At 68.9% G+C, this 56,236-nt stretch carries 53 protein-coding genes; 22 read left to right on the plus strand and 31 right to left on the minus strand.

Going from position 1 to position 56,236, the window contains the following annotated elements; translation table 11 throughout:
* The 3 genes from RTO53_RS03950 to RTO53_RS03960 form a co-directional block, all read right to left on the minus strand.
* A partial coding sequence (locus tag RTO53_RS03950) for a rhodanese-like domain-containing protein (RefSeq protein ID WP_312236577.1) occupies nt 1-417 on the minus strand: 417 nt, incomplete at its 3' end.
* A gap of 79 nt (nt 418-496) precedes the next feature.
* Entirely contained in the window at nt 497-937 is a 441-nt protein-coding gene (locus RTO53_RS03955) for a hypothetical protein (protein ID WP_312236578.1), read from the minus strand.
* Between the two features lie 30 nt (nt 938-967).
* On the minus strand, nt 968-1,438 hold the full coding sequence (locus RTO53_RS03960; protein WP_312236579.1) for a YiiD C-terminal domain-containing protein: 471 nt from the start codon (nt 1,436-1,438) through the stop codon (nt 968-970).
* A 43-nt stretch (nt 1,439-1,481) separates the two neighbouring features.
* On the opposite strand from RTO53_RS03960, the gene RTO53_RS03965 reads away from it, so the two are divergent.
* From RTO53_RS03965 to RTO53_RS03980, 4 genes are all read left to right on the plus strand, one after another.
* On the plus strand, nt 1,482-2,258 hold the full coding sequence (locus tag RTO53_RS03965) for a uroporphyrinogen-III synthase (RefSeq protein WP_312236580.1): 777 nt from the start codon (nt 1,482-1,484) through the stop codon (nt 2,256-2,258).
* Between the two features lie 108 nt (nt 2,259-2,366).
* A complete protein-coding gene (locus RTO53_RS03970) occupies nt 2,367-3,350 on the plus strand; it encodes a hypothetical protein (RefSeq protein ID WP_312236581.1) in 984 nt (327 codons plus the stop codon).
* Nucleotides 3,347-4,696, plus strand: coding sequence for a heme biosynthesis HemY N-terminal domain-containing protein (locus tag RTO53_RS03975; RefSeq protein ID WP_312236582.1), 1,350 nt, complete (start codon nt 3,347-3,349; stop codon nt 4,694-4,696). Before RTO53_RS03970 ends, RTO53_RS03975 begins: the two co-directional genes overlap by 4 nt.
* A gap of 115 nt (nt 4,697-4,811) precedes the next feature.
* Nucleotides 4,812-5,207, plus strand: coding sequence for a DUF805 domain-containing protein (locus tag RTO53_RS03980; RefSeq protein WP_312236583.1), 396 nt, complete (start codon nt 4,812-4,814; stop codon nt 5,205-5,207).
* 79 nt (nt 5,208-5,286) lie between these two features.
* On the opposite strand, the gene RTO53_RS03985 is transcribed toward RTO53_RS03980, so the two are convergent.
* A complete protein-coding gene (locus tag RTO53_RS03985) occupies nt 5,287-6,582 on the minus strand; it encodes an acetyl-CoA C-acetyltransferase (protein WP_312236584.1) in 1,296 nt (431 codons plus the stop codon).
* A gap of 92 nt (nt 6,583-6,674) precedes the next feature.
* On the opposite strand from RTO53_RS03985, the gene RTO53_RS03990 reads away from it, so the two are divergent.
* Complete coding sequence (locus RTO53_RS03990; RefSeq protein WP_312236585.1) at nt 6,675-7,562, plus strand: hypothetical protein; 888 nt, start codon at nt 6,675-6,677, stop codon at nt 7,560-7,562.
* Nucleotides 7,563-7,653: 91 nt separating this feature from the next.
* On the opposite strand, the gene RTO53_RS03995 is transcribed toward RTO53_RS03990, so the two are convergent.
* The 11 genes from RTO53_RS03995 to glnA form a co-directional block, all read right to left on the minus strand.
* A complete protein-coding gene (locus RTO53_RS03995) occupies nt 7,654-8,289 on the minus strand; it encodes a superoxide dismutase family protein (protein ID WP_312236586.1) in 636 nt (211 codons plus the stop codon).
* Between the two features lie 53 nt (nt 8,290-8,342).
* Nucleotides 8,343-8,912, minus strand: coding sequence for a superoxide dismutase family protein (locus RTO53_RS04000; RefSeq protein ID WP_312236587.1), 570 nt, complete (start codon nt 8,910-8,912; stop codon nt 8,343-8,345).
* Between the two features lie 92 nt (nt 8,913-9,004).
* Nucleotides 9,005-10,456 carry a nitrogen regulation protein NR(I) gene (gene ntrC / locus RTO53_RS04005; RefSeq protein ID WP_312236588.1) on the minus strand — a complete coding sequence of 484 codons (1,452 nt, stop codon included), beginning with the start codon at nt 10,454-10,456 and terminating at the stop codon, nt 9,005-9,007.
* Entirely contained in the window at nt 10,446-11,519 is a 1,074-nt protein-coding gene (locus RTO53_RS04010) for an ATP-binding protein (protein ID WP_312236589.1), read from the minus strand. Before RTO53_RS04010 ends, ntrC begins: the two co-directional genes overlap by 11 nt.
* A 241-nt stretch (nt 11,520-11,760) precedes the next feature.
* A complete protein-coding gene (locus RTO53_RS04015) occupies nt 11,761-12,243 on the minus strand; it encodes a hypothetical protein (RefSeq protein WP_312236590.1) in 483 nt (160 codons plus the stop codon).
* An 8-nt stretch (nt 12,244-12,251) separates the two neighbouring features.
* Nucleotides 12,252-12,725, minus strand: a complete 474-nt coding sequence (locus RTO53_RS04020) for an Imm53 family immunity protein (protein ID WP_312236591.1) — start codon at nt 12,723-12,725, stop codon at nt 12,252-12,254.
* A gap of 41 nt (nt 12,726-12,766) precedes the next feature.
* Nucleotides 12,767-13,933 (minus strand): MltA domain-containing protein, encoded by a 1,167-nt coding sequence (locus tag RTO53_RS04025; protein WP_312236592.1) that lies wholly within the window; start codon nt 13,931-13,933, stop codon nt 12,767-12,769.
* Nucleotides 13,934-14,030: 97 nt separating this feature from the next.
* Nucleotides 14,031-14,777, minus strand: a complete 747-nt coding sequence (locus tag RTO53_RS04030) for an N-acetylmuramoyl-L-alanine amidase (RefSeq protein WP_312236593.1) — start codon at nt 14,775-14,777, stop codon at nt 14,031-14,033.
* Between the two features lie 203 nt (nt 14,778-14,980).
* Entirely contained in the window at nt 14,981-16,411 is a 1,431-nt protein-coding gene (gene amt / locus RTO53_RS04035) for an ammonium transporter (RefSeq protein WP_312236594.1), read from the minus strand.
* An 18-nt stretch (nt 16,412-16,429) separates the two neighbouring features.
* Nucleotides 16,430-16,768: a P-II family nitrogen regulator gene (locus RTO53_RS04040; RefSeq protein WP_312236595.1), complete on the minus strand. Its 339-nt coding sequence runs from the start codon at nt 16,766-16,768 to the stop codon at nt 16,430-16,432.
* Between the two features lie 349 nt (nt 16,769-17,117).
* Nucleotides 17,118-18,527, minus strand: a complete 1,410-nt coding sequence (glnA, locus tag RTO53_RS04045) for a type I glutamate--ammonia ligase (RefSeq protein ID WP_123731037.1) — start codon at nt 18,525-18,527, stop codon at nt 17,118-17,120.
* Between the two features lie 223 nt (nt 18,528-18,750).
* Between glnA and RTO53_RS04050 the strand changes: the two genes are divergently transcribed.
* Together RTO53_RS04050 and RTO53_RS04055 are read left to right on the plus strand one after the other, a co-directional pair.
* Nucleotides 18,751-19,545 carry an undecaprenyl-diphosphate phosphatase gene (locus RTO53_RS04050; RefSeq protein ID WP_312236596.1) on the plus strand — a complete coding sequence of 265 codons (795 nt, stop codon included), beginning with the start codon at nt 18,751-18,753 and terminating at the stop codon, nt 19,543-19,545.
* Between the two features lie 71 nt (nt 19,546-19,616).
* The gene (locus tag RTO53_RS04055; protein ID WP_312236597.1) at nt 19,617-20,450 is read left to right on the plus strand and encodes an META and DUF4377 domain-containing protein; all 834 of its coding nucleotides are present in this window, start codon (nt 19,617-19,619) and stop codon (nt 20,448-20,450) included.
* A gap of 275 nt (nt 20,451-20,725) precedes the next feature.
* Here the strand turns inward: RTO53_RS04055 and RTO53_RS04060 are convergent, their stop codons facing one another.
* The 9 genes from RTO53_RS04060 to RTO53_RS04100 all read right to left on the minus strand — a co-directional run bounded on the left by RTO53_RS04060 (nt 20,726) and on the right by RTO53_RS04100 (nt 29,782).
* On the minus strand, nt 20,726-21,337 hold the full coding sequence (locus tag RTO53_RS04060; protein ID WP_312236598.1) for a YbhB/YbcL family Raf kinase inhibitor-like protein: 612 nt from the start codon (nt 21,335-21,337) through the stop codon (nt 20,726-20,728).
* Nucleotides 21,338-21,347: 10 nt separating this feature from the next.
* Nucleotides 21,348-23,417, minus strand: a complete 2,070-nt coding sequence (locus RTO53_RS04065) for a tetratricopeptide repeat protein (RefSeq protein ID WP_312236599.1) — start codon at nt 23,415-23,417, stop codon at nt 21,348-21,350.
* Between the two features lie 82 nt (nt 23,418-23,499).
* Nucleotides 23,500-24,489 carry an alpha/beta fold hydrolase gene (locus RTO53_RS04070; protein WP_312236625.1) on the minus strand — a complete coding sequence of 330 codons (990 nt, stop codon included), beginning with the start codon at nt 24,487-24,489 and terminating at the stop codon, nt 23,500-23,502.
* A 56-nt stretch (nt 24,490-24,545) separates the two neighbouring features.
* Nucleotides 24,546-25,337: a lysophospholipid acyltransferase family protein gene (locus RTO53_RS04075; protein WP_312236600.1), complete on the minus strand. Its 792-nt coding sequence runs from the start codon at nt 25,335-25,337 to the stop codon at nt 24,546-24,548.
* A 181-nt stretch (nt 25,338-25,518) separates the two neighbouring features.
* A complete protein-coding gene (locus RTO53_RS04080; RefSeq protein ID WP_312236601.1) occupies nt 25,519-25,956 on the minus strand; it encodes a hotdog fold thioesterase in 438 nt (145 codons plus the stop codon).
* Nucleotides 25,957-25,982: 26 nt separating this feature from the next.
* A complete protein-coding gene (locus RTO53_RS04085) occupies nt 25,983-28,064 on the minus strand; it encodes a phospholipase D family protein (protein ID WP_312236602.1) in 2,082 nt (693 codons plus the stop codon).
* Nucleotides 28,061-28,651 carry a YceI family protein gene (locus tag RTO53_RS04090; protein WP_312236603.1) on the minus strand — a complete coding sequence of 197 codons (591 nt, stop codon included), beginning with the start codon at nt 28,649-28,651 and terminating at the stop codon, nt 28,061-28,063. Before RTO53_RS04090 ends, RTO53_RS04085 begins: the two co-directional genes overlap by 4 nt.
* A 4-nt stretch (nt 28,652-28,655) precedes the next feature.
* Nucleotides 28,656-29,132 carry a histidine phosphatase family protein gene (locus tag RTO53_RS04095; RefSeq protein ID WP_256776759.1) on the minus strand — a complete coding sequence of 159 codons (477 nt, stop codon included), beginning with the start codon at nt 29,130-29,132 and terminating at the stop codon, nt 28,656-28,658.
* A 17-nt stretch (nt 29,133-29,149) separates the two neighbouring features.
* The gene (locus tag RTO53_RS04100) at nt 29,150-29,782 is read right to left on the minus strand and encodes a ParA family protein (RefSeq protein WP_312236604.1); all 633 of its coding nucleotides are present in this window, start codon (nt 29,780-29,782) and stop codon (nt 29,150-29,152) included.
* Nucleotides 29,783-29,912: 130 nt separating this feature from the next.
* On the opposite strand from RTO53_RS04100, the gene RTO53_RS04105 reads away from it, so the two are divergent.
* Nucleotides 29,913-31,397 carry an AAA family ATPase gene (locus tag RTO53_RS04105; protein ID WP_312236605.1) on the plus strand — a complete coding sequence of 495 codons (1,485 nt, stop codon included), beginning with the start codon at nt 29,913-29,915 and terminating at the stop codon, nt 31,395-31,397.
* 137 nt (nt 31,398-31,534) lie between these two features.
* Here RTO53_RS04105 and RTO53_RS04110 read toward each other — a convergent pair whose 3' ends face one another.
* Complete coding sequence (locus RTO53_RS04110) at nt 31,535-32,185, minus strand: tetratricopeptide repeat protein (protein ID WP_312236606.1); 651 nt, start codon at nt 32,183-32,185, stop codon at nt 31,535-31,537.
* 161 nt (nt 32,186-32,346) lie between these two features.
* Nucleotides 32,347-32,967 (minus strand): DUF938 domain-containing protein, encoded by a 621-nt coding sequence (locus RTO53_RS04115; protein ID WP_312236607.1) that lies wholly within the window; start codon nt 32,965-32,967, stop codon nt 32,347-32,349.
* A 142-nt stretch (nt 32,968-33,109) separates the two neighbouring features.
* Here RTO53_RS04115 and RTO53_RS04120 point away from each other — a divergent pair, with 142 nt between their 5' ends.
* The 9 genes from RTO53_RS04120 to RTO53_RS04160 all read left to right on the plus strand — a co-directional run bounded on the left by RTO53_RS04120 (nt 33,110) and on the right by RTO53_RS04160 (nt 45,559).
* Entirely contained in the window at nt 33,110-34,738 is a 1,629-nt protein-coding gene (locus RTO53_RS04120; RefSeq protein ID WP_312236608.1) for a TldD/PmbA family protein, read from the plus strand.
* Between the two features lie 57 nt (nt 34,739-34,795).
* Nucleotides 34,796-36,430 (plus strand): TldD/PmbA family protein, encoded by a 1,635-nt coding sequence (locus RTO53_RS04125; RefSeq protein ID WP_312236609.1) that lies wholly within the window; start codon nt 34,796-34,798, stop codon nt 36,428-36,430.
* 20 nt (nt 36,431-36,450) lie between these two features.
* The gene (locus RTO53_RS04130; protein WP_312236610.1) at nt 36,451-37,785 is read left to right on the plus strand and encodes a TldD/PmbA family protein; all 1,335 of its coding nucleotides are present in this window, start codon (nt 36,451-36,453) and stop codon (nt 37,783-37,785) included.
* Nucleotides 37,786-37,792: 7 nt separating this feature from the next.
* Nucleotides 37,793-38,494 (plus strand): DUF4159 domain-containing protein, encoded by a 702-nt coding sequence (locus tag RTO53_RS04135; protein WP_312236611.1) that lies wholly within the window; start codon nt 37,793-37,795, stop codon nt 38,492-38,494.
* Nucleotides 38,495-38,555: 61 nt separating this feature from the next.
* On the plus strand, nt 38,556-39,539 hold the full coding sequence (locus tag RTO53_RS04140) for a MoxR family ATPase (protein WP_312236612.1): 984 nt from the start codon (nt 38,556-38,558) through the stop codon (nt 39,537-39,539).
* A gap of 8 nt (nt 39,540-39,547) precedes the next feature.
* Nucleotides 39,548-40,444 (plus strand): DUF58 domain-containing protein, encoded by an 897-nt coding sequence (locus tag RTO53_RS04145; RefSeq protein WP_312236613.1) that lies wholly within the window; start codon nt 39,548-39,550, stop codon nt 40,442-40,444.
* Between the two features lie 2 nt (nt 40,445-40,446).
* Entirely contained in the window at nt 40,447-41,568 is a 1,122-nt protein-coding gene (locus RTO53_RS04150; RefSeq protein ID WP_312236626.1) for a BatA domain-containing protein, read from the plus strand.
* Nucleotides 41,565-43,727 carry a hypothetical protein gene (locus tag RTO53_RS04155; protein WP_312236614.1) on the plus strand — a complete coding sequence of 721 codons (2,163 nt, stop codon included), beginning with the start codon at nt 41,565-41,567 and terminating at the stop codon, nt 43,725-43,727. The genes RTO53_RS04150 and RTO53_RS04155 overlap by 4 nt, the downstream gene beginning before the upstream one ends.
* Nucleotides 43,724-45,559, plus strand: a complete 1,836-nt coding sequence (locus RTO53_RS04160; protein WP_312236615.1) for a hypothetical protein — start codon at nt 43,724-43,726, stop codon at nt 45,557-45,559. Before RTO53_RS04155 ends, RTO53_RS04160 begins: the two co-directional genes overlap by 4 nt.
* Nucleotides 45,560-45,580: 21 nt before the next feature.
* Here the strand turns inward: RTO53_RS04160 and RTO53_RS04165 are convergent, their stop codons facing one another.
* Both RTO53_RS04165 and RTO53_RS04170 read right to left on the minus strand, forming a co-directional pair.
* Nucleotides 45,581-46,057 (minus strand): hypothetical protein, encoded by a 477-nt coding sequence (locus RTO53_RS04165; protein ID WP_312236616.1) that lies wholly within the window; start codon nt 46,055-46,057, stop codon nt 45,581-45,583.
* Between the two features lie 86 nt (nt 46,058-46,143).
* Nucleotides 46,144-46,830 carry a hypothetical protein gene (locus RTO53_RS04170; RefSeq protein WP_312236617.1) on the minus strand — a complete coding sequence of 229 codons (687 nt, stop codon included), beginning with the start codon at nt 46,828-46,830 and terminating at the stop codon, nt 46,144-46,146.
* 96 nt (nt 46,831-46,926) lie between these two features.
* On the opposite strand from RTO53_RS04170, the gene RTO53_RS04175 reads away from it, so the two are divergent.
* The 4 genes from RTO53_RS04175 to RTO53_RS04190 all read left to right on the plus strand — a co-directional run bounded on the left by RTO53_RS04175 (nt 46,927) and on the right by RTO53_RS04190 (nt 51,341).
* Nucleotides 46,927-47,226, plus strand: a complete 300-nt coding sequence (locus tag RTO53_RS04175) for a hypothetical protein (protein ID WP_312236618.1) — start codon at nt 46,927-46,929, stop codon at nt 47,224-47,226.
* A 103-nt stretch (nt 47,227-47,329) separates the two neighbouring features.
* Complete coding sequence (locus tag RTO53_RS04180; RefSeq protein WP_312236619.1) at nt 47,330-49,810, plus strand: DEAD/DEAH box helicase; 2,481 nt, start codon at nt 47,330-47,332, stop codon at nt 49,808-49,810.
* The gene (locus RTO53_RS04185) at nt 49,807-50,928 is read left to right on the plus strand and encodes a ribonuclease H-like domain-containing protein (RefSeq protein WP_312236620.1); all 1,122 of its coding nucleotides are present in this window, start codon (nt 49,807-49,809) and stop codon (nt 50,926-50,928) included. The genes RTO53_RS04180 and RTO53_RS04185 overlap by 4 nt, the downstream gene beginning before the upstream one ends.
* A gap of 92 nt (nt 50,929-51,020) precedes the next feature.
* The gene (locus tag RTO53_RS04190; protein ID WP_312236621.1) at nt 51,021-51,341 is read left to right on the plus strand and encodes an I78 family peptidase inhibitor; all 321 of its coding nucleotides are present in this window, start codon (nt 51,021-51,023) and stop codon (nt 51,339-51,341) included.
* A gap of 48 nt (nt 51,342-51,389) precedes the next feature.
* On the opposite strand, the gene RTO53_RS04195 is transcribed toward RTO53_RS04190, so the two are convergent.
* Entirely contained in the window at nt 51,390-53,216 is a 1,827-nt protein-coding gene (locus RTO53_RS04195) for a M56 family metallopeptidase (protein ID WP_312236622.1), read from the minus strand.
* 3 nt (nt 53,217-53,219) lie between these two features.
* Entirely contained in the window at nt 53,220-53,606 is a 387-nt protein-coding gene (locus RTO53_RS04200; RefSeq protein ID WP_038691382.1) for a BlaI/MecI/CopY family transcriptional regulator, read from the minus strand.
* A gap of 201 nt (nt 53,607-53,807) precedes the next feature.
* On the opposite strand from RTO53_RS04200, the gene RTO53_RS04205 reads away from it, so the two are divergent.
* Nucleotides 53,808-54,950: a serine hydrolase domain-containing protein gene (locus RTO53_RS04205; protein WP_312236623.1), complete on the plus strand. Its 1,143-nt coding sequence runs from the start codon at nt 53,808-53,810 to the stop codon at nt 54,948-54,950.
* On the opposite strand, the gene RTO53_RS04210 is transcribed toward RTO53_RS04205, so the two are convergent.
* A complete protein-coding gene (locus tag RTO53_RS04210; RefSeq protein WP_312236624.1) occupies nt 54,907-56,016 on the minus strand; it encodes an SDR family oxidoreductase in 1,110 nt (369 codons plus the stop codon). The genes RTO53_RS04205 and RTO53_RS04210 overlap by 44 nt on opposite strands.
* Nucleotides 56,017-56,236 lie beyond the last annotated feature (220 nt).

Consider the following 56,236-nt stretch of genomic DNA (forward strand, 5'->3'; position numbering starts at 1 on the left):
CGGCAACTCGGCCTGCTGCCAGGCGGGGATGCCCCCATCGAGCACGTTGACCTGTTCGAAACCGGCTTTCTTCAGCGCCTTGGCGGCGGTTTCCGAGGCGGTGCCGCTGCGGCACACCAGCACGACCGGGCTCTGTTTGGCGTTGACCACCAGCTTGTGCTCCGGGCCGAACTGGGCCGGCTGCACGTTGCGGCTGCCGGCGATGTGGCCCTTTTCGAAATCGCTGCTGGAAGACAGATCGACCACGACGGCGCCACCGGCATTCATCAGGTGGGTCAGCTCGGCGGGCTTGAGCGATTTGAAGCCACGGAACAGGCGGCGGACTTCAGTGACGATGATGGCCACGGTCAGGCCGACCAGGGCCATCGACAACATCGGGTTTCGGCCGGCAAATGCCAGCAACTCTTCGTAATTCACTAAGATCACGGGTCGATAAGCGGGCGCCGATTGTCGCACATGCGGGCGAATCGGCGTCCAGCCCCCGCCGGGGCGGGGTTCAGCGGTCCTGGTCCTGCCAGAGGTCGGGCAGCCCGTTGGCCTGCAGCCAGCGCTTGCCCTCGGCATCCCAGCGCCAGATTTCCTTGACCCGCACCACGCGCTCGGACTGGGTATTGAGGTTGATCACCCGGGCTTCGGCGTTGCGGCCGACCCGGCCATCGGGCAGCGGCAGGTTGTCGCCGGCGCGATAACTGGAGATCTTCACCTGCTCGAAGCGGCGCAGTTCCAGATCGGTCAGCGGGTGCAGACGGGCGTATTCCGGATCCAGGTACGGCAGCGCGTCCTCGACCGTGCCCCAGCGCAGGGTGGAGTCGTACTTGACCTGGGTTTCTTCCAGTTCCTTGCGCTGTTTCTTGGTGGTTTTCTGCCCGGCCGCCAGCGCGGTCACACTGGTCAGTGCGAACACGGCCAGCAGCAGGATCTGAAAGGTGCGACGCATGCGAATTCCCCAATCGGCAAGGCGCCCATCCTACCGCCTTGCGAAGGCCACGAAGCGACCGGTGAGTTCAGCGGCCGGTTTGCCACCGCTGCCGGGCTGGCGCGCGATCAGGCCGATGCGGGCCTTGCCGCGCTGGGCGAAGGTGGCCAGGAAGCCGGCCCAATCGTCGTCGTCGGCGGCCTGCGCCTGCGCGTGCAGGTCTTCATAGACCGGGGCCAGGTAGCGCACGTGGCTGTCGGCCACGTACACGTCCGCATCGAAACCGGCCAGACGCAGGCGCAACGTCACCAGCGCCCACCCGGACAGGGTCAACGCCGAGGCCAGGCTGCCGCCGAACGCATTGCCCTTGTCGTTGACGTTGGCCGCCAGCGGCGCGCGCAGGTCGAGCAGGCCATCGGCATAGGATTGGACGCGGATCTGCATGGCCGCCACCGGCGGCATGCGGTCCAGGACATGCTGCAGCTCGGCCAGCTGCGCGGACAGGGAGAGGGGAATGGACATCGACACGACAACGCTACGCCAAAGGGCTCGCATAATGCCCGCAATGAACCGTGATGCACATGTGCCGGAATGGACCCTGATTTCACTGCGACCGCGCGGCCAGCACGCGCCGTTGCGGCGGGCCGCGCAGGCGGCGGGCGCGCAGGTGGTGGCGTTGTCGCCGTGGGCGCTGCGGGTTCGTGACGACAGCGCCAGCCGCGCACAGCTGTCGCGCGCGCTGAATGCGCAGCGGGTGGTGTTCAGCAGCCCGGCGGCGGTGCACGCGGCAGCGCGCCTGCAGCGGCTCGATGGCGCCCATGCCGGCACCTGGCTGGCGGTCGGTGCCGGCACCGCCGCGGCATTGCGCGCGCACGGCGTCGGCACGGTACTGGCACCCGCACGGATGGACAGCGAAGGCCTCCTGGCCCTGCCCGAGCTGGCCGACCTGCGCGGGCTGGAGGCCGGGCTGGTCACCGCTCCCGGCGGGCGCGGGATCATCGCCGCCACCCTGGTCGAGCGCGGGGCCCGGCTGCAGCGCGCCGATGTCTACCAGCGCGTGCCGCTGGCGCTGCCGCCGCGCACGTTGCAACGGCTGCGCCGCAGTGCCACGCCCTGGGTACTGGCGCTGAGCAGCGGAGACGCCCTGACCCTGCTGCTGGCGCGGCTGCCGCACGATCTGCAGCCCCGGGTGCGCGAGGCGATCGTGGTGGCCGCCAGCGCGCGCCTGGCCGAACAGGCCAGCGACGCCGGGTTCATGCGCGTCCAGCTCGCGCAGGGGCCCCTACCACGTCAGCTGGCGCAGGCTGCACACGCTGCGATCATGACTTGCGCAAGTTCCTGAACAGGCAACGTTGGCGGCCTTGCGGCGCGCGCGGGCGGCGGGTGATGCTGTGCACCACGTCGCTCGCCAGCTTGTGGACACCCCGGCGCGACCGACAAGGATGCCCGCATGAATGACGACGTTTCGCCCCCTCCCGCTTCCCGCTCCCTGCGCTGGATGGCACCGCTCGCGGTGGTGCTGGTGATCGGTGCGGGCGTGGCGTGGGGCTGGACCCGTTGGCAGGCCGAACAGGCGCGGGTACTGCAGCGCGAAGCCTATGCCGACCTGCAGTTGCGGGGACTGGTGGACAGCGTGGAAGCCCTGCGCCGCGACCAGCGTTCGACCTCGCAACGGGTGCAGGATGCAGCCGCCACCAACCGCGTGCTGCGCGATGAAATGCTGGGCCTGAGCCAGCGCAGCGCGCTGCTCGAGGACAACCTGGCCAAGCTTGCCGACAGCACCCGTCACGGCGCGCAGGCACTGCAGCTGGAAGAGACCGAACTGCTGCTCAGCCAGGCCGCGCAGCGTCTTGCCTATGCCGACGACGTGGACGGGGCCAAGCGCCTGTACGCACTGGCGGCCGGCACGCTGGCCGACGTGCAGGGCAATGAATACCTCAACCTGCGCCAGGCGCTGATGCAGGAACGCAACGCGGTGGATGCGCTGGGCCCGGGCGCACGCGTGGCGACCGGCCGGCAGCTGGCGGCGTTTGCCAAGGCGCTGGAGCAGGTGCCCGAGCAGGTCGACGCCGGTGCCGGCCCCCAGGCGGGCGCGCCGTGGTGGCACCAGATGCTGGCACCGTTCGTGACCATCACCCCCACCCGCACCCAGGGCCCGCTGACCGACGCAGAGCGCGTGGCCGGCTGGGATGCGCTGCAACTGGAACTGACCCTGGCGCGCGCGGCGGTCGAACGCGGCGACCAGGCCGGCTTCACCCAGGCCGTGGACCGCGTGGCGCTGTGGCTGCCGCGGCTGTGGCCGGATTCACCCGCCCTGCGCGAACGTCGTGCTGAACTGCAGCAACTGCGCATGCGCGTGCTGCAGCCCGCGTTGCCCGAACTGGGCAGCACCCTGCAGCAACTGCGCTCGATGCGCGATGGAGATGATCGATGAAACCCTTCCAATCTTTGGTGGTGCTGTTGCTGGCCGTGGCGCTGGGCGTGATCGCCTCGCAGTTCCTCGGCACCGAGCAGCTTCGCCAGTTCGGCGAAGTGATCTACCGCTACGGCGGCAACGACTACCGTTCGACGGTGCCGCAGGTGGCCCTGATGGCGCTGGTCGGGCTGCTGGTGCTGTGGCTGCTGTGGAGCCTGCTGGCCTCGCCGTTCCGCGCCTGGGGCCGCTACCGCCGCAAGCAGGGGCGCGCACGCCTGATCGACGGCATCCAGGCCCACGAACAGGGTCAGTGGCAGCGCGCAGAAAAGCTGCTGGAAACCGCCGCCGAAGACAAGGACGTGGCCGCCGTGGCGATGGTCACCGCGGTGCGCAGCGCGCAGGCGCGCGATGACCAGGCCGCCGTGAACCAATACCTGCAGCGGTTGGGCACCGAGGATGCCACCCTGCATGCCCTGCTGCAGGCCGAGCGTCTGCTGGCGCAGGAACGCCCGGTGGATGCGATCAACCTGCTGGACACCGCGACGATCCAGCCGCTGCCGCCGCGCGGCCTGTGGCTGCGCACCGAAGCGCTGGCCCGCGCCGAACGCGCCCACGAGGCTTACGGCCAGCTGGGCGCGCTGCGCAAGCAGAAGGTCCTGCCGGACGAGGCGGTGGCCGAACTGGAAACCCGCCTGGCGGCGCAGTCGCTGCTGGAAGCGGGCGACGTCAATGCATTGGCCGCACAGTGGGAAGCCACCCCCAAGGCACTGCGCAGCGATCCGGACGTGGTCTCGGCCTATGCGCTGCGCGCGGTGGCACTGGACTGGGACGAGCCGGCGCTGCTCAATCTGGAGCAGGCGCTGGATACGCGCTGGGACGAATCGCTGGTGACCCTGTACGGACAGATGCCGGTGGACAAGCTGGCCACGCGCCAGGCCAACCTGCAGCGCTGGCTGGGCAACCAGCCGGCGAGCCCGGCGCTGCTGCTGGCACTGGGCCGCATCGCCACGCGTCAGCGCCAGCACAGCCTGGCCGAGGATTACCTGCACCGCGCGATCGCGGCGGGTGCCGGGCCGGCGGCGTGGGAAGCCTTGGGCCAGTTGTTCGTCGATCGAGGCGAGCCGGCGTTGGCGTCGCAGTGCTTCGCCAACGCGCTGCGCCAGCAGCGTGGCGATGACAGCATCGCGCTGGCCCGCGCCAATGCCGCGGTGGCACCGCTGGAACCGGTGGTGCCGGAGCGGGCGACGGTGGAGGAGCAGTCGTTGATGTCCCAGCCGTTGCCGGGCCAGCGGATCGACCCGGTGCTTACCCCGCCGGTCGTGCGCGATGAGCGCGACGAATCCGGCAATCCGCGCCTGCCCTGAGGCCTCGTGGAACGGGCGCTACCCGGCGCCCGTCTCCGTTTTTCGACGGCGCATGGCGTTTTACCCTGCATATCGCCTACCCTTCCCGCCCCATCCATGGAAGGAAGTACCGATCATGCTCAGCCTGGCACTGCGCCCGTTCCGTCGCTACGCCGCGTTCGGTGGCCGCGCCTCACGCCGCGAATACTGGTTGTTCATCGCTATCCAGCTGCTGGTGAGCCTGGTGTTCATGGCCGCGGCCTCCTATCTCGCGCACCATCGCCCCCCGATCCAGCACCCCGGTGTCGTCCTGCCGGAGAATGTCATGGGGGGTGTGTGGCTTGGCTACATGGTGCTGACCGCGCTCCCGTACCTCTCCGTCACCGCGCGCCGGTTGCACGACATCGGCCAGTCGGGCTGGTGGACGCTGATGTTGCTGGTACCGGTGATCGGCCCGGCGTATGTGCTGCTGCAGGTCGTCCAGCGCGGCCAGGCCAGCGACAATGCGTACGGGCCGGTTCCCGCACGCTGAAACGCGCCCGGCGAAACAATCCACGAAAATGCAAAAGGCCGCCCTTGGGCGGCCTTTCCTGTTTGCGCATCCGGCGTGATCAGCGTTCGACGATCGCCACCACGCCCATGCCGCCGGCGGTGCAGATCGAGACCAGCGCGCGGCCACCGCCGCGTTCGGCCAGCTGCTTGGCCGCCGTGGCGATCACGCGGGCACCGGTGGCGGCGAACGGGTGGCCGGTGGCCAGCGACGACCCCAGCGGGTTGATCTTGGCCGGGTCGATACGGCCCAGCGGCGCATCCAGGCCGAGGCGGTTGCGGCAGTAGTCTTCGCTTTCCCACGCGCGCAGCGTGCACAGCACCTGCGCAGCGAAGGCTTCGTGGATTTCGTAGATGTCGAAATCCTGCAGGGTCAGGCCGTTGCGCTTGAGCATCTCCGGCACGGCAATGGTCGGGGCCATCAACAGGCCTTCGCCATGCACGAAATCGACCGCGGCCACCTGCGAATCGCGCAGGTAGGCCAGCGGTTCGTGGCCGTGCGCACGCGCCCATTCTTCGCTGGCCAGCAGCACCGCCGAGGCACCGTCGGTGAGCGGGGTGGAGTTGGCGGCAGTGAGGGTGCCGCGACCGGAGACTTTGTCGAAGGCCGGTTTCAGCGTGGCCAGCTTTTCCAGCGAGGTATCCGGGCGCAGGATGTTGTCGCGCTCGACACCCCGGAACGGGGCGATCAGATCGTTGAAGAAGCCGCGCTCATAGGCTGCGGCCAGCTTCTTGTGCGACGACACCGCCCACTCGTCCTGCGAGTCGCGCGAGATGTTCCATTCCTTGGCCATGTCCTCGCAGTGGTCGCCCATGCTCTTGCCGGTACGCGGCTCGGCCACGCCGGGGAACTCCGGCTTGAGCTCGCTGAGCTTGAAGCCGCGGGTCAGCGCCTTCAGCTTGTCGCCGGTGGACTTGGCACGGTTGGCCGCCAACAGGCGTGCGCGCAGCTTCTTGCCGTATACGATCGGCACGTCGGAGGTGGTGTCCGAGCCGCCGCCGATGCCCGATTCGATCTGGCCCAGCGCGATCTTGTTGGCCACCGCGATGATGGTGTCCAGCGAGGTGCCGCAGGCGCGCTGCATGGTGATGCCGGGGGTGAGCGGGGACAGGCCCGAGGACAGCGTGGCTTCGCGGCCCAGGTTCCAGTCGCTGGAGTGCTTGATCACCGCCCCCATCGCCACTTCGCCGAGCTGCTGCCCGTGCAGGCCAAAACGTTCGACCAGCGCGCCGAGCGTGCGTACCGACATGCCGAGGTTGCCGACGTCCGAATAGGCCGTGTTCTGGCGGCAGAACGGGATGCGGACGCCACCGAGGATGGCGACGGGACGGGCGTTGGGCATGGAGATACCTGGCATGGGAGGGGTGTCTGCAACATGGCCTGCACGAAGGAGCAGGCATAATGGGGGCAAGTGTAGCTGCCGCCCTGTGATGGGCCAACCGTGAAACCATGAGCAAACCCGACCCCGGCATGAATGCCCTTGGCGTCCTGGCATTGGAACTGGCCGGCGGCGACGTGCCGCGCCATGCCGCGCTGTCCTCCGAACAGGCCGGTGAACTGGCCGAACGCGTGGGCCGCGACCTGGCCAGACTGGTCCCCGGCGTGAGCGGGCTGGACTTCGTGTTCGCCGGCGCGCATTTCGACCCGGCTGAAGTGTTGCGTCCCGGCTGGCCGGTGCACCGCCGCCTGGAAGAACTGCAGATGCGCGCGCCCGGCCGCAGCCAGGGCCCGCGCATGCTGGCCTTCGGCGCCGGTGCCGACGGCGACGTGCCGCTGCCGTTCCAGGCCGATGCCGGGCTGACCGGCGGTGGTCTGCGCGTGGTGCCGTTCCTGCTGACCGGTACCGAAGTGGCGCAGACCCAGGCCGTTGCCGAAGCGCTGGAAGAAGTGCTGCTGGCCCAGGGCATGGCCCAGGCCGACACCGCCCTGCAGGCGCAGACTGCCTTCGGTGCGCAGATCGAGCACGCGCGCTATTTCACGGTGAATGACCTGGCCGCGATGATGTCGATGCAGTACGACAACCAGGGCCTGGCGGTGTTGTGGCCGCTGATCGAGACCGCGCTGATGGCGCCGCATGTCGAGGAATGGCTGGATGCACCGCCCGAGCCGCTGCTGCGATACGCCGATGGCGAAGTGCGTATGGCGTTGTTCGACCCGGCCGGCTGGTGTGCGTTCTACAACCACGGCACCGGCGACTGCGATCGTCTGCAGGGCATCTACGACCAATACCTGATCCGCCAGCGGCAGATGGCCGCGGTGCTCGAATCGCACGGCCTGCCGGTGTTGTTCGTGCATTGCGAGGCCGGGCAGGATGCGCGGGCGTTGATGCGGGGGTGAGGCGAAGGGCAGCCACGCATGGCGTGGCTCTACCATGACCCAAAAAAACGCCGGCGTTCGCCGGCGTTTTTTTCTTCATGCATCGCGTCGGTTACGGCGCGGCTTTGATCACCGCGCACGCCAGGCGCGCACCGGCGTTGCCGGTCGGCTGGGTCTTGTAGTCGTCCGCGTCGGCGTGGACGATCAGGCCACGGCCGACGATGTCGAAATCATCGCCCTTGCCCACGTTGACGTTGGTGGACACGTCGGCGTCGACGATGGCGTTGCCCTGCGCATCGGCCTTGATGTTGGGGATGTCGCCGCCGTGGTGCGGGGTGGTTGCAACGTTGCCGTGGTCTTCCTTGGCCGGGTTGAAGTGGCCACCGGCGCTGGCGCCGTCCGGCGCGCTGCAGTCGCCCTTCTCGTGGATGTGGAAGCCGTGCTCGCTGTTGGGCTTCAGGCCGCTGACCTGGCCCTTCACGTGGACCTTGCCGTCGACGACGCTGAAGGTCACGTTGCCCTTGACGTCATTGCCCTTGGTCGGGGCAAGCTCGGCTACCGCGCCGTGGTTGGCGTGGGCTTCGCTGGTCATGGCCGGCGGTGCATCGGTGGTGGCTTCGGCGGTCGGCTGCGAGGCGGTGGCTTCGGCGGCCGGCGTGGCTTCCGGGGTGGGCTCGGCCGGCTTGTTGCAGGCACTCAGGCCAAGCGCGGCGATGGCGGCGAACAGGGTGGTATGGATCAAACGCATGTGGAACTCCTTGCGGGTAGCGGTGGAAGAAGCAGCGTCGGCGGAAGGCGCGATCAGCGCACGACCCGGATGACGCCACAGGCAATTCGGGCGCCGGCATTGCCGGCGGGCTGGCTGCGGTAATCGTCCGCATTGGCATGTACGACCAATGCGCGTCCTGCGATATCGGTGGCTGCGCCGCCGCCAAGGGTAACCGCTGGCAGGCGAACGTCGACGTTCACACGTCCCTGCGCGTCGGCACGCAGGTTGTCCATGTCGCCGGCATGGTGCGGCCCGGCGCTGTTGCGACCGTGCGGCTGCGCGGTCGGGTTGAAATGCGGACCGGCGCTGCTGGCATCCACGGCGCTGCAATCGCCACGCTCATGCACATGGAACGCCGCCGTCTGCATCGGCTGCAAGCCACCGATGACACCGGTGATGTGCACGCCGCGCGCATCCGGGACCAGCGCCAGGCGGCCACTGACCAGGCTGGCCGACGCCGGGGACAGGTTGGCTTCGGCCATCCTGGCCGTGCTCACCATCGGCACCGACGGCGGTGCGGTGGGGCGCGGCGGCGGCGTGGTGCCGCAGGCGGCGAGACCGAACAGGACCGCCGCAGCGAGGACGACTTGGGAACTGCGCATGGAAGACTCCTTGGTTGCAAACTAACGCGGTGCTCGTCCACAGGCCATGAAAGCGGCAAGGACGTGACGCACACGCGGCGTGGACATACGGTTCATCCGCCGCGACGGCGCCCGGCGCCGAGCTTGCGGGTGAGGGTATTGCGTCCCATGCCCAGGCGCGCGGCCGCCTCGGCGCGACGGCCGTGGGTGATCTGCAGCGCGGCTTCGAGCAGGGCCTGGTCGACGCGCTCGCGGACCTGCGCGTGCAGACCCTCCGCGCCTTCGGCCAGTCGCTGCCGGGCCCAGGCCGAGAGCAGGGTTTCCCATTGGCCGGGATCGCCGGCCGCGCGCGTGCGCGAACCGCCGCCCCGATGCAGCGCGCTGTCCACGTCGGCGGCGCCGATGGTGTCCGAGGCGGCCAGTGCAGCCATCCGCCAGCACACGTTTTCCAGTTCGCGCACGTTGCCGGGCCAGTCGTGCTCGCGCAGCGCCTGCAGCGCCGACGCGGTGAGGCGCTTGGGCGGCGTATCCAGCTTGCGTGCCGCCGCCGCCAGGAAGGTATCGGCCAGGTGTGCGATGTCGTCGCGGCGCTCGCGCAGCGGCGGCAGCCGCAGGCGCACCACGTCCAGCCGGTGCAGCAGGTCGGCGCGGAAGCGCCCCTGCGCGACCAGCGATTCCAGGTCCTGGTGGGTGGCGGCGATCACCCGCACGTCCACGCGGATCAGCTCGCGCCCGCCGACGCGGAAGAACTCGCCTTCGGCCAGCACGCGCAGCAGGCGCGTCTGCAACGGCAGCGGCATGTCGCCGATTTCATCAAGGAACAGCGTGCCGCCATCGGCCTGCTCGAAGCGGCCGACATGGCGACGCTGCGCGCCGGTGAACGCGCCCGCTTCGTGGCCGAACAGCTCACTTTCCAGCAGCTCGGCGGGAATCGCGGCGGTGTTGAGCGCCACGAACGGCCCCTGCACGCGCGGCGATTCGTGGTGCAGCGCATGCGCGACCAGTTCCTTGCCGGTGCCGGTTTCGCCGTTGATCAGCACCGACAGCGGCGCCTGCGCCAGTCGCCCGATCGCGCGGAACAGCGCGCGCATCGCCGGGGTATCGCCGACCAGCTGCGGGCGCTGGTCGGCAGTGCCGGGTTCGGCGGGGGCAGGCACCGGTGCGGCGGCCAGCGCGTCCGGTTCGGGCAGCACGCGCTGGGCCAGCGCTACCGCGTCATCCAGATCGAACGGTTTGGACAGGAACTCCTGTGCCCCGCCACGGAACGCGCCAGCGGTGCTGGCCACATCGGTGTAGGCCGACATCACGATCACCGGCAACTGCGGGTGCGCGGCCTTGAGTTTGTCCAGCAGCACCAGGCCATCGTCGCCGGGCATGCGCACGTCGGTGAACAACAGGTCGGGGGGCGACTGGGTGGCGAGCATCGCCAGCGCCGCAGCAGCACCGTCGAAGCCTTCCACCCGGTAGCCGGCATCGCGCAGCGCGGTGCACAGCACGAAGCGCACCGCGCGGTCGTCATCGACCACCCAGACACGTTGGGCGGTGCGGTCGGCGTCATCCGCCATGGGCGGCCTCCTCGGCAGGCGTGCCGTGGCCGATCGGCAGCAGCACGGTGAACACGGTATGGCCCGGGCGCGAGCGGTAGGTCAGCGTGCCGCGATGTTCGCGCGCCACCTGCTGGGCCAGTGCCAGGCCCAGCCCAGTGCCTTCGGCGCGGCCGCTGACCAGCGGCAGGAACAGATGCTCGGCCAGCTGCTCGGGCACGCCGCGGCCGTCGTCGGCGATTTCCAGCCGCAACGCCAGCGGATGCAGCCGGTCGCCGATGCGCACGCCATGTTCAACCCGGGTACGCAGGGTGACGCTGCCGGCGCCGGCCTGGATCGCATTGCGCACCAGGTTCCATACCGCCTGGGTGAGGCGGTCGGCATCGCCGTCGAATTCGGGGATGCTGGGGTCGTAATCCCGCTGCAGACGCACCGCCCAGCCGCCCTCGCTCTCGGCCAGGCGCAGCACGCGCTCCAGCGAGGCGTGGATGTTCAGCGGCGCATGCGGCGCGGCCGGTGCAGGTGACAGCAGCTGTTCGAGCAGCCCGTTGAGGCGTTCGATCTCCGAGCCGATCAGCTCGATCAGCTCGCGCTCGTCCGGGTCGCGCTCATCGGCGGCCCGCTGCGCGTTGCGCTTGGCCAGCAACTGGGCCGCGCCCTTCAGGCCTGCAAGCGGATTACGCAGCTCGTGGGCCAGCCCTTTGAGTGCTGCGCTGAGCGCGCTGGGCAGGGCCTGGGTCGGGTCGAGCCCGGGGAACTCATCGACCGGGTGCGCTTCGAGCAGCCAGCCGCCCGCATCCCACCGGCTCAGCCAGCCTTCGGCAAATCGCGGGGCGTCGCCCGGCAGGGCCAGGGCCAGGCGGTGCAGGCGCAGGGTGTCGCGCTCGTCACGGGCCAGGAAGTGGGCCAGCGCCTCGCCCTGCACTTCCAGCGAGGCCAGCGGCTGGCCCAGCAGGCGGCGGACGCTGACGCCCAGCCAGCGGGCGAAGGCGGGGTTGCAGCCGACCACGCGACCGTCGGCATCGGCCCAGGCGACCGGAGTGCCGAGGACGTCGAGGGCGGGGGGGAGCAACGCGGCAGTCATTGCACCAATGTAGTGCAAAACGGGGGTGGATTGAGCGAGGGAAGACGGTGAGCGGATGGACGGGCTGGCAAAGTCAGTACTGTTTGCACCAACTTTGGCGAAGCGCGTCAGTACAAACTATGCCGCACCGTCCGCAACCTGAAGGACTCAACGTCCCGTCGGGCAGAGCCGGCGGGCAAGTTTCAATGGGCACCTATCTTGTTGATGGGCTCACGGAAGCCATCGCCGAGAGATTCGTGTCCTATCCCACGCTGCCGGCGTGCTGCTTCAGCGCGTCCACGAGTGCCGCATCGATTCCGGCAACGGTTCCGTAGATCCCGTTGGCCAAGAGCACCAACTCGTCATCGAGGCCATCGAACGCATAGTAGACGTCCTCCGGAAGCTGTGTGGCGCGCGCCACCTGCATGGCGGCGCGGGACGTGTCCAACGCCGAGCGCTGACCAGACTGGAACTGCGCCAGCAATTCCTCCAGAAGCCAGCGGCCGGCGGCTTGCCAATCGGCATGGGCGGTAACGGCCTGCAGCGCTTCCAACGCTGCATTGCGGTCACGCGCGGTGGCGATTTCGATGATCTCGATGGCCGGCGTATCACGTGCTTCGATCCTGGCGTACGCCCATTCCCTGCTGGCATCCTCTCGCAGCACGCCCAACGCCAGTCCGACCTGGAAGAAAGCGCATGCCGTTGCGTCTTCTGCGACATCCAGGGATGTTGTGTGCATGGTCACCGATGTACTTAAACGTGCTGCAGGATGTTGACCATCCGCCCCAATGGATCGCGGACATGGAATCGCCGGACGCCCCACGGTTCGCTGGCTGGGCCATACAACACGGGCAGGTTGGCCGCATGCACGCGCCGGAGCGCTTCGTCCAGATCGTCGACCTCGATGGAGAGATCGGGCACTGCGGTACCGGATCCGCCTTCGGACGCCACACTCACTTGGACATTCATTTCAGTTGACCCGACGTAGGTGCGGATCCAGCCGTGATCCATGGACAGCTCCAGGCCGAGGATGTTCCGATAGAAACTGTCCGCTGACGCCGGATCAGGCGCGGCGATGTTGGCGATGATGCGTTTGACTTTCATGAGTGCAAAAGGCCTGTGCTCAAGCTCGGTCTCGATGAGATCAATCCTGATGTGCCAGCCGGGGTTGTCAAGGGCCTCGATGGTGATCCCAAACGTATGCTCCCAGTCCTTGTTGCACTGCATTCGATATCAGTGTTGGAGTCGCCGAAGCTCATCCATCGGTGTCACTCACTCTTGTCAGGCGCCTTCGGCAACGCCGCACCCTTCGGCCACAGCATCCAGAGGCTGCCCTTCTGCTTCATGTCCCCGGCCAGCTTTCCGGCCGCATCGCCCGTGCCCCAGAACAGATCCGCACGCACTTCCCCGGCAATCGCACCGCCGGTGTCCTGCGCGGCCACCGGGCGCACCACCGCAGTGCCATCCGGACGCGTGGTGGACAGCCACAGCAGGCTGCCCAGCGGCACCACGGTGCGGTCCACCGCGACGCTGTAACCGGCGGTGAGCGGCACGTTCAACGAGCCGCGTGGGCCTTCGTCGCCCTCCGGGCCCTTGGCGAAGAATACGTAGCTGGGGTTGCTGGCCAGCAGCTCGGCCACGCGCGTGGGATGTGCGTTGGCCCAGGCGCGGATGGCGTCCATGGTGACGTCTTCCTTTTTCAGCTCGCCCTGCTCCACCAGCCAGCGCCCGATCGGACGGTAGGGATGGCCGTTCTGGTCGGCATAGGCGATGCGCAGGTGGCGGCCGTCGTCCAGCACGATGCGGCCCGAGCCCTGGATCTGCAGGAACTGCAGGTCCATCGGGTTGCCCAGCCAGGCCAACACGGGAGCCTTGACCCCCTTTGCGGCAATCGTCGCGGCGTCGTCGTAGGGCTTGAGCACGCGCCCATCCACGCGGCCGCGCAGGCGCTTGCCCTTCAGCTCGGGGTAGAGGCTGTCGAGCTGCACGCTGACCATGTCGGTGGGCACGCCGTACACCGGCACCGTCGCCTTGGCGGTGCGGGTGAGGCTGCCGGGATAGATCGGCTCGTAGTAGCCGGTGATCAGGCCGTCGGCGCGGTTGCCGCCGGCGCGCAGCGCGTAGACATCCAGGGTGTTCTGCAGGAACTGGCGGATGGCGGCCGGGCTGACGGGCACGTCTGCCGCGGCGCTGCAGGTGGTCGCCCAGGTGGCGTCGGTCTTCAACCGTGGGCAACTGCTTCGCCACGCCGCGAAGCCGGCCTGCAGGTCGGCATCGGAAACCGCCGGCAGTGCCTTCCAGTCTGCTTTGACGTAGGTGCGGGTCGCCGGCGCAGAGGGGCGTTGGGGGGAGACGGCGCAGCTGGTGAGCAGGGCCAGTCCAAGGATGATCAGCGCGGGGCGTATGAAGGCGGCGGTGATGCGCGTGGTCGTCATGAGCGAGGGTCCTGAAAATGTAGAGCCGATCGTTGGTTGGCTGGCGCGGGAACCGCGCGATGGATCAATGCGACGTGCAGCCGACCGACGGTCGGCTCTACGGCGATTGCTGCAGCAGTGAATGCAGGATGCGGGCGTCTTCGACGTCCAGGGTTGCTGGCAGGTCGTCGCGGCCGCGGAAGCGGCGGTGGAACGCGCCTGCGGCGGCGGCACGGTCGTCCAGGGAATAGCCGAAGGCCTGCAATGCCAGCCACGCATCGAAGCCCACCGGCGCCGGGCCATCGCTGTCGCGAGGCCACACGCCGAAGCCGGCGCTTGCCAGCTGCTGCCACGGGAAGAAACGGCTGGGGTCCTGCTTGCGTGTGGGGGCAAGATCGGCATGGGCGATGATCTGCGTGCGCGGAATGCGCAGACGCGTGCACAGGTCATCCAGCAGGCGGATCAACGCAGCGATCTGCGCGGGCGCGAACGGGGTGTCGCCGTCGTTGTCGATCTCGATCCCGATGGAGGTCGAGTTGAGATCGGTGATGGTGCCCCAGCGGCCGGGGCCGGCGTGCCAGGCGCGGCGGTCGTCGCCGACGAGCTGGTAGATGTGGCCATCGGCGCCGACCAGATAGTGCGCGCTGACCTTGCCGCCGCTGTTGGCGCTGCGCAGGGTGTCCAGGCTCTGCTGCACCGACGCCTGGTCGGTGTGGTGCAGCACGATGATCACCGGGCCCCGCGCGTTGTGATTCGGCGAGGGCACCCAGCTGGCGAGCGGGCTGCGGATCGGGGCGCTGGTGCTGGCGCAGGCGCTCAGCAGCAGACAGGCGAGCAGCGGAAGCAGGGTGCGGATCGGGTGCATGACCGCATTGTGCGGGATTCGGCGCAGGGATGCCGGGGGCGGGGGGATCCGACCGTAGCGCCACGCCATGCGTGGCTGCCATGCGCGACGCCCCAATAAAAAAGCCGACGACCCGAAGGCCGCCGGCGAAAGTACAACGTCTCTCTCTCGTTTCTTGTCTCTTTCGATGCCGGGCAGCGCCCGGCACTACGCGGTTGCGGCGATCAGGCCTCGTAGGCCGATTCGCCGTGCGAGGTCACGTCCAGGCCGGTGCGCTCTGCCTCTTCGGTGACGCGCAGGCCGAACACCAGGCGCACCACCAGCAGGATGGCGACGGTGACCACGGCGCACCAGATGATGGTGAAGCCGACGCTGACCAGCTGCACCCAGACCTGGTGGCCGATGTCGAGATCGGCCTTGGTGCCGCCCAGCGATTGCGCGCTGAACACACCGGTGAGCAGCGCGCCGACGATGCCGCCGATGCCGTGCACGCCGAACACGTCGGCGGTGTCATCCACGCGCAGCAGGCGCTTGAGACCGGTGACGCCCCACACGCAGACCACGCCTGCCACCAGGCCGATGACGATCGCGCCGAGCGGCCCGACGGTGCCGCAGGCCGGGGTGATGCCGACCAGACCGGCGACCGCGCCGGACGCCGCGCCCAGGGCGGACGGCTTGCCCTTGCTGACCGCTTCGACCAGGGTCCAGCCGAGCACCGCTGCAGCGGTGGCGAGGATGGTGTTGATGAAAGCCAGCGAGGCGACGGTGTCGGCGGCGGCGGCCGAGCCGGCATTGAAGCCGAACCAGCCCACCCACAGCAGCATCGCGCCGATGTAGGTGAACGGCACGTTGTGCGGCTTCAGCGCGGTCTGGCCATAGCCGATCCGCTTGCCGACGAAGTACGCGCCGACCAGACCGGCCACACCGGCGTTGATGTGGACCACGGTGCCACCGGCGAAATCGATCGCGCCCATCGCGCCGAGGTAGCCGCCGCCCCACACGATGTGCGCCATCGGGATGTAGCTCAGGGTGAACCACAGTGCCGAGAACAGCAGCACCGCCTTGAACTTGATGCGCTCGGCGAAGGCACCGACGATCAGCGCGGTGGTGATGCCGGCGAAGGTCGACTGGAAGGCGACGAACAGGTAATCCGGCAGGCCCTTGATCGGCGTATTGCCTACCGTGTCGGGGCCAAAGCCCTTGAGGAAGGCGAACTGGGTGAACGAGCCGAAGAAGGCGTTGCCTTCGCTGAACACCGCGCTGTAGCCGTAGGCCACCCACAGGATCAGGATCAGCGAGAACACCACCAGGATCTGGCTGAGGATGGACAGCACGTTCTTCGAACGCACCAGGCCGCCGTAGAACAGCGCAAGGCCCGGCACCACCATCAGCAGCACCAGCAGGGTGGAGGTGAGCATCCACGCCACGTCGCCGTGGTCGAAGGCAGGGGCTGCGGCAGCCGCGGCCTCGGCGACCGGTGCGGTGACGGCGGTGGGCAGCGGTTCGACCGCGACGGTTTCCGACGGCACCGGGGTGACCTGTGCCTGGGCATGGGCCGTGCTGGAGAACGCACCGACGGCCAGCGCGCTGATCAGCATCATCAGGCACACGGCATGGAACCGGGCTTGCCACCCGGTGAACAAAGAGGTCTTCATTGTGGGCTCCGAGTGGGGTTAGAGCGCGTCAGCGCCGATTTCGCCGGTGCGGATGCGGACGACCTGTTCGACCGCAGTCACGAAGATCTTGCCGTCACCGATCTTGCCGGTGCCGGCCGCGTTCTGGATCGCTTCGACCACCGCCTCCAGGCGGTCGTCGGTGACCACGGTTTCGATCTTGATCTTCGGCAGGAAATCCACGACGTACTCCGCGCCGCGATACAACTCGGTGTGGCCCTTCTGGCGCCCGAAGCCTTTGACTTCGGTCACGGTGATGCCCGACACGCCCGCGTCGGAGAGGGCCTCGCGGACCTCGTCGAGCTTGAACGGCCGGATGATGGCGGAGATCAATTTCATGCGCATGTCCCGATGGTGGATGGAACCGGCGGTGTGTCGCTGGCCGGTGTCAGGTCAGCGGGCGGCCACTTGCACATGGCCGCCCCCTGGTGCGCCGAACGATGCATGGGCCTCGCCAATGCCGTCGCCGGGAAGGCGGCGGCGCTGGTGACGCGGGAGGGAGGAAGGGCCCATGGCACGCGTCCGGTCTCTCTTGCCCCTGGTGGTGCAGCGGACCAATGGTCCGCTTTTCCCATGCAGCGGACCAACGGTCCGCTCTACACATGGTTGCGTTGCCGGCTCCCCAGCCGACAAAGCGGCGACGATGACGAAGGTGGGAGGGAGGTCCTTCGTCATCGTCGCCTGTTGCTCAGTTGGCGTAGTACATCTGGTATTCGAGCGGATGGGTGGCGGCGCGGAAGCGGGTCACTTCCTGCATCTTCAGCGCGATGTAGCCGTCGATGAAGTCATCGCTCATCACGCCACCGGCCTTGAGGAACTCGCGGTCCTTGTCCAGTGCTTCCAGGGCCTGGTCCAGCGAGGAGCAGACCTGCGGGATCAGCTTCTCTTCTTCCGGCGGCAGGTCGTACAGATCCTTGTCGCTCGGTGCGCCCGGGTCGATCTGGTTCTTGATGCCGTCCAGGCCGGCCATCATCAGCACGGTGAAGGTCAGGTAGCCGGACTGGATCGGATCGGGGAAGCGCATCTCGATGCGGCGCGCCTTCGGGTTGGACACCCACGGAATGCGGCACGACGCCGAGCGGTTGCGGGCCGAGTAGGCCAGCATCACCGGGGCTTCGAAGCCCGGGACCAGGCGCTTGTAGCTGTTGGTGCCGGAGTTGGCGAAGGCGTTGATGGCCTTGGCGTGCTTGAAGATGCCGCCGATGTACCACAGCGCCAGCTGGCTCAGGCCGCCGTAGCCGTCGCCGGAGAACAGGTTGGTGCCGCCCTTGGACAGCGACTGGTGCACGTGCATGCCGCTGCCGTTGTCGCCGACGATCGGCTTGGGCATGAAAGTGGCGGTCTTGCCGTTGCGGTGGGCGACGTTCTTGATGACGTGCTTCATGCGCAGCAGTTCGTCGGCCTTCTGCACCAGGGTGCTGAACTTGGTGCCGATTTCGCACTGGCCGGCGGTGGCCACTTCGTGGTGCTGCACTTCCACTTCGATGCCGACCTGTTCCAGGGTCTTGCACATTTCAGCGCGCAGGTCATGCAGCGAGTCGGTCGGCGGAACCGGGAAGTAACCGCCCTTCACCGCCGGACGGTAGCCACTGTTGGCGCCGTCGTACTTGTCACCGGTGCTCCAGGCCGCTTCTTCGGAATCGATCTTGAAGAAGGTGTGGCCCATGTCGTTGGCGAAGCGGACCGAGTCGAAGATGAAGAACTCCGGCTCCGGGCCGAAGAAGGCCTGCTCGGCGATGCCGGAAGACTTGAGGTAGGCCTCGGCGCGCTTGGCGATGCCGCGCGGGCAGCGGCCGTACGGCTGCATGGTGGCCGGGTCGAGGATGTCGCAGCTGATCACCAGGGTCGGGTCGGCGTAGAACGGGTCGATGTAGGCGCTGGAGGGATCCGGCAGCAGGACCATGTCCGATTCGTTGATGCCCTTCCAACCGGCGATGGAGCTGCCATCGAACATTTTGCCTTCTTCAAACAGCGACGGCTCGACGATGCTCACCGGGAAGGTGACGTGCTGTTCGATACCGCGCATGTCGACGAAACGCAGGTCGATGAACTCGATCTGGTTGTCCTTGATCAGCTTCTCAACGTTTTCCACGGACATCGGTGAAACCCTCGGATGGATGATTGCGTAGGTTGATAGAGCAATCGCCGTGCCAACTTTTCCATCTTCACAAGTCGTTGATTTTGTTGGCCGTGCACCGTGCCGGGTGCTGAACGCTGCGCACCACGATGGTGCAATGGCCGCACCACGCACACATTTGGTGCGGCGTTTGATGTTTTATGCTCTACCGCGATTTCCACCCACTCCGAGCCCCAGCATCCCGATGTCCGACCTGCTCTCCGCCCTCCTGTTGGGCATCCTCGAAGGCCTCACCGAATTCCTGCCGATCTCCAGCACCGGCCACCTGCTGATCGCCCAGCATTGGCTGGGCGCGCGCTCGGACTTCTTCAACATCGTCATCCAGGCCGGCGCGATCCTGGCCATCACCCTGGTGTTCCGCCAGCGCCTGTGGTCGTTGGCCACCGGCCTGCACGAGCGCGCCAACCGCGACTACGTGATGAAGCTGGGCACCGCCTTCCTGGTCACCGCGATCGTCGGCCTGCCGGTGCGCCTGGCCGGCTGGGAGCTGCCCGAAACGGTCACCCCGGTGGCCTGGGCGCTGATCATCGGCGGCATCTGGATGATCCTGGTGGAGACCTACAGCGCGCGCCTGCCCGACCGCGATGAAGTCACCTGGAAGGTGGCCATCCTGGTGGGCCTGGCGCAGGTGGTGGCCGGGGTGTTCCCGGGCACCTCGCGCTCGGCCGCGGCCATCTTCATCGCGATGCTGTTCGGCCTGAGCCGACGCGCGGCGGCCACCGAGTTCGTGTTCCTGGTCGGCATCCCCACCATGTTCGCTGCCAGCGGATACGCGTTCCTGGAAATGGCCAAGGACGGCAAGCTCGGCAACGAGAACTGGACCGACGTCGGCGTGGCCTTCCTTGCCGCTGCCGTCACCGGTTTCGTCGTAGTGAAGTGGCTGCTGGGTTACATCAAGTCGCACAGATTCACGGCGTTTGCGGCCTATCGCATCGCACTCGGTGCCGCCCTGCTGCTGTGGTTGCCTGCTGGCAACTGAACATGGTCGGCGCGCGCCAACCCCGTTTCGCGTATCAGCCCGTTTTTCCACGGGTTCCCAAGGAGATGTCCATGAACCGCACCCGCACCCTGATGCTGATCCTGCCGCTGGCCCTGATGGCCGCCTGCAGCAACCCCTCCACCCCGGGCCCCGCTGGTACCGGTGGCGATGACCTGGCGCCGGCCCCGACCGCCGCCGCCGATGCCAAGGCCGTGGAAAAGCTGGACGTGCAGCGCCTGCAGGGCAACCACTGGCTGCTGGACAGCGCCACCGATGCCAGCGGCAAGCGCGTGGATGCGCTGTTCGCGCGCGCCGACAAGCCGGTCACGCTGGACTTCAAGGACGGCCGCCTGTCGGTCGGCAATACCTGCAACCGCATGGGCGGCGGCTATACGCTGGCCGATGGCACGCTGACCGTGTCGCCGATGGCCTCGACCATGATGGCCTGCACCGACAAGGCGCTGATGGCGCTGGACCAGGCCGTGGGTTCGCGCCTGGAGGGCGCGCTCAAGGCCGAACTGGCCGGCCAGGGCCAGCTGACCCTGCACACCGCCGCCGGCGACGTGCTGGTGTTCAACCCCGAACCGACCGCTGAAACCCGCTATGGCGGCGAAGGCGAGACGGTGTTCCTGGAAGTGGCCGCGCAGACCAAGCCGTGCTCGCATCCGATGATCCCGAACATGCAGTGCCTGCAGACCCGCGAAGTGACCTTCGACGACAAGGGCCTCAAGCAGGGCACGCCGGGTGCGTTCGAGAACTTCTACGGCACCATCGAGGGCTATACCCACGAAGATGGCGTGCGCAACGTGGTGCGGGTGAAGCGCTACAAGATCGCCAACCCGCCGGCCGACGGTTCGTCGCTGGCGTACGTGCTGGACATGGTGGTCGAGTCGGAAAAGAAGTAACCGGCAGGTAGCGGCCGCTGGCCGGTATGCAGCCGCGACGGCACGCACGCGCCGCAGAAGACGAAGGGCGGCCGATGGCCGCCCTTCGTCGTTACCGGGTAGTGCCGGCCGCTGGCCGGCTCCTCGCATATCTCCCCGGAGGTTCATGAGGAGCCGGCCAGCGGCCGGCACTACCGACATTGCGCGCGGCCAGGGGTGGCATTGCCGACATTGCGCGGAGCCGGCCAGCGGCCGGCATTATTCGGCATCGCGCGAGGGCGTTGGCCGGGCGCCGGTCAGGCCAGCGCCGGGTTCAAGGTGTAGGTGCCATGCAATGCCGCTTCGGCCAGGACGTGGCCGTGCATTGCACGGTGCAGGTCGGCGGCGGTGAACGGGGTGGGCAGGTCCAGCTGCGCCACATCGAGTGCGAACACGCGGAAGAAATACCGGTGCATGCGCTCGTCGTTGAACGGCGGATACGGGCCGTCATAGCCCAGGTACTGCCCGGCCATGTCCGGATTGCCGGCGAACCAGCCGGTGAAATCGTTCAGGCCCTGGCGCGCGCCCGCCGGTCCGGCCGGTGCGGTTTTGCCCTTGATCGTGAAGCCGTCGCTGCAGCTGCCGGCGGCAAGGTCATGCACGCTGGCCGGGATGTCGGCCATCGCCCAATGCACGAAATCCGCGCGCGGCTGGTCGCGCGGCACGCTGCAATCGTGGCGACCGACCGTTTCCGGCACTGTCGGCACATCCGGGTCGATGCACAGCAGCGCGAACGAACGGGTGCCCTCGGGCACCTCGCTCCAGGCCAGCTGCGGGTTGCGGTTGGGGGCGAAACCGTTGGCGTCGCCGGCGGCGAATTCGGCCGCGATCGGCTGGCCGTTGTGGAGGCTGGTACTACTCAGGCGCATGGGAGAGTCCTCACTGTTCCGGGTAACCAAGGCGAACGGCAACGGGGGTCAACAACGCGAACGCCGGCGCCATCAGCTCGCGGTAGTGGCGCCACTCCCCGCTCGGCATGCGCGGCGGGCCCAGCGTCGGCGCCGGCGGCAGGCGCGTGCCGAGCAGCCGGCCCAGGTGCTCGGCCATGACGGCCGGATCGCTGCCGATGTCATCGATGCGCACCAGCGCATGCGGGTACAGGTCCTGTTCGTGCAGGGTCGCCACCTGCGTCAGCGAGCGGGCCAGCCACTCGGCCGCCTCGTTGACCGAGGTCACCGCCAGCGGCGCCGGCGCGCCGTTGGCCAGCCAGTGCAGCAGCATGTCGCGCGGGTCGCGCAGCACCAGCAGCAGGCGGCCTTCGGGCAGCTGCGGACGCAGCGCCCACAGCAGCGCGTTGTCCCACCAGAGCAGCCAGTCGATGAGGTTGGTGTCGGCCAGGCCGCGCGACGGCATCTGTTCGCGCCACTGCGCCACCAGTCGCTCCGGGCTGAGCTTGCCGGTCGAGAGGTCCTGCAGGGTGTGGTAACTCTGGAAGGCGTCGTCGGGCGGATTGGGGCCGAAGCGATCCCCCCGCAGCACCGGGCTGGCCGCGGCGATCGCCGCGATCACCCGCTCCACGCCGGAGCCGGGCGCACCCCAGACGAACATCGGACGGGCGGTGTTGGCGTCGTCGATGGTGCCGATCTCCGGCCAGCTCAGCGGCGCCTTGGCCTGCGGCGGCAGCGGCAGGCGCTGGCTGGCCTCGGCCACGTGCAGCTCGACCCACGTGCGCAGGGCATCCGCATGCTGGCCGGCCTCGTGCTGCACCGACCCCAGCCAGGCACGCAGGGTCGGCTTGGCGGCGTCCTCGGCGCTGTCATGGATGGCCTGCACGCGCGCCACCGCAGCAGCGGGGTCGCGCGCCATCAGCGCCTCGACGATGCGGGTTTCGCCGCTGGCGCGGCCCGGTTCGATCGCCACGATGCGACGCGCCACGGCTTCGGCGCCGTCGCTCTCGCCGGCCATGTCGTGCAGACGCAGGCGCGTTTCCATCGCCGGCAGGTGCTCGGGCATGGCCTGCAGCCAACGCTCGGCCACCGCGACCGATCCGGCACTGCCCACCGCTTCGATCGACAGCCGTGCCAGCCACAGGTCGTGCAGCTGCGGGTGGGTCTCCAGCACTGCATCGAGGGTGTCGCGTGCCTGCTGTTCGCGCCCCAGGCGCTGCCAGGCCATCAGCAGCAGCTGCAGGGTCTGGCGGTCGGCGGGGGCCTGTTCCAGCGCCGGCAACAGGTGTTCCAGCGCCTGCAGCGGCTGCCCGGACTGCAGTTCCAGCTCACCGGCCAGGCGGCGCATGGCCGGGGTGTCGCCCTCGGCCGTGGCCAGGATCTGGCGCATGGTCGCCGCGGCGCCATCGGTGTTGCCCTGGCGGACCTGCAGCTGCACCAGCAGGCCCTGCAGCGACGTCAGCGCCGGGTTGAGGTCCAGCACGCGGCGGAACGCCTGCTCGGCGAAGGCCAGCATGTCCTTGCCCAGATAGGCAAAGCCCAGCGCGTACAGCACCCGCGGATCGTTGGGCAGGGCCTGGGCGGCGGCCGACAGCAGGGCCACCGCGCGGTCGCCCTCGCCGCGGCGCAGCGCGATCATGCCGTTCAACGCGGCCAGCTCGGGATGCTCTTCATCCACGCGGCTGGCGGTGCGGGTGATCTTCTCGGCCTCGTCCACGTCGTTGCGGGCCAGCGCCATGTGCGCCTGCATCAGGTAGGCGGTCAGCTCGTTGGGGTTGAGCGTGGCGGTGCGGTCCAGCGCCGAGCCGGCGGCCTCGAACTGGCGCAGGGCCAGCAGCAGGCCGGCGTGCTGCAGGTGCAGGTCGGGGTTGTCCGGAGCCAGCGCCAGCGCCTGTTGCAGGCTGTCCAGGGCAGCATCGAACTGGCCCTGCTGTTGCAGCGACAGGGCCAGCCAGCGGTGCGCCTGCGGCTGCTCCGGCTCGGCCTGGGTCCATTGGCGCGCAAGCTGCACGGCATCGTCGGCCGCATTGCGGCGCAGGGCTTGGAGAATCTTGTCTTGCATGACGGTCCAGCTTGGGGTCAAACCCCGATTGTAGAACACGTCATGCAGCGCACCGTGGTCCGGGCGTTGCCCCCGGGCGAGGTCAGCCCAGGGTTTCGATGCGCAGGCGCTGCGCCACCCAGCGTTCGGAGAAGCCGTCGCCGCGCCAGTTCTCCAGGAAGCCGCAATGCCCCCCCCACGGGGCGATTTCCAGGTGGGCGTGGGCCGGCAGGCGCCAGCCGTTGAAGGTGGCGAAGGGGATCACCGGGTCATCCTTGGCCATCAGGATGTCGGCCGGCACGGTCAGTTCGGCCAGCCGGTCGCCGGCGATCGAATAGCCGTCGAAGTAGGCCTGCAGCGAGCCGAAGTCGGTGTGGTGCTCGACCAGCCAGGCAGTCAGCGCGCGGATGTCCAGCTTGAGGACCTGGTCGTCCCAGTCGCTCAGTTCGGGGAACAGGTCGCGTTTGCGCCGCAGCGAGCCGGCCCATTTGCGGCGGAAGTACCAGTCGTACATCGCCGGGCCGTTCTCGATGCTCTCCATGGTGATGGCCGGATCGAGCACCGGGCAGACCGAGGCGACCCGACGCAGCGGCACGCCGGCCGACGGTGCGCGCAGCGCCAGGCGCAGCACGAAATTGCCCCCCAGCGAATAGCCGGCCGCCACCAGCGGCAGCTGCGGCCAGCGCCGGGCGATATCACCGGCGGCCTGCACCACTTCATCGATGCGATTGGAATGGAAGATGCCGGGATTGAGGTGATGGGTGTTGCCGTGGTCGCGGAAGTTCAGCCGCACCACGTCGAAGCCTTCCTCGAGCATGCGCGCGGCGGTCATGCGCATGTAGCTGGACTCGGCGCTGCCCTCCCAGCCGTGCAGCAGCAGCGCCATGCCGATCGGCTCGCGGCCTTCGACATGGCTGTGCCAGCCCTGCAGGCGCACGCCCTGGCCACCGTCCAGGATCAGTTCTTCGGTGACCGCGCCGGTGGCGGCCAGCAGCGTCAGGCCACGCTGCATGCGCATGCGGCTGGAGCTGAGCATGGACTGCAGGTGCGGATTGCGCAGCCAACGCGGCGGAAGGTAGTCGGCAGCGGTCAACATGGGCGGCAGACTGCTCCCGGCTGCGACGCTGGCGCGTGAAGGGCCACCCTGCACTACTCGGCGGACATCGCCGCCAGGATGCGCGCGCGCGAGGTTTCCGCGATGCGGCGACGCCCTTCCAGGTCATTGGTTCCGATGGGGGCGAGGAAATGTACCTCCGCGCGGCGCGCCGGTTCGCCGAGCAGGCGCAGGAAATTGGCGAAGAAGCTCTCGCCGGGGCCGAACGCGACAATGGTCTGGGCATCGCCGCGGTAGCCGTAACGCAGCGCCACCGGCTGTACCGGGACCTGCGCCTCCACGGCGGCCTGGAAGATGCGCGCATGGAACGGGCCCACTTCGAGCCCGCCACGGGTGCGGCCTTCCGGGAACACGCCGACCGCCTTGCCCTCGCGCAGGCGCGCGACCATTTCCTGCATGACCCCACCGAGCGATTCGGTGCTGCCGCGCTGGTGGAAGATGGTCTGCCCGCGCGCGGCGAGCCAGCCAACCACGGGCCAGCTGGCGATCTCGCGCTTGGCCACGAAGCCCATCATGCGCTGGCTGTGCAGCATGTTGATGTCGACCCAGCTGACGTGATTGGCCACGAACAGCACCGCGCCCGGCAACGGCGTGCCGATCCGCTGCAGGCGGAAGCCGAAGATCCACATCAGGCCGCTGGACCAGAGATTCACCGCCGCGTGTTCGAACAGGCGGCTGCCCACGCGCATGCGTCCCCATGGCGGCAGCATGGCGATCAGCAACATCGGCAGGAACAGCAACAGGTGGACCAGCAGCAGCGGTACGCGGTACAGATAACGGCACACACGCGCCACGCCGCCACGTGAGGCCGGGGTGGGGGAAGTCATCCGCGCACGATACCCGAGCGCCGCAGGCTCTGCCAGCCGAAAACGGACAAATCGATGGCAACGCAGGGCCAGACGCCGCAGGCGGTCACGCGTGCCGCCGTTTGTGGCACGGGGCCGGCGCCGACCATGCGCAGGCGCACTGGGATGGCCCGCGCAACACAGCATCCATGCGCTGGATCGATCAGCCCGGACGGACCGCCGGCACCACCGCCAGGGTCAGCCGCGAGGTACACACCAGGCGGCCGCCGTCGTCTTCGATCCGGATGTCCCACACCTGCGTGCTGCGGCCCACGTGCACCGCACGCGCGGTACCGGTGACCACGCCGCTGCGCATCGCACGGATGTGGTTGGCATTGATTTCCAGGCCCACGCAGACCTGCGCGCTGGTATCCACGCACAGGTTGCCGGCGCTGCTGCCGAGGGTTTCGGCCAGCACCACCGAGGCACCGCCGTGCAGGATGCCGTAGGGCTGGCGGGTGCGTTCGTCGACCGGCATGGTCGCGCTGATCCAGTCGTCCCCCGCTGCGGTGAAGGCGATGCCGAGGTGTTCGATCAGGGTGTTGCGGCTGAGGGCGTTGAGTGCCTCGATCGACACCGCTTCGCGGAATACCTGGGCCATGCGGCGTCTCCGTGCGACGAAAGAAATTACAGGATGGGCACCAGGCCGGCGCCGAAGGCGGTCAGCATGCGCACCAGCAGCCACTTCGGGCCGACGTTGACTTCGGGGAAGTCACCCACCGAGACGTAGCAGGTGTGGAAGTCCTTGTCCTGGCGACGCAGCGGTTCGGGGCAGTTCGGCCCGGGCTGGAATTCGTAATCGGTGGCGTAACGCCACGGCCAGAAATCCAGCACCGGCAGCGCTTCGGAGGCCTTGCCCACGCTGTAGTTCAGGCCCGACAGCACCGGCGGCTTGATCCGCGGCGCCACCGTCCACGAGTTCTGCGGATGGATGTCGCGCAGGATGCTCTGGGCCAGGGCCTCGGCGAACACCGGGTCGTCGATGATCACCGCGCCTTCGGTGTTGTAGTTCTCGCTGCGCGGGTCGAAGTTGTGCGTGCCGATCACGCCGATGCGGCGGTCCACCACCATCGACTTGGCATGCAGGCCCATGCGCGCACCGGTACGGGTGACCGGCAGCGGCTTGTTGACCGCCTTGGTGCCCAGGAACGAGGGCCGTGTTTCTGCACGCAATACGCGACGCTCGACCACGCTGCCATCGGTGCGGCGTCGCGCGGCCGGGCCGGGGGTGGGCTGGCGCCGGCCCGGGTCGAGCGCGGCATCGGTGCCCGTGCTGGCAGTGTTGTCCAGGTCCACGCTGGCACCCGCATCGGCCCTGCGGCCGTTGCCGCTGCCGCGCGCGTTGCTGCCGGCGGCACTGCCACCGATCAGGCTGCTGCGCTTGCCGTCCGACGCAGGGGCTGCGCCGAGCGGGGCCGGCAGCAGGTTGCGGTAGTCGACCGGTGCATCCAGCGGGAACGGCTTGAACTCGTAGAGGTTGAAGCCCAGCTCGCGCATGTTGCGGCGTTTGTACTTGTAGGACAGCGCGTAGACGATCGGGTTGTCGGTGGCGGCCAGGCTGTTGGTGGAGACCACGATGCGCGGTGGCTGCTCGCGCTGGCGCAGGTCGCGGAACAGCTTGCGCGCCGGCTTGGACAGCACCAGGTACGGGGTCTGCAGCAGCACCTCGGTCTGGGCGCTGGCGATCAGCGCATCCAGCTGCGGCTCGGTGACGTGCTGGCCGTTGGCCGGTTGGCTGGGTCGTTCGCGGCGATGCTTGCGCGGCAGGTCGGCCACATAGCGCACCGAGGCCACCGCCATGGCGGTGTCCACGAAGGTGCGGCCGACGTAGGCCGGGTCGTTGGCCTCGTCGCTGACCCGCTGCAGCCGCTGCGGATTGCGATAGTCGGGGACCGGCATCTGCGGCGCACCGGTCCTGAGCAGGGTGGCGCCGACATCGTTGAGGCGTTCGGCCGGGACACTGCGCGGGGCGCGCCAGAACGCGTCGAAGTTGGTCGCCATCTCGCGCACTTCCGGGCCAGCCACCAGCACGTCACGGTCGCGGAAGTTGTACTCGCTGTCCCAGTCGTAATAGTCGTCCTGGTAGTTGCGTCCGCCAACCACGCCCAGCGCATCGTCGATCACCAGCAGCTTGTTGTGCATGCGCTGGTTGAAGCGACGGAAGCAGCACAGCACGCTGGCGGCGTAGTCGACGTAGTTCAGCCGCGCCTTGCCGAAGGTGGGGTTGTAGACGCGCAGTTCGAAGTTCTGGTGGCTGCTGGCCAGTGCACCGAGGATCTGCAGGTCGGAAATGGCCGAGAGCTGGTCGATCAGCACCCGCACCTTGACCCCGCGCCGGGCGGCGGCGAGCAGTTCGTCCAGCACCAGCCGGGCGCTGTCGTCCTTGTCGAAGATGTAGGTCTGCAGGTCGATGCTGCGGGTGGCGCTGCGGATCAGGTTGAGCCGGGCGACCAGCGACACCTCGCCTTCGTCGATGATGGTGGCGTAGTGGCGCGGCGCCGCCTCGGTGGACTCGGCGAAGGCCTTGCCGCCCAGCGCGCGCAGCGGCGAATCCAGCGCGCAGCGGTCCGGGGCGGTGCAATCGACCACGCTCGAGCGCGCCTGCACGGCGATGCCGGCCGCGCGCTCGCGCTGCGCGTTGGACAGCGACGCACAGCCGCTCCCCAGCAACAGCGTTGCCAGCAGTACCACCCGCAGCCATGGATTCACGGTTTCGGCGCCTCGCTCAGACGCGCACGCAATACAAAGGTCACTCGATCACTCAATGCTAGTTGCCAGCTGTCCATCCCATACCGGCCACGCTGCACGGTACCGCGGCTGACCACGTCGCAATCATACCCGGCCCGGGGGCAGGCCGCCGGCTCCACCCGCAGCGTCTCGGGATGGCTGACCCCACGCAGGATCAACCGCCCCTGCACCCCGCCGCCCTTGTCCACGACCTCCGGCCAATAGGGGACGGAGTCGAATTCGACCACCGGGTAGCGTGCCGAGTCGAAGAACTCCTCGCCGCGCATCCAGCCGGTGTAGCGGTCCTTGCCGGGGATTTCCACATAGCGGGTGAACATCCGCAGGTGCACTTGGTGGCGCCCGTCGGACAGCACTTCGATGCGTCCCTCGAAACGCGGGAACACCCCTTCGATCCGTTGCCCCAGCCGGGTACGGATCTCGAAACCGAAACGCGAGCGCGCGGTATCGAAGGCCAGCACCTGGCGGGGAATCTCCGCCGGGGGTTCGGCACAGGCCGCCTCGGCTGCCAGTACCAGCAGGCAGCCCAGCAGCGCGCGCACTACCGCCATGGGGTCACGGCCACCAGAAGGCGGTCAGGGTACCCACGCCGGGCTCGATGCGGGCCTCGCGGTCGAAGGCCAGTACCGCGATGCCACCGGGCGGCATGCCACGGTAATCGCTGCTGGTGCCTTCGCTCATCAAGGCCACCAGCCGTTCCAGTCCCGGATTGTGGCCGACCACCAGCAGGCGCTCGACATCGCGACGCTCGTCGATCAGGCCGGCCAGGGTCCCCGGGGTGGCGTCGTAAACGGCGTCTTCAAGCCGCTTTTCGACGAAACCGGTGATGCCCAGCACCGCTTCGAGGGTTTCGCGGGTCCGCCGCGACGGCGAGCAGAGCACGCAATCGGGCAGCAGGTTGTTCTCCTTCAGCCAGCGGCCGGCCGCTTCGGCTTCGGCCAGGCCGATGGGCGACAGCGGGCGGTCAAGGTCGGCCTGGCCGGTACCGGCGGCTTCGGCGTGGGCGTGGCGCAGCAGGATCAGTTCTCGCATAAAGGCTCTCTTCCGGATCAGGCTTTCTTCAGCCACTTCAACAGTGGCTCCCAGTCACTCTGGTGCTCGCGCACCTGCGCGGAGCGGTAATCGAACAGGCTGCGTCCCAACCCGACCATCACCACGTAACTCTGGCTGTCGCGCAGCTGGGCGACAACCTCGTAAGGCCATTCGGCCAGCATCTGCATGGCCTGCTGGGAGGTCTGGGTCCAGGGCTTGGTGCGGTTGAGCACCAGCCCCACCGGCAGCGCGCGGCGGTGCACGCGCGGCACTTTGGACAGGCTGTTGAGGAAGCCGACGATGGCTTCGATGTCCAGCGCGGAGGGCAGCACCGGGACCACGACGGCATCGGCAACATCGAGGAAGTGGCCGAGATCGTCGGCCAATGCACCTGCGGGAGCGTCGATGACGACCTGGTCGGTTCCGTCGGGGATCAGCTTTTCCCAGCTCTTCTTGCGGTAGACGTCGATCGGCAGCACGGCGCTTTCCAGCATCGAGCGGCGCTGCGCCCAGCGGGTGCTGGAGCCCTGTGGGTCGGCGTCGGCCAGTACGGTCCGTTTGCCGTCCAGGGCGGCATGCGCCGCCAGGTGGGTGGCGACGGTGGTCTTGCCCACCCCACCCTTGGAACCGGCTACCAGGATCGTCTTCATGCCAGCCTCGCTTCCGGGGAACGTCGTCGCAGCGTACACCGCCCTCCGTGACGGAGATAGTCGCGCTGCTGAACCCCTGCGCGGCCCGGCGCTTTGCTATCGTGCGCGATCCAAAGGATTGCAAGCCGGCATGAGCGAGTTACAGGACCTGAGCGCACTCATTCGCGCCAACACCCCGCTGATCATCATCGAGACCCAGGACGAGGGTCGCATCGTGGAGCTGTTCCGGCAGACCCTGATGCATGTCTGGCGTGCCCTGCACCGCTGGTCGATCACCGAGGGCCTGCGCCGCATCGACATGGACCGCGAGGACGAGCCGGTCGGCCCGCCCGATGCGAGCTCGGCCCTGCAGATGATCCGCCAGGCCGAACAGCGCGGCATCTACCTGCTGCTCGATTTCCATCCCTACCTGGGCTATGCCAGCCACCAGCGCGCGCTGCGCGACCTGATCCAGCGCCGCCACTGCCAGGCCCACGTGCTGGTGCTGATCGGGGCCAAGGTCGAACTGCCGGCCGAGCTGGAAGCGCTGGCGACCCGCTTCAACCCGCGCCTGCCCGACCTCAACGCGCTGCTGAAGATGCTCCGCGAGGAGGCCGAGGCCTATGCCCGCGAGAATGGCGGGCGCCGGGTCGAGGTGGACAACGAGGCGGTCAAGAAGATCCTGCACAACCTGCGCGGGCTGAGCATGGTCGATGCACGGCGGATCGGGCGGCAGTTGATCTTCGCCGATGGCGCGCTCAGCCAGGACGACCTGCCGCAACTGGCCCGGCTCAAGTTCGAGCTGCTCAACCGGGCCGGCCATCTGCATTACGAATACGACACCACCCGGTTTGCCGATGTGGCCGGGGCCAACCGGCTCAAGCGCTGGGTCAACCAGCGGCGCCCGATTTTCCTCGGCGGGCAGGGCCCGGCCGGGCTGGATCCGCCCAAGGGCATGCTGCTGCTGGGGGTGCAGGGCTGCGGCAAGTCGATGCTGGCCAAGGCCACCGCCGCCGGCTTCGGGGTGCCGTTGCTGCGCCTGGATTTCGGCAGCCTGTACGACAAGTACCACGGCGAGACCGAGAAGAACCTGCGCGAGGCGCTGGCGTCGGCCGAGCAGCTGGCGCCGTGTGTGCTGTGGATCGACGAGATCGAAAAGGGCCTGGCCAGTGGGGGTGAGGACGGCGGCGTGTCACGCCGCGTGCTCGGCCACCTGCTGACCTGGCTGGCCGAGCGCAAGAGCACGGTGTTCATCGTGGCCACCGCCAACCAGGTGCACGAGCTGCCGGCCGAACTGCTGCGCAAGGGGCGCTTCGACGAGATTTTCTTCATCGACCTGCCCGACGCCAACACCCGGGTGGAACTGTTGCGCCTGCACCTGGGCCGTCGCCAGCTCAATGCCGATGATTTCGCGCTGCCCGCGCTGGCTGCGGCCAGCGACGGGTTCTCGGGCGCGGAGATCGAACAGGCGGTGGTCGCCGGTCTGTATGCCGCCCACGCGGAAACGCGTGTACTGGATACCGAGTTGCTGATGCAGGAGATCCGTAGCAGCCGTCCGTTGTCGGTGCTGATGGCCGAGCAGGTCAACGCGCTGCGCGAATGGGCACGCGGCCGCACGGTCAGCGCCGACGAATAGCGCCAGGATGCATCGAAGGCCATCGCCGCCGCTGGCCGATGCGCGCGCGGCGACGGCTCCGACCGGGGTCGAAGCCGATGCGCATCACCCTGCCTGACGCCGACAGCACCCCGACACGGCGGCCGCCCCGGGTCGGATCAGGGCCAGGCCGGCGGTTGCGCCGCCCAGGCCTGCTGTACCTCGCCCAGGGTCTTGCGCTCGCTGTCGCGCCAGCTCGGCAGCAGCGTGGCGTAGTTGGCCGAGCCGCTCCATTGCTGCGGCTCGGTGCGAACCGCCGCGGCATACCAGCGCACTGCCTCGTCCTTGCGGCCGAGCGTCCACAACGCCAGCGCGTAGGTGGCCGGCACCCACGCGGCATTGCCACGCACGCCGCCCTGGGCGGCGCTCCACTGGGCCAGCGCCGCCTCGACCTCACCCAGCCGGAACAGGTCCCAGCCGTAGTTCCAGCGCACCGTGCGTCCGGCCACGGTGGTGGCCGTGGTGCTGCCGATGGCCTCGGCATACAGGCTGCGGCCCAGCTCCGGGCGCCCCTGTGCGAACGCCACGCCCGCCAGCTGCACGGTGGCATCGAGCGCCTTGCGCCCACGCTCGCGCTGCTTCATGAGCTGGTCGACCAGATCACTGCTGTCGGCCGGCACCACCACTGCCGGAACGGCCGCGGCATCCTGGTCGAAATAGAATTCCTGCACTGCCGGCAGCGCTTGCGCTGCCGCCCCGAACGCGGCCGACGCCGCCGTCAAACCAGCCGCCAGCATCACGCCGGCCAGCCTGTGTCTTGCCACTGCCATGCAAACTCCCCCAGGTTGTCACAACAACCTCCCGGTCCCGATCCTACCCTCAGCGTGCGTCCGGGCGCGAGTGCCCGGGGGCCATTTGGACGCCACCCTTGCCAACCGCGACCCTCCGGCCGCGCCTGCTGCAGGCCTGCCAACCGACTTTCCCGGCCTGGTCAGCCCCGCCGCCACGCCCGCAGCCGGTTGTTGGCGGGCATGGGCACGTCCTCGATCAGCTGCAGGCCCTGCGCGGCGGCCAGCGCGTCCACGGCCTCGGCATCGCGGATACCCGCATCGCGATCGCGCGCCTTCAGCCACGCATCGAACTGGCGGTTGCTGTCACTGCTGAAATCGCCGTGGTAATTGAACGGGCCGTAGATGCACAACAGCGCATCGTCCGCCATCACCGCGGGCAGCCCGGCGAACAACGCCTGCACGTGCGCCCAGCTCATGATGTGCAGCGTGTTGGCGCTGAACACCGCATCGAACGCCGGTGCGGCATCCGGTAGCGGTGCCAGGCCGGGCTGCGGCGACAGTACCGCCTGCAACGGCCACGGTGCCGGCGCATTGGGCAGCGCGGCGGCGGCCAGGCGCTCGGCGATGCCGGGCAGATGGTCGGGATGATCACTGGCCTGCCAGCGCAGGTGCGGCAGCGCCGCAGCGAAATACGCGGCGTGCTGGCCGGTGCCACTGCCGATTTCAAGCACCGCATGGCGGTCATGCAGGTACTGCTGCAGCACCGCCAGGATCGGGTCGCGGTTGCGTTCGCAGGCTTCGGACCACCGCTGCTGGCTCATGGAAGGCTCAAGATGAATTCGACGGCGTCCATCCAACCATGACCGCAGTCACTTGTGCCACTGCCAACAGCCACCGAAAGTCGATGACTTGTCCACTGTCGTCGGCGTGCGCCGCCGACCGTACCCAGGGGAATCGCAAGCTGTGCAACGCCGTGAGTTTCTGACGCTGTCTGGCATGGGCCTGGCTGGCCTGATGCTGCCGCACTCCCGCCTGATCGCCGCCGAGCAGCTGCTCGAGCCTGGCAACGTGGGCCGCAACAAGGTGCTGGCCGAGGCCGCGCTGGCCGCGGCCAGGCGTGCCGGCGCCAGCTACTGCGACGTGCGCATCGGCCGCTACCTCAACCAGGCGGTGATCACCCGCGAGGCGCAGGTGCAGAACATCACCAACAGCGAGTCGTCGGGCCTCGGCATCCGGGTGATCGTCAACGGGGCCTGGGGCTTTGCCGCCACCCACCAGCAGACGCCGGCCGCAGTGTTGGCCACGGTCGAGCAGGCCGCCGCGATCGCCCGGGCCAACGCACGCATCCAGACCCGTCCGGTGCAGCTGGCACCGGTGCAGGGGGTAGGCGAGGTGAGCTGGAAGACCCCCATCCGCAAGAACGCGATGGCCGTGCCGATCCAGGACAAGGTGGACCTGCTGCTGGGCATGAATGCCGCCGCGCTGAATGCCGGCGCCAACTTCATCAACTCCACCCTGTTCCTGGTCAACGAGCAGAAGTACTTCGCCTCCAGCGATGGCTCCTTCATCGACCAGGACGTACACCGCATCTGGCTGCCGTTCACCGCCACCGCGATCGACAAGGCCACTGGCAAGTTCCGCACCCGCGCCGGGCTGTCCTCGCCGATGGGCATGGGCTACGAATTCCTCGATGGCGATGCCAGCGGCAAGATCGCCCTGCCCGGCGGCATCACCGCCTACCGCGACGCCTATGACCCGGTCGAAGACGCCATCGCCGCGGCACGGCATGCGCGCGAGAAGCTCAAGGCACCGTCGGTGAAACCGGGCAAGTACGACCTGGTGCTGGATCCGTCCAACCTGTTCCTGACCATCCACGAGAACGTCGGCCATCCGCTGGAGCTGGATCGTGTGCTTGGCTACGAAGCCAACTACGCCGGCACCAGCTTCGCCACGCTGGACAAGCGCGACGCCGGCTTCCGCTGGGGCAGCGAGCGGGTCACCTTCTTCGCCGACACGACTGCCCCCGTCAGCCTGGGCGCGGTGGGCTACGACGATGAGGGGGTCAAGACCCGGCGCTGGGACCTGGTCAAGGACGGCATCCTGGTGAACTACCAGGCCACCCGCGACGAGGTGCACCTGCTGGGCGAAACCGAATCGCACGGCTGCAGCTACGCCGACTCGTGGTCCAGCGTGCAGTTCCAGCGCATGGCCAATGTGTCGCTGGCACCGGGCAAGGCGCCGCTGAGCGTGGCCGAGATGATCAAGGACGTGGAAAACGGCATCTACATCCATGGCCGCGGCTCGTACTCGATCGACCAGCAGCGCTTCAATGCGCAGTTCGGCGGCCAGCTGTACTACCAGATCCGCAACGGTGAGATCACCGGCATGGTCGAGGACGCCGCGTACCAGATCCGCACGCCGGAGTTCTGGAACGCCTGCAGTGCGATCTGCGACGCGCGCGATTTCCGCTTCGGCGGCTCGTTCTTCGATGGCAAGGGCCAGCCGGGCCAGGTCTCGGCCGTCTCGCACGGTTCGTCCACCACCCGTTTCAATGGCATCAACATCATCAACACCGCGCGCAGCCTGGGATGACTTCTTCCCGGACTGTCGCCGTTTCCCCGCCCCCCCACACCAACGTGGAGAGCTGCCTTGCAAAGACGTGACTTCCTTGCCCTGACCGGGCTTACCGCAGGCGGCCTGATCGTGCCGTCGTTCTTCGGCAAGGTGATTGCCGCCGAACAGCTGCATAGCACCCTGGACCTGGGGCTGAAGAAGCGCCTGGCCGATGCGGCTCTGGCCGCCGCCCGCCAGGCCGGTGCCACGTACTGCGACGTGCGCATCGGGCGCTACCTGCGGCAGTTCGTGATCACCCGCGAAGACAAGGTGCAGAACGTGGTCAACACCGAATCCACCGGTGTGGGCATCCGCGTGATCGTCAACGGCGCCTGGGGCTTTGCCGCCACCAACCAGCTCGGCACCGCCGACGTGGCACGTGCCGCGCAGCAGGCCGCGGCGATCGCCAAGGCCAATGCCGGCGTGCAGACCGCGCCGGTGCAGCTGGCCGCCGCGCCGGGCGTGGGGGAAGTGAGCTGGAAGACGCCGATCCGCAAGAACGCCATGGACGTGCCGATCAAGGAGAAGGTGGACCTGCTGCTGGACGTCAACGCCGCCGCCTTGGCCGCCGGGGCCAGCTTCGTCAACTCGATGCTGTTCCTGGTCAACGAGCAGAAGTACTTCGCCTCCACCGATGGCTCCTACATCGACCAGGACGTGCACCGCATCTGGGCGCCGATGACGATCACCGCCATCGACAAGGCCAGCGGCAAGTTCCGCACCCGCGAAGGCCTGTCCTCGCCGATGGGCATGGGCTACGAGTACCTGGACGGCGCCGCCGCCGGCAAGGTGCTCACCCCCAACGGGGTGGTCAACTACAGCGCGTCCTACGACATGAAGGAAGATGCGATCGCCGCGGCCAGGCAGGCGCAGGAAAAGTTGAAGGCACCGTCGGTGAAGCCGGGCAAGTACGACCTGGTGCTGGACCCGTCGCACACGTGGCTGACCATCCACGAATCGATCGGCCATCCGCTGGAACTGGACCGCGTGCTCGGCTATGAAGCCAACTACGCCGGCACCAGCTTCGCCACCCTGGACAAGCGCGAACAGCACTTCCAGTACGGCAGCGACAAGGTCAACATCTTCGCCGACAAGACCCAGCCGGGCAGCCTCGGCGCGGTCGCCTACGACGACGAAGGCGTCAAGACCAAGCGCTGGGACCTGATCAGCGAAGGCAAGCTGGTGGACTACCAGACCATCCGCGACCAGGCCCACATCCTCGGCAAAACCGCGTCCGATGGCTGCTGCTATGCCGATTCGTGGTCCAGCGTGCAGTTCCAGCGCATGGCCAATGTTTCGATGGCGCCGGGCAAGACCCCGCTGAGCGTGGCCGACATGATCAAGGATGTCGAAAACGGCATCTACATCATCGGCGACGGCTCGTTCTCGATCGACCAACAGCGCTACAACGCCCAGTTCGGCGGCCAGCTGTTCTACGAAATCAAGAACGGCAGGATCACCCGCATGCTGGAAGACGTGGCCTACCAGATCCGCACCCCGGAGTTCTGGAACGCCTGCAGTGCCGTGGCCGATGAACGCGACTACCGCCTGGGCGGTTCGTTCTTCGACGGCAAGGGCCAGCCGGGCCAGGTCTCGGCGGTCTCGCACGGCTCGTCCACCGCGCGCTTCAACGGCATCAACGTCATCAACACCGCGCGCAGCCTCGGCTGAGCGGTCAGGAGCCCCAATCCATGAGTATCTTCACCGAAGCCCAGGCCAAGGCCATCCTCGACAAGGTCATCGCGCTGTCCAAGGCCGATGAGTGCACCGCCGTGCTGGCCGGCGCGATCGACGGCAACATCCGTTTCGCGCTCAACAACGTCTCCACCAGCGGCATCGTGGACAACACCGAACTGGCCGTCACCGTCGCCTTCGGCAAGCGCGTGGGCACCGCCTCGATCAACGAGTTCGACGACGCCGCGCTGGAACGCGTGGTCCGCCGCGCCGAAGACCTGGCCCGCCTGGCGCCGGAAAACCCGGAATTCATGCCGGCCATCGGCAAGCAGACCTACACGCCCAGCCCGACCTTCAGCGCCTCCACCGCGGCCATCGACCCGGCCTTCCGGGCCAAGGTCGCCGCCGATTCGATCGCCCCGTGCCGCGGCCACGGCCTGATCGCCGCCGGTTTCCTGGAAGACGGCCAGGGCTTCCAGGCCACCGCCAACAGCAACGGCAACTTCGGCTACCAGCGCACCACCAATTTCGACTACACCTGCACCGTGCGCACCGAAGACGGTCGCGGCTCGGGCTGGGTGGGCCGCAATCTCAAGGATGCCGCCGACTTCAAGGCCGATCAGGACATCCAGATCGCGATGCGCAAGGCCACCGAATCGCAGGAAGCAAAGGCGCTGGAACCGGGCAAGTACACGGTGATCCTGGAGCCGGCCGCGGCCGCCGGCCTGATCAGCTTCATGATGAACTTCTTCAGCGCACGCTCGGCCGATGAAGGGCGCAGCTTCCTGTCCAAGAAAGGCGGCGGCAACAAGCTTGGCGAGCAGGTCTACGACCCGCGCGTGAACATGCATGCCGACCCGTGGCACCCTGAAGCCGCGGTCCTGCCGTGGGACAACGAAGGCCTGCCGCGCACCAGGCTGCCGATCATCGAGAACGGCAGGATCGCCAACCTGGAGTACTCGCGGTTCTGGGCGCAGAAGCAGGGCAAGACCGCCAACGCCGGTCCGGGCAACCTGCTGATGAGCGGCGGCGACAAGAGCACCGCCGAGCTGGTCCGTGGCACCCAGAAGGGCATCCTGGTCACCCGCACCTGGTACATCCGCATGGTCGATCCGCAGACCGTGCTGCTCACCGGCCTCACCCGCGACGGCACCTTCTACATCGAGAACGGCCAGATCAAGTACCCGGTGAAGAACTTCCGCTTCAACGAGTCGCCGGTGATCATGCTCAACAACATCGAAGAACTGGGCAAGCCGGTGCGCGTGGCCGGTGACGAGTCGAACTTCGTGATGATGATTCCGCCGATGAAACTGCGCGATTTCACCTTCACCTCGCTGTCCGACGCGGTCTGATGCACGGATGAACCGCGCGCAGTTCCTGCGCCTGATGCTGGGCAGCGCCGCCTTCGCGGCGTTGCCCTCACCGGCGCGCGCCCAGGCCGGTCGCTACGACTTCTGGTTCACCCGCCTCAAGTACGACTCCGGCGACTGGGACGTGGATGCGCGCATGCCGTCCAACGTGATCACCTCGCTGATCGATTACACCTCCCTGCGCGTGGACCCGACCGAGCACGTCATCGCCCTGTCCGATCCGCGCATGCTGGAGGCGCCATTCTGCTACCTGGCCGGGCACAAGCTGGTGGAGTTCAACGCCGCCGAGCGGCAGAACTTCGTGCGCTACGTGCGCAACGGCGGCTTCGTGCTGGTCGATGACTGCAACCATGACATCGACGGGCTCTTCGCCACCTCTTTTGAAGCGCAGATGGCCAGGCTGTTCGGCCCGGCCGCGTTGAAGAAGCTGCCCAACAGCCACGCGCTGTATCGCAGTTTCTTCCGCTTTCCCGAGGGTCCGCCGGCCACCGGCTTCGAGCTCAATGGCTGGGGCGATGACCTGGTCCATGACTACCTCAAGGGCATCGAGGTCGATGGCCGTCTCGGCGTGCTCTACAGCAACAAGGATTACGGCTGCGAGTGGGACTATGACTGGCGCAACAAGCGTTTCCTGGCCGAAGACAACACCCGCTTCGCGGTCAACATCGTGATGTATGCGTTGAGCGGCTAGGTTCCTTCCTGCATTTCCAGCCACGCATGGCGTGGCTCTACACCGATTCCGCGAGTGCCTTATGACGACCGACCGCCTTGATGCCCTTCTTCCCAAACTGCAGCAGTTGCGCACCGCGCTGGGCCAGGCCGTGGTCGGCCAGCATGCGGTGGTGGAACAACTGCTGATCGGGCTGCTGGCCGGTGGCCACTGCCTGCTCGAAGGCGCGCCGGGGCTGGGCAAGACGCTGCTGGTGCGCTCGCTGGGCCAGGCGCTGGAGCTGCAGTTCCGGCGCGTGCAGTTCACCCCGGACCTGATGCCCAGCGACATCCTCGGCACCGAGCTGCTGGAAGAAGACCATGGCACCGGGCACCGCCATTTCCGCTTCCAGCAGGGCCCGATCTTCACCCACCTGCTGCTGGCCGACGAACTCCACCGCACCCCGCCCAAGACCCAGGCCGCACTGCTCGAGGCGATGCAGGAGCGCACGGTCAGTTATGCCGGCACCACCTACACCCTGCCGGCGCCATTCTTCGTGCTGGCCACGCAGAACCCGATCGAACAGGCCGGCACCTACCCGCTGCCCGAGGCGCAGCTGGACCGCTTCCTGCTGCACGTGCGGGTGGATTACCCCACCGAGCAGGAAGAGCGCGACATCCTGCTGCAGACCACCGGCAGCGCCAGCGGCACGGTCCCCAGGGTGATGGATGCAGAAGACGTGCTGGCCCTGCAGGCCGCAGTACGCCAGGTGCACGTGAGCGATGACGTGCTCACCTGGATTACCCGCCTGGTGCGCGCCAGCCGACCGGGCCCGGCCGCACCGGAGGCGGTCAACCACTGGATCAAGTGGGGCGCCGGCCCGCGTGCCGGGCAATCGCTGGTGCTGGCGGCCAAGGCCCGCGCGCTGCTGCAGGGCCGCTTCGCCGCAACCCGCGAGGACGTGCAGGCGCTGGTCGCGCCGGTGATGCGCCATCGCCTGCTGCTGTCCTTCGCCGCCGAAGCCGAGCAGAAGGGCGCCGACGATGTGATCGCCGCGTTGCTGCAGGCCGTGCCGTTCCCGGCCTGAGCCCACGCATGACCCCGCACGCCCCGATCGCCATCCCCGCCGACGTGCGCAGCCGCCTGAAGGCGCTGCGCCTGCTGCCGCGGCGTGCGCGCGGTGCACATGGCATCGGCCAGCACGCCAGCCGCAGCCGCGGCGCCGGCCTGGAGTTCGCGCAGTACCGCGCCTACGAACCGGGCGACGCGCTGCGCCAGATCGACTGGAAACTCTACGCACGGTCGGACCGCTTCTTCGTGCGCGAGTCCGAGCGCGAAAGCCCGATCACCAGCTGGGTGCTGATCGATGCCAGTGCGTCGGCCGCCCAGCATGATCGCGCGCGGCCGCAGTGGTCGCGCCTGGACCAGGCCTGCGCCACCGCCGCCTGCCTGGTCGAACTGGCGCTGCAGCAGGGCGATCGCTTCGGGATGATCGCGGTCAACGGACGCGGCGTGCAGCTGGTGCCGGCCGGCAGTGGCCCGCGCCAACGCGACCGCGTGCACCTGCTGTTGCGCCAGCTGCAGGCGCAGGGCGGCTGGCCAGCGGTCGACACGCTGCGCCCGGTCTGGGAGCGCGTGCAGGCCGGCGACCTGCTGGTGGCGCTCGGCGATGGCTTCGACGAGGCCGGCATCGTGCTGCTGGAACGCCTGGCTGCCGCCCGTCGCGAAGTGCTGCAGTTGCAACTGCTGAGTGCCGACGAACGCGACTTCCCGTTCACCGACGGCCACCGCTTCCGCGATCCGGAAACCGGTGAAGAGCTGCTCGGAGATGGCCGTGCGATCCGCGCCGACTACCTGGCGCGCTTCGGCCAGGCACAGCACGCGCTGCAGGCGCGGCTGCATGCCAGTGGCATCGCGCACGCCGTGGGCTACATGGACCAGCCGCTGGACGCACCGCTGCGGCTGCTATTCGGCCCGGGCAGCGGCGCATGAGCCTGGCGCTGCTGTTCCCGCTGGGTCTGCTGGCGTTGGGCGCGTGGCTGGTGCCGCTGCTGGTGCACCTGGCCCGCCGTCATCAGTACGCGCCGTTGGATTTCGCCGCGCTGCGCTGGCTGCGCGCAAAGATACGGCCGCGGCAGCGCATCCGTTTCGACGAATGGCCGCTGCTGCTGGTGCGCCTGCTGTTGCTGGCCGCGCTGGCCCTGCTGCTGGCGCGACCGATGCTGCAGGGCAGTGCGCCCGATACCCGCGCGGTGATCGCCGTGGCGCCTGGACTGGATGCCGTCGCATTGCGCGCGCAGCAGCCCGACGCGGACTGGCGCTGGCTGGCGCCCGGTTTTGCGTCGATTGATACGCCGGCGCCGCGTGCCGCCCAGCCCCTGGCCAGCCTGCTCCGTGAACTGGACCAGCACCTGCCGGCCGGCGCACCGCTGACCGTCTACGTCCCCGACCCGATGCCAGGCGCGGATGCCCAGCGCCCGCGCCTGTCGCGCCCGGTGCAGTGGCGCCCCATCGCAGGCACGGTGCCGGCCGCGCCGGACGCGTCCGGCAGTGCGCCGCGACTGCGCCTTAGCGGAGCGGCCGATGCATCGGCCCGGCGCGTCCTCAATGCGGTGCAGCGCGCGTGGTCCGGCCAACCCCTGGCGACCGCCACGGACGCGGCGCCGATCGATGGTGAGATCGGCGTGTGGTTGTCCGCCGCGCCGTTGCCGCCAACGTGGCAGGCATGGTTGGAAAGTGGCGGCACGCTGCTGGTCACCCTGCCCGGAGCGCGCGCGGCTGCCGAAACGGTGGTGCTGCGCGATGCGCAGGGACAGGCGGCCATCAGCGAGCGCCGCGTCGGCAGCGGTCGGCTGTTGCGCTTGCACGCCGCGCTGGCCCCGTCTGCGTTGCCGATCCTGGAGGACCCGACCTTCCCGCGGCAGCTGCTCGCCCTTGCACGCCCCCCCGCCGCGCCGCAGTGGGTGGCCGCCACCGCACATGCACCGTTGACCGGTGCGCACGCACCCACACCGCACCCACTGGACCTCGCGCCGTGGCTGCTCGGCCTGATCGTGCTGCTGTTCGCGCTGGAACGCTGGCTGGCAACCTCGGCACGTCGCGGGGCGCAGGCATGAGCCCCCTGCTGCAGCGCAGCTGGCAGCGCGCGCGACGGCGCCAGTGGTGGGCCACGCTGCTGGTCGCGCTGCCGCTGGCGCTGGCCGCCACCGCGCTGGCCTTGCGCCTGGGCGGCTTCGACATCGCCACGATGGTGCTGCTGGTCACCCTGCTGGCCAGCGTGGCGCTCGCCACCTGGCGCACTCGCCAGCTGGACCGGCAGTGGCTGGTGCGCCGGCTCGATACCCATCGCGTCGTCCAGGACAGCGCGGACCTGCTGTTGGCCGATGCGGCCACGCTCAACCCGTTGCAGCAGCGCCAGCAGGCGCGGGTCACCGCCGCGCTGCAGGCGGCCCCACCCGAGCTGCGACCGCGCTGGCCACGGCGCTGGCTGGCGGTGACGTGGGTGCTGGGACTGGTGGTAATCGCACTGGCGTTGGGCTGGCCGCGCAGTGGCGGCGGCAGCGTGATGCCGTCCGTGTCAGCGCCAGCGGCCGCTACCGCGGCACTGCCGCCGCGCCTGCACTCCGCGCGCCTGGCGATCACGGCCCCGGCCTACACGGGCCAGCCAGCGCGCGTGCAGAGCACGCTGGATGCCAAGGTCGCGCAGGGCAGCCGGCTGCAGTGGTCGCTGCGCTTTTCCGCGCAACCCACACAGGTCGCCCTGCAGTTCCACGATGGCCGACGCATGGCGCTGGTACGCAACGGCGAGGAATGGACCGGCACCTGGAACGCCGACCGCGCCGCGCTGTACCGCGTGGTTACCGAACCGGCGCTGCGCGAACCGCGCCTGTACCGCCTGGATGTGCAGCCCGACCGGCCACCGAGCGTGCGCGTGATCGTCCCGGACCGTACGCTGGTGCTGGGCACGCCGGGACAGCGCCAGTGGGCCCTGCAGTTCGAGGCGAGCGACGACTACGGCGTCGCCGCCGATGCCCGGCTGAAGATCACCCTGGCCCAGGGCAGCGGCGAGAACATCACCTTCCGCGAGCAGACGCTGACGTTGTCGGGCAGTGGTGCACCGACGCTGCGCCGCTTCGCACGCACGCTGGACCTGGCCGCGCTCGGCGCGGCGCCGGGCAACGATCTGATCGCGCAGTTGCAGGTGCGCGACAACCACGTTCCCACGCCGCAGAGCGCGCAGAGCACCAGCCTGATCCTGCGCCTGCCCAGCGCCGAGCAGGTGCAGGGGGCCGAACTGGAGGGCATGGTCAAGAAGACCCTGCCGGCGTACTTCCGCAGCCAGCGCCAGATCATCATCGACGCCGAAGCGCTGATCCAACTGCGCCGGCAGTTGCCCCCGGAAGAATTCATCAAGCGCGCCGACGCGATCGGCGTGGACCAGCGCATCCTGCGCCTGCGCTACGGCCAGTTCCTGGGCGAGGAGAGCGAAGGCGGTGCGAAGGCGCTGCCCACGAGTGATGCGCTGCCGACCAGCGATGCACCGGCCGATCACGATCACGATGGCGACAAGGCCGGTGGCGACGATCACGCCCAGACCGGCCAGGACGCACATGACCACGGCGGCGCCCAGAGCGGTAGCCCGCCGGTGTTCGGCAGTGCCACCGATGTGCTGTCCGAGTATGGCCACACCCATGATCACGCCGAAGCCGCCACCCTGCTCGACCCACAGACCCGTGCCACCCTGAAAGCCGCGCTGGACCAGATGTGGTCTTCCGAAGGCGAGCTGCGCCAGGGCCGTCCGGAGGCCGCGCTGCCCTATGCCAACAAGGCGCTGGCTTTCATCAAGCAGGTCCAGCAGGCCGAGCGCATCTACCTGGCGCGGGTCGGCCCGGAACTGCCGCCGATCGACGAAGGCCGACGCATGCGCGGCGACCGCGCCGATCTCGCCAGCCGCACGCTGCCGATCCGTGCACTGGACGCACCGGATAGCGCCATCGTGGCGGTATGGCAGCAACTGGGCGCGACCGACGCCGTGCCCGATCTGGACGCACTGACCCACTGGCTGCGCCGCAATGAAGCGCGCCTGCCCGACCCGCTCAGCCTGGCAGCGGCGATCGAAGAACTGCGCATCGCCCCGGACTGCAGCGCCTGCCGGCAGACCCTGCGTGCGCAGCTGTGGCGCGCATTGCTGCGCCCATCGCCGCAGGTGCTGCGGCGTGCCGCGCCGGATCGGATGGGGCAGTCGTACCTGGATGCCCTGGAGGGCGCGCGATGATCGAGCCACGCTGGATCGCACTGGCCTTGGTGGCCATCACGCTGATCGGCAGCGCGCGCCTGCTCTGGCAGCAGCGACGCGGCCCACGTCGCAACGCGCTGCACCTGGCCGCGTTGCTGGTGCTGCAGATCGCTGTCAGTGTCCTGCTGTACGTCACCCTGGTACCGCCGCTTACGCAGGCGCGCGCCGACCAGCTGACCGTGCTGACTGCCGGTGCGGACAAGGTGCAGTGGTCAGCTGCCAGCGGCGACACCGTCGTCGCCCTGCCGGAAGCCGCGCGATCCACCGCGACCGCCGTCCCCGACCTCGCCACCGCGCTGCGCCTGCATCCGGGCACGCGGTCGCTGCGCGTGATCGGCGATGGCCTGCCGGCGCGCGACCGCGACATCACCCTGCCCGGCCAGGTGCACCTGCTGCAGCCGCCGCCACCGCGCGGCTGGAGTGCGTTGCAGGCGCCCCCCATCACCACGCCGGGCAGCGTGTTCCAGCTGCATGCGCGTGCACAGGGGGTGCCCGATGCCAGCGCCGAACTGCTCGATCCGGCCGGGGTCGTGGTCGATCGTGGCACGCTCGGCAGCGACGGCAGTGTCGTTCTGGAGGGCGTGGCGCGGGCCAGCGGCCGCGTCATCTTCAACCTGCGCCTGCTCGATGCCAACCGCCATGCGGTGGACAGCGTGCCGGTGCCGGTGCAGACGCTCGACCAACCTGCACCCCGCGTGCTGATCCTCGCCGGCGCACCCGGCCCGGAACTGAAATACCTGCGCCGCTGGGCGGTGGATACCGGGCTGGACGTGCAGGCCCAGGCCAGTGCCGGCGGCGGCGTCTCGCTCGGCGATGCTCCCGTCGCGCTCACCGCCGCGCGGCTGGCGGCCACCGACGTGCTGATCCTCGATGAACGCAGCCTCCTCACCCTCGGCGTCGGCCAGCGCAGCACCGTGCAGCAGGCGCTGCGCGAGGGCCTGGGCGTGCTGGTGCGCACCGGCGGGCCGCTTGGCGACGGTGCACGCCAGGTGTTGCGTGGATGGGGCCTGCCCGTAACCGGCAACAACCAAGGCACGCCGCTGCAGCTGACCGCCGATGCCGATGCAGCGCTGCTGCAGGCACGTCGCGGCCCGCAGCGACCGGCGACGCAGGCAACGACCTACATCGATGAGGCCGATACCGCCTCGCATGCTGCCGCCGTGCCGGTGCTGGAGCAGTTCCCGCTGCGCGCCACCGACGCCACCGCGCTGCTGCGCGACGCCAAGGGCCAAGCGGTCGGCGGCTGGCGCAGCGTGGGCAAGGGTCGCCTGGCGCTGCTGCCGGTCAGCGACAGCTACCGGCTGGTGCTGTCCGGGCGCGACGACCGCCATGCCGAACTGTGGAGCGGTGTACTGGCCAGCGTGGCGCGACCGCTGCCGAATGCTGCCCACGTGCGTATCGATACGCCCACGCCGTGGGCGGGCGAACGGGTGGTGCTATGCAATGTGGCCGCCGAAACCCAGGTGCGCAGTCCGGCAGGCGTCGCGGTACCGCTGCGTGTCGACCCGGCCAGCGGCACCGGGCGCTGCGCCGGCTACTGGCCGCAGCAGGCCGGCTGGCACCCGCTGCAGCAGGGCGACCTCGCGCAGGCGTTCTACGTGTTCGATCCAGCCAGCGCGCCGGCGCTGTACCGCCAGCAGCAACGCGAAGCAAATGCCCTGCTGGTGCGCGATGCATCGGGCAGTGCGGTATCGGGCACGGTGGATGCCCCCGGCGCGCGCTGGCCCTGGCTGCTGGCGTTCGTGCTGGTGGCCGGGCTGCTGTGGTGGCTGGAGCGCTGGCGACCGCGTACGGTTTCGCCTACTCCCTGATCTGCCTGGCGCGCGAACCGGCTATCGCCCCGCCGGCACCACGCAATCCTCCTGCTGCGCACAGAATTCCTGCGCGCGGCGTTGCTGCTCGGCACTCAACTCCGGTGGCGGGCGGGCCACGGCGGACTGGATCTGGTCCGGGCCACCGGTGAGCTTGTGCAGGCCCTGCGCGGCCTTTCCCAGCCCGTAGTTGATGCCCATCATCAGGTAGCCGCCGCTCATGCTGACCTGCTCAGGTGAGGGCGGTTCACTCCAGGAGCGGCTGAAGCGGTTGGATTCCAGCTTTACCGGACTCTTGTAGCGGTACAGGTCCAGCGGCTGATCGTCCTCGGGCTTGAGCGCGCGCACTTCGCCCAGCGTGGTGACCTGCGACGGCGTCTCCGTCGGCGGCGGCACGGCCGGCGCCGGCGGTGGTTCCAGCTGCTGCGCGTGCGCGCTGCCGGCGACCAGCAGGCCGGCCAGTGCTACCGCTTGATATCCACTCAGTGCCACCGCCATGTCCCTGCCCGTTGCGTGCTGCGGCCAAGCATACGGAGCCGGGTGTCAGATTTCGTGGAGGCGCTGCGGCTGCGGTTCAGCTGCGCTCAACGGCGGCCCTTGTCGCGGCGGTAGACCCCGTTGAAGCGCACGTTCATGCCGCCGCACTCGCTGTTGTCGGTGACGATCAGGTAGTCGCCCAGCCAACGCGCCCGCAAGGTGCATGACGCGTCGTCCTTGTCGATGGCCTCCAGCACCGCGCCGACCGGGCGCGCCACGGCATCGATCTGGCCCAGGTTCGGGCCGTAGGGCCGTTGCGCGGTCGGCTTGGCCGACGGCCAGAAGGCTTCACCGGTGAGCACCAGCTGACCATCCTGCACCACCAGATCCAGCGTGTTGTCGCCATCGTGCCAGTGCCCGGCCCAGTCGCGTAGCGTCGGTGCGGCGCGGGCCGGCAGCGGCTGCAGGCGCCGCACATCGACCCAGCCGGCGCTGCCGCCGACATTGTTGGGGAAGAACCCACAGCGGTAGCCGCCCAGCGTGCGCCCGGTGATCAGCGTATCGCCGCCGACCACGTAGCTGCGCTGGCGGCAAGCCGGCTCGCCCTTGGCCGGGCAGCCATCGAGGTCGCCGAGCAGGTACAGCCGGGTGTCGCCGCTCACCGTGGCCAGGGCGAAGTCGCTCTGTTCGGCGGGGAAGGCACCGTTGCGGCAGGTGCCGTCAGTGGCGGCGTCGAGCGCCAGCGCGGTGCCGGGCAGGGTGGACAGGGCAATGAGAAAAAGCAGACGCATCATGCGCGGACAGGCTCCGGTGAAAGGGTGGGCAGGCAGCGATCCTGTTCGAGCGCGTGCTGCGGGTGCCTATACTGCGACTTTCCAGGAGGATCGCCCATGTCGCGTGTCGTAATGATGGTAGCCATGGCGCTGGTGTCCAGCGCGTCGATGTTGCATAGCCCTGCCGCGTGGGCGGTGTCGGGCCCGAGCAACCTCAGCAGCAGCCGCTACCCGGCGCCGCGCTGCGAACCGCCCCGCAAGAGTTCGGGCAACTCGCCGTCGGACCAGAGCCGCTACCAGCGCGAGGTCAAGGAACACTTCCGCTGCGTGGAGAAATACGTCGACGCCGGGCAGAACGACATCAAGCGCATCCAGGAATCCATCGATGCCGCGGTGAAGGGCGCCAAACGCTACTGATCCGACCGCCGCGGCGCTGAATCATTCACGCGCCGCCGCCGCGATGTCTCAAGCATTGAGACCGGTCTGTGATTCCATAGCGTCCTTTGCAGACCGTTGCCCCATGGCCTACGAACTCGCCAAGCGCACCGAAGACGCCGAGCGCCGCCTGTCCACCACCGATGGCCTGCCCTCGCGCAACGGCGCGCTGCTCACTGCACGCCTGCAGCAGCGCTATGCCGACCGCATCACCGGCAGCTTCACGATACCCGGCCGCGACGGCCGGTATGCGCCGATTCCCGCCGATGTGCCGGCCGCGTTGACCGCCGCGCTGAAGGCGCGCGGCATCGAGCAGCTCTACAGCCACCAGGCCGAGGCGTGGGAGGCGTCCCAGCGCGGTGAACACGTGGCCATCGTCACCCCCACCGCCAGCGGCAAGTCGCTGTGCTACACCCTGCCGGTGGTGAGCGCGGCGATGCAGGGCAAGGCCAAGGCGCTGTACCTGTTCCCGACCAAGGCGCTGGCCCAGGACCAGGTGGCTGAGCTGCTCGAGCTCAACCGCGCCGGCGACCTGGGGGTGAAGGCCTTCACCTTCGACGGCGATACCCCCGGCGATGCGCGCCAGGCGATCCGCCTGCACGGCGACATCGTGGTCTCCAACCCGGACATGCTGCACCAGGCGATCCTGCCGCATCACACCAAGTGGGCGCAGTTCTTCGAGAACCTGCGCTACGTGGTGATCGACGAAGTGCACACCTACCGCGGCGTGTTTGGCAGCCATGTCACCAACGTGCTGCGCCGGCTCAAGCGGATCTGCGCGTTCTACGGGGTGGAGCCGCAGTTCATCCTGTGCTCGGCCACCATCGGCAACCCGCAGGCACATGCGCAGGCGCTGATCGAAGCGCCGGTCACCGCCATCACCGAATCCGGCGCGCCCAGCGGGCCCAAGCACGTGCTGCTGTGGAACCCGCCGGTGGTCAACGCCGACCTCGGCCTGCGCGCCTCGGCCCGTTCGCAGAGCAACCGCATTGCCCGCATCGCGATCAAGTCCGGGCTGAAAACGCTGATCTTCGCGCAGAGCCGGCTGATGGTCGAAGTGCTCACCAAGTACCTCAAGGACATCTTCGACCACGACCCGCGCAAGCCCGCGCGGATCCGCGCCTACCGCGGCGGCTACCTGCCCACCGAGCGCCGCGAGACCGAGCGCGCCATGCGCGCCGGGCTGATCGACGGCATCGTCAGCACCTCGGCGCTGGAGCTGGGCGTGGATATCGGCAGCTTGGACGTGGTCGTGCTGAACGGCTATCCGGGCAGCGTGGCGGCCACCTGGCAGCGCTTCGGCCGCGCCGGGCGTCGCCAGCAGCCCGCGCTGGGGGTGATGGTGGCCAGCTCGCAACCGCTGGACCAGTACGTGGTGCGCCATCCGGACTTCTTCGCCGAGGCCTCGCCCGAACACGCGCGCATCGCCCCGGACCAGCCGCTGATCCTGTTCGACCACATCCGCTGCGCGGCCTTCGAGCTGCCGTTCCTGGCCGGCGACCCGTTCGGCCCGATCGATCCGCTGGTGTTCCTGGAGGCGCTGGCCGAAACCGAGGTGATCCACCGCGAAGGCGACCGCTGGGAGTGGATCGCCGACAGCTACCCGGCCAACGCGGTCAGCCTGCGCTCGGTGGCCGATGGCAACTTCGTGGTGGTAGACCGCAGCGACGGCAAGCAGCAGATCATCGCCGAGGTCGACTATTCCGCCGCCGCGCTGACGTTGTACGAGGGCGCCATCCACATGGTGCAGTCCACCCCCTACCAGGTGGAGCGGCTGGACTGGGAAGGCCGCAAGGCCTACGTCACCCGCACCCACGTTGACTACTACACCGACAGCATCGACTTCACCAAGCTCAAGGTGCTCGATCGCTTCGACGGCTGCATCGCCGGCCGGGGCGATTCCCACCACGGCGAAGTGCATGTGGTGCGGCGCGTGGCCGGCTACAAGAAAATCCGCTATTACACCCACGAGAACATCGGCTACGGCCCGGTCAACCTGCCCGACCAGGAACTGCACACCACGGCGGTGTGGTGGCAGTTGCCGCAGGCGTTGCTGCTGACCGCGTTCGACAGCAAGCAGGAAGCGCTGGATGGCTTCCTCGGTGCGGCCTACGCGCTGCACATCGTTGCCACCGTGGCGGTGATGGCCGACGCGCGCGACCTGCAGAAGGCCGTGGGCAACGGCGACGGCGCGTGGTTCGCGGTGGCCGACCAGAGTGGCCGTGGCCAGCTGCGCGGCGCCGAATTCGATGCCAGCCCGATCGAGCTGCAGCAGCAGTTCGTGCCCACCGTGTACCTGTACGACAACTTCCCCGGCGGCGTCGGCCTGAGCGAACCGCTGTGGCTGCGCCAGGCCGAACTGCTGCAGCGCGCGCGCGAACTGGTGCAGCGCTGCGACTGCAAGGCCGGCTGCCCGGCCTGCGTCGGCCCGGTGCTGGCCGGCCAGGAAGACGATGCCACCACGCCCCGGGCGCTGGCGCTGAAGGTGCTGGACCTGTTCGACGACCACGCATCGCCCAGCGCCGCCGAGCGCGAGCGCTACACCGCCGAGGTGGTGCCGCAGTGAGCCTGAGCCTGGACAAGCTGCGCCTGCTGCGCCGGCAGGCCGGCGACGCCACGCCGGCGCCGATCGATGGTCGGGTGGCGGCCAACGGTGAACCGCTTGCGGAAGGCGGCGACGCGTCGGTCGCTGCCGACCGTGCATCGGTACATCCCGGACAACCGGACGGGTCCCTCCCCGCCGCCGCCAACGACGCCCACGCGCGCAAACCCGCGCCGGCCTCCGTCTTTGCCTGGGTCGAGCAGGAAATCCGCCACAAACCCACCGGTGAGGCCGCGCCGGTCCCGGCAGCGAAGGCGCCCGCGCCCGCCCTGCGCAAACCCGACGTTGGCGGCCTGCATCGCCTGCTCGGCCTGCGCGGGCGCGCCGCGCCCGCAGCCACCGCTGCCAAACCGCGCGCAAACGCACAGGACCGCCACATCCCCGGCGAGGAAATCGCGCCGGGCCTGTTCCTGATCGAATCGTTCCTGCCCCAACCCATACCCACCGGGGCGTTGTCGCTGGCGTTCGCCAGACGCGAGGGCGAACAGGTGCAGCCTCAGGACCTGATGTTCTTCGACACCGAGACCACCGGCCTGGCCGGCGGCACCGGCACCCGCGCCTTCATGATCGGCGCGGCCGACTGGCACGCCCATCCCGGACAGGGCGACGGCCTGCGCATCCGCCAGCTGCTGATGACCACCATGGCCGCCGAAACCGCGATGCTGCGCGAGTTCGCCGGCTGGCTGCAGCCCAGCACCGTGTTCTCCAGCTACAACGGCCGCTGCTACGACGCCCCGTTGCTGAAGACCCGCTACCGCCTGGCCCGGCAACGCTGCCCGATCACCCCGCTGGACCACGTGGACCTGCTGTTCCCTACCCGTCGCCGCTATCGCGGCACCTGGGAGAACTGCCGCCTGGCCACCATCGAACGCCAGCTGCTGCAGATCGTCCGCGAAGACGACCTGCCCGGCTCCGAAGCACCTGCGGCGTGGTTGAACTACCTGCGTGGCGGCAGCGCGGTGAACCTGCGGCGCGTGGCCGACCACAACCACCAGGACGTGGTCACCCTGTCGCTGCTGATGCTGCGGCTGGTCGCCGAAGAACAGCGCGAGCGGGAGACCTTGGCGTTGCAGGGTGGGTGAGACGGTAGCGGGCCATCGAGGGTGCTTTTGACACCGCATGAAGCAGCGGCCCATCACACTGCCCGCTACTTACCGCCCGTGAGGAACGCCGCATGCGTATGACACTCCTGCTTGCCCTTGGCTGTGCCCTGCCCCTGGCCGCCTGCAGCCAACCTCCGAAGAGCAACGCGCCGACCTCCGAACCGATGGCCGCCGGCGCCGACAGCGCCAGCCGCTGCGATGCCGAGAAGTTGACCGGACTGGTCGGGCAGACCGCCAGCGAGGCGGTGATCAGCAAAGCGGTGAAGGACAGCGGCGCGCGCCATGCGCGCGTGCTCAAGCCGGGCATGGCGATGACCATGGACTTCCGCGAAGACCGCCTCAGCATCGAGGTGGACGAACAGAACAGGATCGTGCGCGCCAACTGCGGTTGAAGTGGCCATGCTGCCTGCGCACGGCAGGCAGCATGATGCCCGCCGTGCTCACTCGCCCATACGCTGTGCCTTGCCGCTGGACAGGGCCTGGTCGATGACGAGGCGGACTTCGCGCACCGCACGCGCCGACGCCACCGCCTGCTGCTGCGCCAGCTTTGCCTGTTGCCTGCCGAATTCGGCCTGCTGCTGCGCCGCGCTTGCCATCTGACGGGCGTCGAGCGCCCGGCCCGCGTCGATGCGTGCCTGACGTGCGGCGCGGCCAGCGGCGCGGGCCCCCTCGACGTTGGCCTCACGAGCGGCCTGGTTGGCCACTTCGGCCACATCCACCGACGCCGTCGCATCGGCGGCGACCTGGAACGACACCTTGGCCATGTGTTCACCGATGTCCGCCTGGAGATCGCCCAACGTGGCCTGCGCATTGCCCAGCGCGGCTACCTCGGCCTGGGTACGGACCAGTTGCTTGAGCACGGCCGGATCGCGGATCAGGTAGCGCGTCTGACCACGACGTACCCACAGCGCGGGTTCGCTGTTGCCCGCATCGCGCCGCGCCTGCTTGAGGTCGGCGAGCGAGGCGTTGACCAGGTTGTCGCCGTTGCTCATCAGCACGAAGGCTTGCCCCGGTTGCTGTGAGAGGTTGAGCTGGCCGTGGGTGACGAACGAGGTGTCCGTGTTCAGGGCCTGCGGCGGCTGCGGTGCCTGCGGTGCCGCTGGCGCGGTCGGTGCTGCCGGAGCATGCGGCGCAGGCAAGGGCCGCGGCGCGGGCATCGGCCTGGGCGCCGGCGCAGGGGTCGGCGCCTCCATCGGCTCCGGCGCGGGCAACGGCTCGGGTGGCGTGGGCAGGCGCGGCGCAACCGGGGCGGGCGGCGGCGGCGGCGCGACCGCCGCGACCAGGCGCAGCGGCGCCACGCCGACCAACACGAACACCGCCGTGATCGCCAGCGCCGCCACGCGCGGGAACCGGCGGGTCTGCTGCAGGCTGAGCAGGCGCCGCTTGAGGCTGCGGAAGTTCGGCGAAGCACTGGCCACGCCTACCGCCGGACGCGGCGCCACGCCCAGCTGCACCAGCAGCCGACCGTACTCGTGGCGGCAGTGTCCGTGTCCGGCCACCACCGCCCCATCGCAGGCTTCCTCACGGGCCAATGCGTATTCGCGGGCGGCCAGGTGCACCAGCGGATGGAAGAAGAACACGTGCTGCGCCAGTGCCGGCAGCAGGCCCCACCACAGGTCGCGACGCTGCAGATGGATCAGCTCATGGGTCAGCGCCATGTCCAGGTCATCGGCGCCCATCGTCGGCAGTTCGCGGGCGGGCAGCAGCAGCACCGGGCGCCACGGCCCGATCAGCTGCGGCGAACGGATCTGCGCGGAGAGCTTCAGCGTCGGCGCGCGGCGCAGGCCATGCGCTTCAGCCGCCAGTTGCAGCGCCTGCTGCAGCGTGGCATCGGTGCATTCGGCGGCGTCGCGCACCAGTGCGCGGCTGTGGCGATACCCGCGCAGGCTGTGCAACAGCAGCACCAGCACACCGGCCGCCCACACCGCCAGCAGCAGTGCCGGCCACGACCACAGCGCCGAGGCCGGTGCGGCCATCGCAACCGTCTCCAGTGCGGCAGGCGCCACGAGTGCGGCATCCATGGCCGGCAGCGCGACCACCTGCGTGGTCTGCGTTGCGGGCGCCGGCAACACCGCCAACTCCAGCGGACTGCTCCAGACCAGGCCCAGCACGGCCTGTGCGGCCACCAGCCACCACAGGCGCACGCACGTTGCGGCCGGCAGGCCCGGCAGCAGCCGGCACACGCCCCAGACCAAGCCCACCAGCACCGCGCTCTGCACGCTGGTCCAGCCCAGCCGTGCCAGCAGTTCCATCATCAGCGTGTCCATGGCTCAGCCCTCCCGCTTGCGTGATTGCAACTGCGCCACCAAGGCTTCCAGCTCGGCCAGCTCCTGGTCGCTGACCTCGGCCTTGTGCGACATGAAGGCCACGAAGGGCGACACCGAGCCCTGCAGGGTCTTCTCAACGAAGCTGGCCACCGCGCCCTGCACCACGCTGTCCTGGCCACTGGTGGCGGCATAGCGGTACACGCCCTGCACCTGCTTGCGCTGCAGGTAGGCCTTGCCGCGCAGGCGCTCCATCATGGTCAGCACGGTCGAACGGGCCAGGCCACGTTCCTCGCCAAACCCGGCCGCCACCTCACCCACGGTGGCGCCGCCCTGTTCTGCCACGTACTGCAACAGGGCCAGCTCCTGGTCCCCGATGGTCTTGCCGCGCATGACGCTCTCCGATGACTACACGTGTCGCCACGGTGCCAGTGACTACAACTGTCGTCAAGTGTCGGAGGGCGTGTGCCGACGAACGGTCGCCAGCGCGCCGATTAAACCTTCTCGTCCGCCGCCGCATCCAAGCCTGCGAGCCCGGACTGTCCCCGCTCCACCGGCGCCCGACGCCCGGTGCACCCGCCCAAGGAAAGCTGCATGCGTTTCCGCACCCTCCGCGCCACCGTCCTCGCCGCACTCGTCGTGCCCCTGACGTGCTTCGCCGCCCCGTCCACCGGCTGGGACCCGGCCAACGCGAAAACCCGCCAGTTCGTCCAGGAAACGATGCAGACCAGGCGCATCCCCGGCCTGCAGATCGCGGTGGTCAAGGATGACCAGCTGGTGCTGTCGGAGGCCTACGGCGTGGCCAATGTCGAGAATGCCGTCGCCACCACGCGCGATACGCGTTTCCCGCTCAACTCGGCCACCAAGTCCTTCACCGGGGTGGCGATGGCCCAGCTCGCCCAGGCCGGTCGCGTCGACCTGCAGGCACCCGTGTCGCGCTACCTCGATGATCTGCCGCCGGCGTGGGGCAAGGTGCGGGTACGCCAGCTGCTCGCGCATACCTCCGGCCTGCCGGACATCCTCGATGCGCAGGGCCTGCTCGGCGGCGGTACCGAACAGGAGGCCTGGAAGCAGGTCACCGCCCTGCCGGTGGAGGCCGCGCCCGGCGAGCGCCACCGCTACAACCAGACCAACTACGTGCTGCTGGCGCGGATCATCGCCAGACAATCGGGCATGCCGTACGCGCAGTACATGGCCACGCATCAGTTCAACGTGGTGGGCATGCCGCGCACCACCTTCGGCGACAGCTACGACCTGGTCGCCAATGCCGCCACCATCTACAGCTGGTTCCCGCGCAGGACCGACGCGCCCGATGCGCCGGCGCGCCTGTCGCACTGGTTCTACGACCTGTCACCCGGCCTGTGGGCCGGCGCCGGCATGCTCACCACCGCCGACGAAGTGGGCCGATGGATGATCGCGTTGTCCAAGGGCCAACTGCTGAAGAAGGCCGGTGTGCGCCGGATGTGGGCACCGGAGGTGCTGAACAACGGTAGCCCCGGCGCTTGGTCGGCCGGCTGGCCGATCATGGGCACGGCACCGGACCAGCAGGTGGGCGGCATGGGTGGCGCGCGTGCGGCATTCATCGTGTATCCCGAACGCCGGCTGGCGGTGATCGTGCTGACCAACCTGGTCGGGGCCAACCCGCAGGAGTTCATCGACCCGATCGCCGCCTTCTACACCGATCCGGCCATGCTCAACCGCGCGGACCGCCCATCACCGGCAGGATCACCCCGCTGATGTAGCTGGCAGTGATTGGCGAGGCCAGGAAGACGTACGCCGGAGACAGCTCCTCCGGCTGCGCCGGGCGGCCCATGTCGCTGTCCTTGCCGAATTCAGCGACATCGTCGGGCTTCTTGTCGGCCGGGTTGAGCGGCGTCCACACCGGCCCCGGCGCCACCGCGTTGACCCGGATGCCGCGCGGCAGCAACTGGCTGGCCAGCGCCTTGGTAAACGCATGGATGGCGCCCTTGGTGGCCGAATAGTCGATCAGTGCCTTGCTGCCGAACAGCCCGGTTTCCGAACCGGTATTGATGATGCAGTCGCCTTCCTGCAGGTGCGGCAGCACGGCGCGCGCCATCTGGATGTAACCGCCGATGTTGGTCTGCAGCGTCTCCTGCAGATGCGCATCTTCCAGGTCTTCCAGGCGCTCGCAGTGCAGCTGGAACGCCGCGTTGTTGACCAGGATGTCGATCCCGCCAAAGGCCTTGGCGACCTGCTTGACCGCCTTGTTGCAGAACGCCGGATCACGCACGTCGCCGGCGATCACCACGCAGCGGCCGCCCTCGGCCTCCACGTGCTGGCGGGTCACCTTGGCATCGGCCGCTTCGTCCAGGTGCAGCACGGCTACGTCGGCGCCCTCGCGGGCGAACAGCACCGCCACCGCGCGGCCGATGCCCGAGTCGGCGCCGGTGATGATCGCGCGCTTGCCTTTCAGCTTGCCGCTGCCCCGGTAATCCGGCGCCAGGAAGCGCGGTGCCAGCTGCAGTTCGTGCTCGTTGCCGGGCTTGGAGAGCTGCTGCGCCGGCATCGTCTCCGGTTGCTTGCGGGGTCCGGCCTGGGTGGCTTTTTTGGTGGCTTTTTTCGCCGCGACCTTCTTCGCCGCCTGCTTGGCAACGCGCGCATCCTTGGCCTTCTCCTGGTCCTGCAGGCGACGCTGGCGCGCGGCCACGCGGGCGGCGCGGGGATCCTTCGCGGCGGCCTTGCGGGTGGCCGTCTTCACTACCGGCGTGCGTTCGGTCTGCGGCGTGGCGGCCTTTTCGGCGGCGGCGGAAGCGGGGCGTTTGCGGGTCGTGCGGGTGGCCATCGGTGGCTCCTTTGCGAAAGCGTTCAAGTGCACAGGCAGTGTGGCCAACCCCGCGGCCACGCAAAGTGAGCGCGATGTGGGCGCGCCGTGCAGGCTTCATCCGCTGCATACGCGTGCAGCGGCACGCTGCAGTCCGGAAAACCTGCCGGAGTCACCCCATGTACCGCACCCTCATCGCCGCCGCCGCCCTCGCCACCCTGTCTGCCTGCATCAGTACCCC

The organism is Stenotrophomonas sp. (assembly GCF_031995405.1).
GTDB lineage: Bacteria > Pseudomonadota > Gammaproteobacteria > Xanthomonadales > Xanthomonadaceae > Stenotrophomonas.

Excerpts from the sequence above, each read along its gene's own strand:
- RTO53_RS03995 (WP_312236586.1), bottom strand. The coding sequence starts at position 8,289 with ATGCGTTTGATCCATACCACCCTGTTCGCCGCCATCGCCGCGCTTGGC.
- RTO53_RS04115 (WP_312236607.1), bottom strand. The coding sequence starts at position 32,967 with ATGAGCCAGCAGCGGTGGTCCGAAGCCTGCGAACGCAACCGCGACCCG.
- RTO53_RS04130 (WP_312236610.1), top strand. The coding sequence starts at position 36,451 with ATGAGTATCTTCACCGAAGCCCAGGCCAAGGCCATCCTCGACAAGGTC.
- RTO53_RS04105 (WP_312236605.1), top strand. The coding sequence starts at position 29,913 with ATGAGCGAGTTACAGGACCTGAGCGCACTCATTCGCGCCAACACCCCG.
- RTO53_RS03955 (WP_312236578.1), bottom strand. The coding sequence starts at position 937 with ATGCGTCGCACCTTTCAGATCCTGCTGCTGGCCGTGTTCGCACTGACC.
- RTO53_RS03990 (WP_312236585.1), top strand. The coding sequence starts at position 6,675 with ATGAGCAAACCCGACCCCGGCATGAATGCCCTTGGCGTCCTGGCATTG.
- RTO53_RS04135 (WP_312236611.1), top strand. The coding sequence starts at position 37,793 with ATGAACCGCGCGCAGTTCCTGCGCCTGATGCTGGGCAGCGCCGCCTTC.
- RTO53_RS03980 (WP_312236583.1), top strand. The coding sequence starts at position 4,812 with ATGCTCAGCCTGGCACTGCGCCCGTTCCGTCGCTACGCCGCGTTCGGT.
- RTO53_RS04090 (WP_312236603.1), bottom strand. The coding sequence starts at position 28,651 with ATGGCGGTAGTGCGCGCGCTGCTGGGCTGCCTGCTGGTACTGGCAGCC.
- RTO53_RS03960 (WP_312236579.1), bottom strand. The coding sequence starts at position 1,438 with ATGTCCATTCCCCTCTCCCTGTCCGCGCAGCTGGCCGAGCTGCAGCAT.
- RTO53_RS04180 (WP_312236619.1), top strand. The coding sequence starts at position 47,330 with ATGGCCTACGAACTCGCCAAGCGCACCGAAGACGCCGAGCGCCGCCTG.
- RTO53_RS04205 (WP_312236623.1), top strand. The coding sequence starts at position 53,808 with ATGCGTTTCCGCACCCTCCGCGCCACCGTCCTCGCCGCACTCGTCGTG.
- ntrC (WP_312236588.1), bottom strand. The coding sequence starts at position 10,456 with ATGGCGGATGACGCCGACCGCACCGCCCAACGTGTCTGGGTGGTCGAT.
- RTO53_RS04075 (WP_312236600.1), bottom strand. The coding sequence starts at position 25,337 with ATGACTTCCCCCACCCCGGCCTCACGTGGCGGCGTGGCGCGTGTGTGC.
- RTO53_RS04160 (WP_312236615.1), top strand. The coding sequence starts at position 43,724 with ATGATCGAGCCACGCTGGATCGCACTGGCCTTGGTGGCCATCACGCTG.
- amt (WP_312236594.1), bottom strand. The coding sequence starts at position 16,411 with ATGAAGACCTCTTTGTTCACCGGGTGGCAAGCCCGGTTCCATGCCGTG.
- RTO53_RS04100 (WP_312236604.1), bottom strand. The coding sequence starts at position 29,782 with ATGAAGACGATCCTGGTAGCCGGTTCCAAGGGTGGGGTGGGCAAGACC.
- RTO53_RS04080 (WP_312236601.1), bottom strand. The coding sequence starts at position 25,956 with ATGGCCCAGGTATTCCGCGAAGCGGTGTCGATCGAGGCACTCAACGCC.
- RTO53_RS04170 (WP_312236617.1), bottom strand. The coding sequence starts at position 46,830 with ATGATGCGTCTGCTTTTTCTCATTGCCCTGTCCACCCTGCCCGGCACC.
- RTO53_RS04190 (WP_312236621.1), top strand. The coding sequence starts at position 51,021 with ATGCGTATGACACTCCTGCTTGCCCTTGGCTGTGCCCTGCCCCTGGCC.
- RTO53_RS03985 (WP_312236584.1), bottom strand. The coding sequence starts at position 6,582 with ATGCCAGGTATCTCCATGCCCAACGCCCGTCCCGTCGCCATCCTCGGT.
- RTO53_RS04210 (WP_312236624.1), bottom strand. The coding sequence starts at position 56,016 with ATGGCCACCCGCACGACCCGCAAACGCCCCGCTTCCGCCGCCGCCGAA.
- RTO53_RS04140 (WP_312236612.1), top strand. The coding sequence starts at position 38,556 with ATGACGACCGACCGCCTTGATGCCCTTCTTCCCAAACTGCAGCAGTTG.
- glnA (WP_123731037.1), bottom strand. The coding sequence starts at position 18,527 with ATGTCCGTGGAAAACGTTGAGAAGCTGATCAAGGACAACCAGATCGAG.
- RTO53_RS04025 (WP_312236592.1), bottom strand. The coding sequence starts at position 13,933 with ATGACGACCACGCGCATCACCGCCGCCTTCATACGCCCCGCGCTGATC.
- RTO53_RS04065 (WP_312236599.1), bottom strand. The coding sequence starts at position 23,417 with ATGCAAGACAAGATTCTCCAAGCCCTGCGCCGCAATGCGGCCGACGAT.
- RTO53_RS04175 (WP_312236618.1), top strand. The coding sequence starts at position 46,927 with ATGTCGCGTGTCGTAATGATGGTAGCCATGGCGCTGGTGTCCAGCGCG.
- RTO53_RS04200 (WP_038691382.1), bottom strand. The coding sequence starts at position 53,606 with ATGCGCGGCAAGACCATCGGGGACCAGGAGCTGGCCCTGTTGCAGTAC.
- RTO53_RS03975 (WP_312236582.1), top strand. The coding sequence starts at position 3,347 with ATGAAACCCTTCCAATCTTTGGTGGTGCTGTTGCTGGCCGTGGCGCTG.
- RTO53_RS04040 (WP_312236595.1), bottom strand. The coding sequence starts at position 16,768 with ATGAAATTGATCTCCGCCATCATCCGGCCGTTCAAGCTCGACGAGGTC.
- RTO53_RS03970 (WP_312236581.1), top strand. The coding sequence starts at position 2,367 with ATGAATGACGACGTTTCGCCCCCTCCCGCTTCCCGCTCCCTGCGCTGG.
- RTO53_RS04195 (WP_312236622.1), bottom strand. The coding sequence starts at position 53,216 with ATGGACACGCTGATGATGGAACTGCTGGCACGGCTGGGCTGGACCAGC.
- RTO53_RS04110 (WP_312236606.1), bottom strand. The coding sequence starts at position 32,185 with ATGGCAGTGGCAAGACACAGGCTGGCCGGCGTGATGCTGGCGGCTGGT.
- RTO53_RS03965 (WP_312236580.1), top strand. The coding sequence starts at position 1,482 with ATGAACCGTGATGCACATGTGCCGGAATGGACCCTGATTTCACTGCGA.
- RTO53_RS04030 (WP_312236593.1), bottom strand. The coding sequence starts at position 14,777 with ATGCACCCGATCCGCACCCTGCTTCCGCTGCTCGCCTGTCTGCTGCTG.
- RTO53_RS04060 (WP_312236598.1), bottom strand. The coding sequence starts at position 21,337 with ATGCGCCTGAGTAGTACCAGCCTCCACAACGGCCAGCCGATCGCGGCC.
- RTO53_RS04050 (WP_312236596.1), top strand. The coding sequence starts at position 18,751 with ATGTCCGACCTGCTCTCCGCCCTCCTGTTGGGCATCCTCGAAGGCCTC.
- RTO53_RS04000 (WP_312236587.1), bottom strand. The coding sequence starts at position 8,912 with ATGCGCAGTTCCCAAGTCGTCCTCGCTGCGGCGGTCCTGTTCGGTCTC.
- RTO53_RS04145 (WP_312236613.1), top strand. The coding sequence starts at position 39,548 with ATGACCCCGCACGCCCCGATCGCCATCCCCGCCGACGTGCGCAGCCGC.
- RTO53_RS04165 (WP_312236616.1), bottom strand. The coding sequence starts at position 46,057 with ATGGCGGTGGCACTGAGTGGATATCAAGCGGTAGCACTGGCCGGCCTG.
- RTO53_RS04055 (WP_312236597.1), top strand. The coding sequence starts at position 19,617 with ATGAACCGCACCCGCACCCTGATGCTGATCCTGCCGCTGGCCCTGATG.
- RTO53_RS04095 (WP_256776759.1), bottom strand. The coding sequence starts at position 29,132 with ATGCGAGAACTGATCCTGCTGCGCCACGCCCACGCCGAAGCCGCCGGT.
- RTO53_RS04155 (WP_312236614.1), top strand. The coding sequence starts at position 41,565 with ATGAGCCCCCTGCTGCAGCGCAGCTGGCAGCGCGCGCGACGGCGCCAG.
- RTO53_RS04020 (WP_312236591.1), bottom strand. The coding sequence starts at position 12,725 with ATGCAGTGCAACAAGGACTGGGAGCATACGTTTGGGATCACCATCGAG.
- RTO53_RS04010 (WP_312236589.1), bottom strand. The coding sequence starts at position 11,519 with ATGACTGCCGCGTTGCTCCCCCCCGCCCTCGACGTCCTCGGCACTCCG.